Origin of the sequence: Propionivibrio soli (genome assembly GCF_025770765.1) — a bacterium.
Classification (GTDB): Bacteria; Pseudomonadota; Gammaproteobacteria; order Burkholderiales; family Rhodocyclaceae; genus Propionivibrio; species Propionivibrio soli.
Genome location: NZ_JANZKY010000014.1, coordinates 114,867 through 172,369, shown reverse-complemented (window position 1 = coordinate 172,369; position 57,503 = coordinate 114,867). Strand labels below are relative to the sequence as shown.

Sequence of the window (57,503 nt, the reverse complement as noted above, 5' to 3'; positions counted from 1 at the left end):
CGACGCTGCCTGGGCTTAAATCGGCGGGAAAGCTCGTAAAGAATCGCTTGGTCATCTGACCGATCGGCACTCAGTTCTTTGTCAGGGTGGCGATGTGCCTAGCCATTGCCAGGATGACCGATTCGGTTTCTCCAATCGGTCCGGCAAGGTCGAACTTCGTATGCGGATGCAGCGCCCGCAACTCGTCGAGCAGCTTCGGTACATCGCGTTTCAAGTGCCCGCCCTGTGCGATGAACATCGGTACCACCACAATCCGTTCGAAGCCCTCATCGATCAAGTCCGTCGCGCACTCGCGCAATGTCGTCGGCATGAGTTCGAGAAAGGCGATCTCGATGCGTTGCTCCGGTTCAACCCCTCGGACCGCTTCGCGTACCCTCGATAGAGGAGCGGCCCACCCGGGATCTCTGGCCCCATGCGCGAAGAGAATCAATGCCGTTCGGGTTTTGATCTCGGTCATCGGCTCACATACAAAAGCAACAGTAGGTTCAATACGAAGGAAACGGCGGCAACCACCCGCCACGTACGGACTGGGTCGCGAAGGGCGATTGGAGTCCGCGGCTGACGCTCGACCGGGTGCCGGGCGCCGCGCTCTAGCGCCAAAAGAAACTCCTCGGCCGTCTCAAAACGCCACGCTGGATTCTTCGACACGGCTTTGAGCAAAATGTTTTCGAGCCAGCCGGGAATTTCCGGACGGTAACGCGTAGGTGCGATGGGTTCGCCGAACTTCGGGTGCTGGAACGGCTCGATCTCGCCGTAAGGATACTTGCGCGTGAGCACGTGGTAGAGAGTCACGCCGGCGGCATAGAGGTCATGTGCTGTCGAGGATGGCGCACCGGAGAGGAGCTCCGGCGCCATGTAGCTTGGCGTTCCGGGAACCCCCGTAACCACGCTTTTTCCTCCGTCCTCCTCGGAACGACTCACGGCCACGCCAAGGTCAAGGATGCGCAGAAGCCCATCCTGCCCCACCAGAATGTTCGCTGGTTTGATATCGCGGTGCGCAATGTCGAGGCGATGGAGGACCGCAAGACCCCGCAAAAGAGCGATCCCGTGCTGGACGACGTCGCCGACGCCGAAGTGCATCCCGGCGTCAAGAAGAACTTGGAGTGTCGCCCCCTTATGCCATGTCTGCAAATAGTAGAGGGCGCTGCGCCGCTCGGCAGGCACCACCTGGGCGAAGTATGGCGAAACGACACGCCGCGCGCGCCACTCTTCCATCAGCAACGCCCTGATTTCGTCGACATCGTCGGCAAGTTCCGGCCTCAAGGTCTTCATTACCAGCCGCTGTCCCGAGTCGACGTCGGTCACGCGGTAAAGCCGCGTCGTCCGGGAGTCATGAAGAATCTCGTCGACGCACCAGCCATCGAAAACTTGTCCCGGTCGCAATAACGGGGGAACCGGCAAACGGGCGGCACCTTCGAGCGAATCGCGGAAATGGATCTCCGGCAACGACTCCACACGCAAAATGAGGGCGGTCGCGTTGTCATGACCGCCAGTCGCCAGCGCGAGGCTGGCCAGGGCAGCGGCCGCCGTCTGGGGGTCGGGTTGCGCGAGCAGCACTTCCCGTAAGCGTTCCTCGCCGAGCGGCCCCCACACGCCATCGGAACACAGGAGAAACGTATCGCTTGGCGCCAGTTCACCGTCGGAGAAATCGAACTCGATGCGCCGATCCATGCCGATGGCACGCGCAAGGACGTTCTGTAACTCCGGCAGATCCCATGTGTGGTCGTGAGTAAGCCGGGTAAGCGCTCCGTCACGCAACAGATACAAGCGTGTGTCCCCGATATGGACGCAAACATACCTCCGGCCGCGCAGCACGAGCCCTGTAAGTGTCGTCGCCATGCCAGCGAGCGCTGAATCACGCCCGCCTTCGGCGATGATCCATTGGTTCAGCGCGGCGAGGACCTTGTCGAGAGAACGCGGGATGCTCCAGGTATCCGGAGTCGCGTAATAATCCGCCAGAAGCCCGCGTACCGCATATTCGGCAGCCTCCCGCCCTCCGCTGTGGCCACCGACACCGTCGGCAATGGCGGCGATCAGTCCCTTGTTCTCAAGGTCCGCTCCCTCCGGTGTAACCGCCCCGCAGAAATCTTCATTGCCTTCGCGAGGACCGGTAAGCGATGAATGCCCGAGAGTGACGGTAAGTGGCATGACCGACGCGCGATTGGATGAAAACCCGAGTTAAGCACGAGGCATGCGCGGAAAACAACCGCCGCGTCTCCCGAGGTCAGATTTTCGCCGTCGTCAGGTGGGCGGCGCCCCAAGTGGTTCGCCAACGGTATTTGACGCTGCTCAACCCGATCAGGGCGAGTACCGCCAGGCCGGCAAAGATCAGGAACCCCAGACGATAGCTTCCGGTCATTTCCTTGGCATAGCCGAGAGAAGACGCCAAGTAGAAACCACCTATACCACCCGCCATGCCGACGAGTCCGGTCATAACGCCAATCTCCTTGCGGAAGCGTTGCGGCACAAGCTGAAACACCGCGCCGTTACCCATCCCCAGGGCGAGCATCGCACACACGAAACCCACGAGGGCCATCCACGCATGAGGCAAGCCCGAACTCACCATGGCGAGGAACGCCGCCGCAATCACGTACATTGCCGAGAGGCTTTTGATGCCGCCGATGCGGTCAGCGACATTGCCGCCAAGCGGGCGCACCATCGAACCCGCCATGACGCACGCCGCCGTAAAGAAGCCTGCCATCTGCGCATCAAGCCCATACTGCGTGTTGAAGTAGATGGTCAGCGACGAGGCGAGGCCGACGAAACCGCCGAAAGTAACCGAGTAGAAGAACATGAACCACCAGGCATCCTTGTCCCGCAACACCTTCAGGTACTCGGCGAGCGATTTAGGTGCTGGGCATTCCGGCGCGTCTTTCGCCATCGCCATATAAAGGACGAAGACGACGACCAGCGGGACCAACGCGAGGCCAAACACGTTTATCCAACCAAACGCAGCGGCCAAACTCGGCGCCACGAGCGCGGCGATCGCCGTACCCGAGTTGCCAGCCCCTGCGATCCCAAGCGCGGTTCCTTGGTGTTCAGGCGGATACCAGCGCGAAGCGAGCGGCAGAGCGGCGGCGAATGAAGCGCCAGCGACGCCAAGGAAGATTCCGAGAATAAGCGTCTGCTCGTACGAATGAATTCCGAACAGCCAGGCTACAGCGAGGCTGAGAATGACGACAATCTGCCCGATGGCGCCAGCCGTCTTCGGCTTCAGGTGATCGACGAGAACACCCATGACGAGTCGAAGTACCGCCCCGGAAAGCACCGGCGTAGCGACCATCAGCCCCTTTTGCGCGTGAGTGAGCCCGAGGTCCTTGGCGATCTGCACGCCCAGAGGCCCAAGCATGACCCAGATCATGAACGCCAGGTCGAAATACAGGAAAGCGGCGAGCAAGGTCGGTCGGTGACCGGCTCTCCAGAACGATTTGTCAGCGGCCATGATTCCTCCGGATCGAGATCAGATTTCGAGAAAAACCGCCCCACCCTCGACCTTCGAGGAATAGCGGCGAGCACAGCCAACATCCGGAGCGACAGCCTCACCCGAATCCAGGTGCAACCTCCACCCATGCAGCGGGCATGTGACCTGCGTTCCGTGCACCAGTCCCTGCGACAACGGGCCACCCTTGTGCGGGCAGGCGTCGCGCAAGGCGAACACTTCATCGGTCGAAGTGCGGAAAACCGCGATGTCCCCGGCCGCCGATTTGACGACGCGCGATCCGAGCCGCGGAACATCCTCGACCCGGCAAATCATTTTCCATTCAGCCATTTGATCTCCTGTAGGGTCGCACTAGACGGACAACGGTTCGTATTCCTGCCGTTCGACGCCGGCGATCCGCTCCTTCCAAGGATCCTTTGCATCCTTGAGTGCATCGAGCAGGCGCCCATGCAGCGCCTTCCGGTTCTCCTCGTCTTCGACGACCTTGCTCTTCGCGTAATCGAGTCCGACGCGAGCAAGGTAGTGACAGGTACGCTCAAGGTAGAAACCTTCTTCACGATAAAGCTGCAGGAAGGCTCCCGTGTACTCCATGACCTCCTCGTCGTTCTTCACCTTGGCGAAGAATTGCGCCACCTCCGTCTTGATGCCCCCATTGCCGCCGACATAGATTTCATAACCGGAATCGACGCCGATGACGCCGACATCCTTGATCCCGGCTTCCGCGCAATTGCGCGGGCATCCCGAGACGGCGAGTTTGACCTTGTGCGGCGCGTACATGTCGAAAAGCATCTTTTCGAGCTTGACGCCCATGCTCATCGCGAGTTGCGTTCCGAAACGGCAGTGCTCCAGTCCGACGCAGGTCTTCACGGTCCGGATCGATTTGCCGTAGGCGTGGCCGGAAGGCATGTCCAGATCCCGCCAGACGTCGATGAGGTCTTTCTTCTTGATGCCGAGGAGATCGATGCGCTGCCCGCCGGTAACCTTGATCGTCGGCACCTGGTATTTCTCGGCAACGTCGGCAATTCGCCGCAGTTCGTCGGGCGTCGTCAGCCCGCCCCACATCCGGGGAACGACGGAATAGGTCCCGTCTTTCTGGATGTTGGCATGCGCGCGCTCGTTGATCAGGCGCGAGCGCGGGTCGTCCTTGGCTTCCTTTGGCCAAGTGGAGATCAGGTAGTAGTTGAGGGCCGGTCTGCATTTATCACAGCCGTCAGGCGTCTTCCACTCCATGAAATGCATGATGTCGGCGATGCGTACCAGACGATGCTCGCGGATCGTGTCGCGGACTTCCTGGTGCGAGTGGTCCGTACACGCGCAGACGGGTTTCTTGTTCGACGCGGCCGGCGTATAGGCGCCACCGATCGTCGCCGACAAGATCTGTTCGCAGAGCCCCGTGCACGATCCGCACGAAGACGAGGCCTTGGTATATTTTCGGATTCCATCGAGCGTGAAAAGCCCGTGCTCCTTGATCGCCTTGACGATGGTTCCCTTGCTCACGCCGTTGCAACCACAGACCTCCGCGCCGTCGGCCATCGCCGCCGCCTTGCTGTGGCCTTGGTGACCGACGTCACCGACGTGCGCCTGACCGAACAGGAGGTGATCACGGATCTCGTGGATGTCCTGGCCATCACGCAGGAGCTGGAAGTACCACGGGCCATCGGCAGTATCGCCGTATAACACGCCGCCGACGAGCTTGTTGTCTTTGATCACCAGCTTTTTGTACACGCCGCCCGCCGCGTCGTTGAGAACGATTTCCTCGGTGTCCGATCCGCCCGTAAAGTTGCCAGCGGAGAACAGGTCGATGCCGGTCACCTTGAGCTTGGTTGACGTTACCGATCCTGCATAGCGTCCGATGCCGAAGTTGGCGAGATGGTTGGCTGCGACCTTACCCTGCTCGAACAAAGGCGCGACGAGGCCGTATACCGTGCCGCGGTGCGCGACGCATTCACCCACGGCATAGACTTTCGGGTCGTAGGTCTGCATCGTGTCATTCACGACGATGCCCCGGTTGCAGTAGATACCGGCCGCTTCAGCCAAGGCGGTATTGGGCCGAATCCCCACCGCCATGACGACGAGGTCGGCCGCTATTTGCATGCCATCCTTGAAACGGACGGCCGCGACTCGCCCGCTTTCGCCGGCGATCAACATCTCAGTCTGTTTCTGCAGGAGGAACTTGAGCCCGCGGTCCTCAAGCGACTTCTGCAGCATCTTGCCCGCCGTCTCGTCCAACTGGCGTTCAAGGAGCCATGGCGCAACATGAACGACGGTCACGTCCATACCGCGCAACCTGAGGCCGTTCGCTGCTTCGAGCCCAAGCAATCCTCCCCCGATCACGACAGCGTGTCGGTAACGCTTCGCCGTCTCGATCATCTCGTCAGTATCTTTGATGTCCCGGTACGAGATGACGCCCGGAAGATCATTCCCGGGGATGGGCAAAATGAACGGGTTCGAGCCGGTCGCCAGTAGCAGTCTGTCGTAAGGCGCTTCAGTACCGTCCGTCGCGATCACGCGGCGCTGCACCCGGTCGATACGTGTGACAGCATTGCCCAAATGGAGCCGGATGCCATTACCCTCATACCAGTCATGGTCGTTGAGGATAATGTCCCGGATCGTCATTTCTCCGGCCAGAACCGGAGAGAGAAGTATGCGGTTGTAATTCGGATGCGGTTCAGCACCGAACACAGTGACGTCATAAAGGTTGGGGGCGATCTTCAGCAACTCTTCGAGTGTGCGCACACCCGCCATTCCGTTACCGACCATCACCAGCCTGGGTTTGCTCATGTCCATGACTCCGCAAGAGAACATCGTGTCCGATGCCTTTGCGCAATCACTGTGCCAGGAGCTTTAGGGCATTGATTCGTTAAGAGGTTTTGGAGAACACAGAGTGAATATCAAGCAAATCGGCGCACCATGCGGGGGCATCGTGCGCCGACCGAAAGCAGCAATGGTGCATCAAGGCGCGGTAAAAAACGCTAATTTATTGATTATCCACACATATAAAATGGTTTTTGCCGCAACCAATCATTGGTGAAAAATAACAACAGCATGATGGCTCACCACGGGCAGTGACGCCTCCCCTTAACCTCCGAACACTTTTCGACGCCGAACCACGCCAATTGCTGCCATACCGAGAACACCCAGCATGAGAGTACCAGGCTCGGGTACGGTGGTGGATAACGTCGCCTTTCCTCCATCGGTTACGACAAAGTAATAGGGCGAATTAGCGTACGGAGTACCATCGCATCCTGGGCCAATGAAGCCCGCGGCCTTGCAGACAATCTCGGAGACGACGGTCGGGGACGGGGAGAAATCGATCATGTTGTCGATATCGACCGCAAAACTCAGATCGCCCGACTGGCTGAGATCTTCCCCGCCGGTCGAGAAGAAATAACCGGGAAGAATGCTGCCGGCAACCGCCGCGCCGTTCATGTGTGCGGTTCCACTCGCTGAGCCAAACCCGGATGTAATCAGGAAGGACGCAATAAGCGTCCCGTCGTTCGCTCCAAACATGACGCCTGGGTTCGAACTCGCCGAACCGAAATTGAATATGGAGTCGGAGTAAAGGCTGAACAATCCCGACGTGAATGCAAGCGCTCCGGTCAGAGCGTTAAGCGTACCCGATACGGAATACGTCAGAGTAACGTCGCGTACACCGATCGGTGACACGCCATCCGGCTGCGTCAACTGATAGGCGCCCAGTTCCGTGAAGCTGAGAATCGCCGGAGTGGCTGGGTTGAACTGGCTCATCGCGAACCCTGATCCATGGACGCTGATCGCCGAAGTTGCCGGTACTGCACCGGACAGGCCTGTGCCTCCCGCGTTAAAACTCACGATGGCTGCATGCGCAACCGAAAAGCCGATCGAACTGGCGAGCATTAGCCCTGCGAATAGAGAACGTCGCGCTACTTTGCCCAAAAGAGGCATCGGTTCCATCTGTTTTCTCCCGAGTACGAATACCGATCACTTGCTGTTGGTATTCTGATTGTGACCACGGCCTCGGAGATGGTAGCTGGCTGCCAATTGCCGATGCCGCCCGACTAAACTATCCTCATACTATATACATTTCAATCCAATATATGTGAACTATTTATGTCAAAGGAAAGTTAAAAATACATCATTCATGCTCATAAAGACAAAATACAGCCAATATTTTTTGTACATATCAACACAGAAAGTCTGTATACATAACATCAATTGTAATTCACGCAGCAAGACCTAGGGCCGATAAACGACCCTAGGCGCAACCTAACGTGATGAAAGGCAAACAAAAAACCCGGCTTGCGGCCGGGTCTGAGAAGTGGCAACAGGTCGCGGATCAGTACGTGAGAAGAGCGAAGCCGGCGATACCTGCATCTTTCAAACGGGCGGAACCGCCGAGAGCCGGAAGATCGATGATCACCGCGGTCTCGACGATCTTTGCGCCGAGACGTTGCATCAGCTTGGCGGCCGCGAGGATAGTGCCGCCGGTCGCGATGAGATCATCGACGACGAGCACGTGATCGCCCGGATCGGCGGCGTCCGTATGCACCTCGACGGTGGACTGCCCGTATTCAAGCGAATACGACTCACACACCGTATCGAAGGGCAGCTTCCCCGCCTTGCGCACGGGGATGAAACCGCAGCGCAGCCGGTAAGCCAGGGCGGCGCCCACGATGAATCCGCGCGCATCTATTCCCGCGACGGCATCGATGTGAGCCGTCGCGTAGCGTCCGGCAAAAGCCTCAATCAACTCGGCGAAGGCCTCGCCGTCACGCAGAAGAGGCGTGATGTCACGAAACTGGACACCGGGTTCGGGCCAATCGGGGACAGTGCGTATGCGGTCGTAGAAGTACCCGGTGTCCATTGGCGTTACAGGAAAGCAAACTTGAAGACGAAAATCACGGCGATGACGGCAACCATTGGCGACAGGTCACGGGTGCGACCGGCAATCAGTTTGGTCGCCGCGTAGGTAATGAAACCAAAGGCAATGCCGTGGGCAATCGAGAAGGTGAACGGCATGCTTATCGCGGTGACGACAGCGGGAGCCGCTTCGGTCAGATCATCCCAGTCGATTTCGGAAAGGCCACGGATCATGAGCACCGCCACGTAGCAAAGGGCGGGTGCCGTCGCGAAAGCCGGCACCGTTCCGGCGAGCGGCGCAAAAACCAGCGCCGCCAGGAACAACGCAGCAACGACCACGGCCGTTAGCCCGGTACGTCCCCCGACCGAGGTTCCGGCGGCGGATTCGATATACGCCGTGGTCGACGACGTTCCAAGCAGCGAGCCCGCAACGATCGCACCCGAGTCCGCAAGCAGCGCTTTTTTCAAGCGCGGCAATTTGCCGTCTGCATCCAACAGACCTGCCCGGTGGCAAACGCCGATCAAGGTACCCGAGGCATCGAACAACTCGACCATGAAGAAGGTAAGCACGACGGTCAACAAGCCGGCGTTCAAGGCGGCGCCAATATCCATCTGCAGGAACGTCGGAGCAATCGAAGGGGGCGGTGCAATGACGCCGCCAAACGGGGTCAGACCGGCAAGCACGGAAATAACGGTCACGGAGAGGATGCCGATAATGATGGCACCTGGCACTTTTCTTTGTTCGAGCGCAACGATGAGGATGAAACCGGCCACCGCAAGCAGGGTACCGGGGCTATGCAGGTCGCCGAGCGTCAGCAATGTGGCCGGATTCCCGGCGATGATTCCAGCGTTCTTCAGCCCAATGAGCGCAAGAAAGAGCCCGATACCGGCGGAAATGGCAAATTTCAGCGACCGCGGTATCGCATTAACAATGGCTTCCCGCACCCGGAACAGGCTGACAATGATGAACAAGACGCCGGAAATAAAGACCGCGCCCAAGGCAGCTTGCCACGTAAATCCCATTCCCTTCACGACGGCAAATGCGAAGTAGGCGTTCAATCCCATTCCAGGGGCCAACGCGATCGGATAATTGGCGTAGAACCCCATGATCGCGGAGCCGAGCGCCGCTGCCACGCACGTGGCAACAAACACGGAGTCCTTTGGCATGCCCGCTGCCGAAAGGATGTCCGGATTGACGAAAATAATGTAAGCCATGGTGAGGAAGGTCGTGATTCCTGCCATGACTTCGGTGCGCACGGTTGTTCCGTGCTCTGATAGTTTGAAATAACGTTCAAGCATGGTTTTCCCCACCCGGAAAAAGTGGGGATTTTAGCCCGGGAAAGCACGACACGGTTACCGAAAAATGAAACGTCGGCACGAAATCTCTGTGATCTGTGTCGCACTTCACACACAGGCCGGTCAGTGGGGGACGTACGTTAGAATCGGCTGATGTTCAGGCCAGCACTGACGCCTAAGTAGACCTCGCGAAGGAACATTCCGAGCGAGCCGATCATCGAGCACATGGCAAGGATGAAGAGAACGGCGACCGCTTTCGACAGGTCGACCGCGATGAGCGCGCCAATGAACGCGCCCGCCACCACGAGGCAAACCAACAACGCAGCCAATACCGCAAACAGGATCCCGAAATAGACGAGGTGGATGCGCCTGACCAATCCGCGCAATTCCTGCTTGAGCTCATCACGCGGCGCCTTCCCTCCGTTCAGCAAACGATCCTCGAGGAGGCGTCTGCGATCAACGATGCGCCCTAAACGCGCGTTCATCGCATTGATCATCGTGGCGATCGCAGTGAGCAGGAAGACGGGCGCCACCGCCAGCTGAATGACGCGCGAAATGTCCGAGATGTGGGATTCCAGCATGCCGCGCCCGACGGCTACGACTCCCGTTCCGCCACCAAAGCTGCGGAATCGCGTCGCCTCTCGACCAGCACCTTGTCGACCCGGTTCTTGTCCATGTCGATGACTTCGAAGCGGTATCCAGGTGTCTCGAAACTATCGGTCACCGAAGGAATCCGCCCGAGAACGTACATCATCAGGCCGCCGAGCGTATTGAACGCATTGTCGTCCTCACCCGGCAGGTCCTCGTCAATATCGGCCACCGATTTGAGGCGTTCGATGCTCACACCGCCGTCTACCAGCCAGGACCCATCGGCACGTTCGGCGATGTCCAGTTCCTCGGTCGTATCCGATGAGGGCAGATCACCGACGATCGACGTCAGCACGTCGGTCAACGTGACAAGCCCCTGCAATTCCCCATATTCGTCTACGATCAAGGCACACTGCTGGTGATGCTTGCGGAAGCTTTCAAGGAGGTGCGTGGTCGTCACGCCTTCCGGCACGTAGAGTGGCGGCCGAAGGTATTGGAGGACATCAAGTTTTTCGCCGGCCAAGGCCGCTTTGAGCAGGTCCGCTGTGCGCAGAATTCCGACAATGTGGTCAAGGCCGTCACGGCACACGACGATCCGCGTGAAGGGGCTCTCTGCGAGGCAGGTGCGAATTTCCTCGTCAGGGCTATCAAGATCGAGAACGTAAATGTCGTTGCGGTGCGTCATGATGGCGCCGATGCGCTGCTCGTCGAGGCGCAGCACGTTCGACACGATCGCCTGTTCGCTTTCGTGGAAAACACCGGCTTCGGCGCCCTGCTCCATGAGGACGTTGATTTCGTCGTCGGTCACCGGCGGCTCTTCCCGACGGCGGGCACCGATAAGCTGCAGAACGAGGCTGGAGGAACTGGAGAGCAACCAGACGAGCGGCCGCGTCACGCGCGCCAGCATATTCATCGGTGTCGCGATCAGCGAGGCGATAGTCTCGGGAGCCAGGAGGCCCAGCCGTTTCGGCACAAGCTCGCCCACGACCACCGAAAAATAGGTCAGGGCCACCACGACGACTGTCAACGCCAGGCCGCGAGCGTACGGCGCCAACAAGGCCACGCCCGACAGCCATTGGGTTAGAGGATCGGCCAAGGCATTCTCACCGATCGCACCGCTCAAGATACCAACCGTCGTAATCCCCACTTGAACGGTTGAAAGAAAAGCGGAGGGCTCGTTGTTCAGCGCCAATGCCGATTCGGCCCCCGGGCTTCCATCATCGGCAAGCTTCTGCAAACGCGCACGCCGCGAAGACACCACGGCGATCTCCGACATCGCGAGGACACCGTTCAGCAGGATCAGAAGAACGAGGAGGACGATATCCATCAAGCGTCAGACGCGTCAGTGAATGGCATGAGGTTAGTCCGAATCCCCGTCGCCATAACGTTCACGCAGATGCACGGGTTGAGCCCGCTTCTTGCGCATGCGCAGATTGAGCATCTCGACAGCGAGCGAAAACGCCATTGCAAAGTAGATGTAACCCTTCGGCACGTGATGTCCGAGCCCGTCCGCCACCAAGGCCACACCCACGACAAGCAGGAACGACAAGGCCAACATCTTGACCGTCGGATGTTCCGACACGAACAGTCCGATGCTTCTGGCAAAGACCATCATCAGCCCCACCGAAGCAATAACGGCGGCGATCATGATCACTACGGTGTCAACCATCCCGACAGCGGTAATGATCGAATCGAGCGAGAAAACGAGGTCGATAACAATGATCTGAAAGATGATCGCCGAAAACGTAGCCTTGACCTTCGTCTCGCGGTGCTCCTCTTCGCCTTCAAGCAGTTGATGGATCTCTTGCGTACTCTTCCAGAGAAGGAACAAACCGCCGCCGATCAATACCAGATCACGCGGCGAGAACGGCTTGCCAAGAATCGAGAACAAAGGGTTGGTGGCACCGACGATGTACGACAGCAGAAGGAGCAAGCCAATACGCATGAACATCGCGAAGAACAGGCCGAGCTTACGTGCCGTTTCCCTGTTCTGCGGCGGCAGTCGGTCGACAAGAATCGAAATGAAGATGATGTTGTCGATGCCGAGCACCAATTCCAGGGCCGTCAACGTGAAAAAGGCGACCCACGATTCGGGATTGGCCAATAAGGTCAGAATATCCACTCAATACACCTCAGATGAGAACCGTTCGCTATGTAATCGCACGGATTATAGCGGAGGCGAGATTAATCACCGAAGCCCGGACGGGGTAGCTTATGCGAGCGCAAGGCCAAAGCCATCGACGGCGACGATAGCTTTGGCCTGGTTGAAGTCATCAGCATAGCCGGTAGCGTACAGAGCGCACGCCAACTGGTTGGCGATGGGCGGCGGCACGGCAACCGCTCCGGCCAGGACGCGGCGGATCCAGTCCGCCGTCGTTTTCGCGTCACTGGCATCCGGTAGATGAGGCAGAGTCTTCAAGCTATCGTGCTCGGCCTCGAATAGCAGCTCGCATTCGCCGTCATGCAGGTACTCGATACGGGGACGGCGCTTGGGATTAGCGAAAGGCTCCCCTTCGGTTGCACGCGACAACAGTGTACGCGTTCCCACGCTTCGCAGAACTTCCCGCATGTTATCGATGTACTCGGGATGAGTAGCCGCTGTTATGAGGAGACTTTCGCCTTTGAACGGATCGATCATCTTGACCAGGCTGTGTGCGCTGTTTCTGAGTCCCAGCCGGCTACGCAACGCCAACTGCACGCTCAATCCGGAGGAAATGACAGACAACGGCACATAAACGAGGCCGGTGTCGTCGAGCATCTGTTGGGCCTGGGCAAGGCCGTTGGCCGGCATGACGCCGAGTTCCCTGAATATCTGTGCGGTGGTCACACGACCGAAACCTTCAATGAGTCCGTGCACGAGGACCGGAATATGGAACCGCCGCAACAGCAGTGCCAGCAACGGTGTGAGATTGGGCCCTTTGCGAGCGCCGTTATAGGAGGGCAGCACGACGGGCCGCGTCGATCCCGCGGGGCGCTTCAAACCAAACAGGCGCTCATTCGTGGCGGCAAGGAAACCGCGCATCTCGTCGACCGATTCGCCCTTCATGCGCAAGGCGATGGCCACGGCGCCCAGTTCGAGATCGGGAACACCGCCATCGAGCATTGCGCCATAGAGAAGCTGCGCCTCCTCGTACGGCATGTCGGTCGCCCCCTCGCTGCCGCGTGCAATCTCCCGGATTAACTGTGCGAAATTCATTTATCTTCGAATCCTCAGGCGGCCAATCCCGTTGGTTCCGCTCTCGTGAGCAACCGTTTCACCTCCGGCACGCAGGAACCGCAAAAGGTTCCGCATTTCAGATTCTCCTGCACTCTCCCCAAATCGGCACCGGCTTCCGCTTCGCTCCTGATCTGCCTTTCCGTGACGTCAGCGCACTTGCAGACGACTCGGCTGCGCTCGGGCAAGCGACTCGGCGGACTGCCAATAGGTGCCATAGCCCAGCGAATCATCGCCGCATCAAGCGTACCGTCGGCCATTACATCCTTCAGCCAGGATTGGGCCAGCGTCTCGCCTGCCAGGCGAACGCCAATCAGCCTTCCATCTGGCGCCAAGGCACGTTTGCTGATCTTTCGCTGGTTGTCGAAATAGACGATGGCGGCCGCCTCGTCGTCGAGGCCGAAGAGAGCGTCAATTTCCCTCAAGCGCTCATCACTCAACGCGTCTTCTGCCGCCGCGCGAAAGACCACGAGCGGTTCTCCCCGGCCATAAAGCCCGATCGAGGCATAGGCGAAACGCGGCAGAACGCAACGCGCACGCTCAAGCAGCGACAGAGCTGTCGCACAGCCTTCCCCGGCTTTGCGTAACACGACGAGTTGCCACGGCAGGTTAGCTTTCTCGATCGTCACTGCGGCGTGTTTCAGTTCGGGCTGAAACGAATAGGGATCAGCGGCAGGATTAGTGAGCGCGTTCACGCCGGGATTACTCATGAACTGAGTGCCCCAGTGCATCGGCATCCATGCCCGGCCAGGGAGCAGCCCCTTGCTTGGCTTGACGCGAGCGACAATACTGCCCCGTGCGCTCAAAACGCTGATCAGATCGCCTCCCCGTAATCCGCGTTCCCGCATATCGGACACATGCATCGAAACGACGGGCTCATCGTCCGCATTGAACAAACGCGCCACCGTGCCCGTTCGACTCATGCCGTGCCATTGGTCACGCAAGCGTCCGGAGATCAAACTCAAAGGATAGGCGTTGCCCGGTTCTTCCGCTGTGCCACGGTGCTCGACGCGGACAAAGCGGGCGCGGCCATTTGCCGTCTGAAACACGCCGTCCTCGTACAAACGCAACGCGGGTCTCTGTTGTCTTTCGCGGAACGGCCACTGCTGCGGGCCAATCGTATCGAGCAGATCGTAGCTGAGACCAGTAATGTCGAGGTCCCGACCGCGTGTGAGTTGTCGATGCTCGTTGAAAATGCTCTCCGGGGTTGCGTATGGAAACAGGCGGGTCGCGTCACGGCCATTCTCCAAGCGCTTGCCAAGACGGAGCGCGAAGTCGGCCGCAACAGCCCAGTCCGGCCTCGCCTCTCCCGGCGCACCGATCGCCGCCGCGATGTGCGTGATGCGCCGCTCCGAATTGGTCACCGTCCCTTCCTTTTCTCCCCAGGTGGTTGCAGGCAGCATCAGGTCGGCAAAGGCCGCCGTATCTGTGTTGGCATAAGCTTCCTGTAAAACGACGAATTCCGCTGCGGAGAGCGCCGCGCGTACGTCTGTTTGATCTGGGAGCGATTGGGCGGGGTTGGTGCAGGCGATCCACACGGCTTTGATCTCACCTCGCTTCAAAGCGGCGAACAACTCGACCGCCGTCTTGCCCGGTTTTTCAGGAACGGAAGGAACACCCCAAAAGCGCGCCACTTCCTCGCGGTGAGTCGGATTGGCGAGATCGCGATGCGCCGAAAGGAGATTGGCGAGACCGCCCACTTCGCGGCCGCCCATCGCATTCGGCTGCCCAGTCAGCGAGAACGGCCCGGCTCCAGGCTTCCCGATCTGCCCCGTCGCCAGATGTAGATGAATCAGCGCCGCGTTGTTGTGAGTGCCATGCACTGACTGGTTCAATCCTTGGCAGTAAAGGGAGAGTGCGCCTGCGGCGCTGCCAAACCACCGGGCCGCTTCGATGATGTCCGCTTCGGCTAACGCGCACATTCGCGCGGCCATGTCAGGTGGATAAGCAGCGACGATCTTTTCTAGTTCATCAAAGCCTTCCGTGTGCGCGTCGATGTACGCCCGATTGATCCTGTTCTCGGCGATCAAAACGTGCAGCATCGCGTTGTACAGGGCGATGTCTGAGCCGGGCTTGAGCGCCAAATGCAAATCTGCCATCTCCGCCGTTTCGCTGCGTCGGGGATCGACGACGATGATTCGGAGTCTGGGATTGGCGGCTTTCGCATCCTCGATGCGGCGAAAAACGATGGGATGCGCGATTGCCGGATTGGCCCCCGCGATCAGCAGACACTCGCTCAACCCGATGTCGTCATAGCAACATGGCGGCGCGTCGGCGCCGAGCGTCTGTTTATACCCAGCGACCGCCGACGACATACAGAGCCGTGAGTTGGTGTCGATGTTGTTCGTGCTTATCAGGCCCTTGGCGAGTTTGTTGAAGACGTAGTAATCCTCAGTGAGCAACTGGCCAGAAACATAGAAAGCGACACTATCCGGGCCGTGAGCACGGACGATTTCGGCGAAACGCTCAGCCGCATGATCGAGCGCCGTATCCCAACTTACTCGCTGACGACCCTCGCCGCGGGTTTTCCTCAGCTCCGGATAAAGCAGGCGATACTCATGCCCCGTGGTCAGATGCAGCGATGCGCCTTTGCTACACAATCGCCCATGATTTGCCGGATGCTCCGGGTCGCCCCGTACGCCGACAATACGGTCGCCCTCACTCTCGATCAATAACCCGCAGCCGACGCCGCAATAACAACAAGCCGACTTTGTGAGTTTCACCATGCCGTATCGCTCCTCCCGCGTATCGAGCAACAGGTATGCCATACACAAGAATCATGGCGTTATTGAGACCGCAGGGGCGAAGAGTCGGCCAAGGTGCCTCAAGATGGTGCAAGCGTCCCTTCTGTACGCCTCACTGCCGGGCATTCGGGACGTACCTCCTCACCGGATATCTCCGATGTACGGGAAATGCCCCCTACGGTAGGAAGGGCATAACTCGCTGGTCGCGGGAGCTTTGAACTCCGACACCAGACGGGATCGAACGCGAGGGAACCGGCAGTGCTAGATCTTCTCGACGAACAGAAAGGGGGCTTACTTGATGCGTTGCAGCTTGGGCCGTCCGCCGGAGGGCGGAGGTTCGGGCTTTTCGTCGTCTTCGGAGTCGGAGACAAGGTCTACTGCGCCGGACTCCTCGGCATTTTCCGCGTCAGCTTCAAACGCCATTCCGGCGCCGTTTTCCTTCGCGTAGATTGCGACCACCCGACCGACCGGAACGGACAAGTCTCGCGCCACGCCGCCGAATCGTGCCTGGAAAGTGATGAGGTCGTTAGCAATCTTCAGGTGCCCCGTCGCCTCGTACCCGATGTTCAAGACAATTTGCCCGTCGCGGACAAACTCGCGCGGCACACGGGTACGCTCGTCAACGGCCACCGCAATATACGGGGTAAAACCATTGTCCGAACACCATTCATGGATCGCTCGTAGAAGGTAGGGCTTGGTCGACGGGAGGTCCATGGTTTTCGGTTTACTTACTGTAGGTAAGAGAAATCGGTCGGGACGCGAGCGAGCAGCTGAGCAAAGAGATTGTGCGCCGCGTCCCGAGAAAACGCTATCGGCGCATTGCCTTTTCAGACGGGGTCAACGCATCGATGAAGCCCTGGCGGCTGAAGATCCGTTCCGCATACTTCATCAGCGGCGCCGCAGATTTCGGAAGCTCGATGCCGTAATGGTCAAGACGCCACAGCAAGGGCGCGATCGCGACGTCGAGCATCGAGAAATCCTCGCCGAGCATGTGTTTCTGCTTGACGAAGATCGGTGACATTTCCGTGAGGCGATCGCGGATCACTTGCCGCGCCTTGTCGGCCGTCTTGAGGTTCTTTTCCAGCGCCTCGATATGCGAGAAGACTTCGCGCTCCATCGTGACGAGAAGCTGACGAGCCCGTGCGCGCATGATCGGATCCGGCGGCATGAGTTGCGGATGCGGGAAACGCTCGTCGATGTACTCGTTGATGATGTTCGGCTCGTACAGGATGAGATCGCGCTCGACGAGGACAGGCACCCGCCCGTAGGGATTGACCATCGCGATGTCCTCGGGCTTGGCGAAGAGATCGACGTCAATCACCTGGAAATCCATGCCCTTCTCGTACAGAACGATGCGGCAGCGTTGGCTGAACGGGCATGTGGTGCCCGAATAGAGATTCATCATGATCAAACCCTCAAAAAAACGAACCGGCATCGTGACGGCGAAGACGCATTTCGCGCTTCTGCCGGCGATGCCGCGGCTCAGAAACCGACGATTGCTAAAACAGTTTAATTCTTCTTGACGTCCTTCCAGAACTCCTTCTTCAAAGCATAAGAGACGGCGAAGAGAACAAGCAGGAATGCGAGCACCCCGTATCCGAGCGTTCTGCGGAAGCCGGCGGCCGGCTCGCCCGCCCACACCAGAAACCCGACCAAGTCCGCCACTTGCTTGTCGTAATCGGTGGTTGAAAGTTCGCCTGGCGTCGCGAGTTGCAGATGGTTGCTCTCGTGATCCAGAACCTGTTCGCCTTGCAACTGCCAGAGCGCGTGTGGCATACCGACATTGGGAAAAATCGTGTTGTTCCAACCGGTCGGCCGCTGCGGGTCGCGATAGAAGGAGCGCAAATACGTGTACAGCCAGTCGGCTCCGCTGCCGTCACCGGAAGCACGCGCCCGAGCAACGAGCGACAGATCCGGAGGCGCAGCTCCGAACCACTGCTTCTGATCCGTAGACCGCGCGGCAACCCGCATGGGCTCTCCCACCTTATCGGCGGTGAACATCAGGTTGTCGCGGATCTGCTCTTCCGTGAGCCCGAGTTCCGTCATACGGTTGTAGCGAACGAAGCTGGCGCCGTGACAGTTCAGGCAGTAATTGACGAACAACCGGGCACCGTTCTGCAAAGCCGCCTTATCACCTTGTACGTCCGGTGCGCGATCAAGATGAAGTGCGGCTCCGGCGGCAGAGGCGAGTGTCGGCGCCACCAAAAGGGCTAGCAGCAGTCTTTTCACGACATTCGCTCTCATTTGTAGACCACCCTTTCCGGCACCGGCTTGCACTTGTCGATCTTCGTATACCAAGGCATCAGGAAAAAGAAAGCGAAGTAAACGAGGCTGAAGAACTGTGCGACCAATCCGCCTATCGCCGATGGCGGCTGGGTACCGAGATAACCAAGGGTCAGGAAAGCGATAACGAAAGCCGTCAAGAAACCCTTGTAGATCGGACCGCGATAACGGATCGAACGCACTGGACTACGATCCAGCCAGGGCAGAAAACCGATGATCAGCACCGAGGTGCCCATGGCAACTACGCCCCAGAACTTGGCGTCGATAGCCCACATACCGACGATGATGGCCACCGCGGCGAGCGTAATGATCACCTGCTTGACGTCGGACGTACCGCGGACAAGCCACAGCCACAACCCGGCAACACAGACCTGCAGGACAATGACGAAGTCGGAGGTTACCGAGCGCAAAATCGAATACGACGGCGTGAAGTACCACACCGGTGCGATATGCGGCGGCGTCTTGAGCGGATCCGCGGGGAAGAAGTTGTTGTACTCGAGGAAATAACCCCCGCCCTCTGGCGCGAAGAAAACGATCCCGAAAAAAACCATCAGGAAGACGACAACGCCGACAATGTCTTTTACCGTGTAGTACGGATGGAAAGGGATGCCGTCGAGCGGTATCCCCTTGTCGTCCACCTTGTCCTTGATCTCGATGCCGTCGGGATTGCTCGATCCCACTTCGTGCAGCGCCATGATATGCGCAACGACCAGGCCGACGAGGGCGAATGGAATGGCGATGACGTGGAATGAGAAGAAACGGTTCAATGTCGCATCACCGATCACGTAGTCGCCACGAATCCAGATCGACAGAGGCTCACCGATCAGCGGAATCGCAGAGAATAGGTTGACGATGACCTGCGCACCCCAGAACGACATCTGGCCCCAAGGCAAGAGGTAACCCATGAATGCTTCAGCCATCAGGACAAGGTAGATGAGCGTCCCAAAGATCCAGATGAGTTCCCGTGGCTTGCGGTACGACCCATACATCATGCCGCGGAACATGTGCAGATAGACGACGATGAAAAACGCCGACGCCCCTGTCGAGTGCATGTAGCGGATGATCCAGCCGAAGTTCACGTCCCGCATGATGTACTCGACGCTGGCAAACGCGACCGGAACACCGGCGGCGTTCAAGGACGCATCCGGCTTGTAGAACATGACCAGGAAAATCCCGGTAATGAGCTGAATGGCCAGTACGACAATGGCCAGAGAGCCGAAGTAGTACCAGAAGTTGAAGTTCTTCGGCGCGTAGTACTCGGCAAGATGGTCCCGCCATAGGGACATAGCCGGGAAACGCGCGTCAACCCATTCGAGGGCGTTTCCGGCGAGCGATCCGTCCGACTTGAATTTATCGTGATTGGTCTTGGCACCCATCGTTAAGCCCCCCGTGTTTCTTCGCCGATCAAGATACGCGTCTCCGAAAGATACGTATGCGGCGGTACGACGAGGTTGGTCGGCGCGGGCTTGTTCTTGTAGACACGCCCCGCGAAGTCGAACGTGGAACCGTGGCAGGGACAGAGAAACCCGCCTGGCCAGTCTTGCGTCATCCCCTCCTCCGCACCCTTCTTGAACTTGGCGGAGGGAGAGCATCCAAGGTGAGTACAAATACCGATCGCAACAAGTAGGTTGGGCTTGATCGACCGCGTCGCGTTCTTGCAGGAGTTTGGTTGCTGATCCGCCTCGGATTTCGGGTCGGCGACCGCGCCTTCGACTTTCGAAAGCGTATCCAGCATTTCTTGAGTTCGGTTGAAAATCCAGACCGGCTTGCCACGCCACTCCACGGTGATCAGTTGTCCCGGTGCGAGATTCGTCACGTCAACTTCGACCGGAGCACCCGCCGCCTTGGCTCGTTCGGACGGCAGCATGCTGGAGAGGAACGGAATGGCCATCGTGGCCACCCCGGCTCCGCCGACAGCGGCCGTCGCCAGGATCAACCGTCTACGACCGCAATCCATTTTGCCTGCTGTGCTCATCGGACCGATCCTCGGAACGAAATGACCGATAGTGGAAAAATAAGCGCAAGATTATACACGGAATCCCCCTGATGTCAGAACGGACAATGCCAACTACTTGTTAAGCAAGCGATTTTCGTTCTCGGACCGCTTGTGCAAGCGTTCCTGAATCGACATATTCGAGTTCGCCACCCACCGGTACGCCGCGCGCGATTCTCGATACGCGCAGGCCTCGGTTCTTGAGCATTTCGGTCAAGTAATGCGCCGTAACTTCGCCTTCGTTGGTGAAGTTAGTCGCCAGAATGACTTCCTCCACTTGCCCATCCGTGGCCCGCGCTAGGAGCTGTTCGAGTTGCAATTCGCGCGGACCAACACCGTCAAGCGGCGAAACCCGACCCATCAAAACGAAGTACAGACCCGAGTAAGCATGGGTTTGTTCCATCATGTTCATGTCGACTGGGGTTTCGACGACGCAAAGCATGCTGGGATCACGCTTCGATGAACGGCAGCGGTCGCAAATGTCGTTTTCCGTGAAGGTATTGCAGCGCTGGCAGTGCTTTAATGCCCCCAGCGCCAAATGCAGTGCGTCGGCCAGACGTTTTGCGCCGGGACGATCGCTCTGCATCAGGTGATAAGCCATGCGTTGAGCTGATTTCGGGCCGACGCCCGGCAGGCAACGCAATGCCTCGATCAGGGATTCGAGGCTGGATGGCGTCGACATCAGAAAGGAAGCTTCATTCCTGCCGGGAGATTCAGCCCCGCGGTAAATCCGGCCATGCGTTCTTGCGTGACAGTCTCGGCACGGTGCATCGCATCATTAACTGCCGCTGCGATCAGGTCCTCAAGCATTTCCTTGTCATCCATGACCGAGGGATCGATCGTCACGCGCCGAACGTCATGGGCACATGTCATTAGAACTTTCACCATCCCGGCGCCGGATTGGCCTTCAACCTCAACTTGAGCCAACTGCTCCTGCGCCTTCTTCATGTTTTCCTGCATTTGCTGGGCTTGTTTCATCAAGCCGGCAATACCGCCTTTCATCATCGCTTTGTCCTCGAAATTGGGTTAAAGGGGTTTAATGGAAGAATCGATCAACTTGGCATCGAAGGTGTCGATGACGCCGCGGACGAAATCGTCTTGCTCGACCGCCTCGATTGCCTGACTCTGGCGCTCTTGGCGCTTTCGCTGCGCGGCGGCCGCCGGGGTATCCCCACCGGTCTCCTCCACGTTGATTGCCAAATGTACCGCTCGGCCGAAATAGTCACCGAGTGCCTGTTGCAGCTTGTCCTGAGCCGCCTTCATCGCGAGATGCCGATGCGCCGGAGCAAGCGAGAGTACGACTCGTCCCGCATTCGACTCGGCGAGCACGCAATGCTGTCCAAGTTCACGCGCCATGCCTCCGATCTTCAGCGCTGAAAGGATTTCATGCCAGTCTGTGTCCCGGTCGCCCCCCCTGTCGGACTGCTTCCCAGTAAGACCTTGACCGGCTTGCGATTCGTCCGGCGTGGGCAATGAGATGACTTGAGGTTCGGCTCCCGGCATTTCTGGAGTTTCAGCACACCCCTCGTCCGCCGGCGCTGTAGCCACGGTCACTGCTCGTGCGGATACCGCCGGTTTTGTGGCCGGTGCCGGATTGCTGTTCCCCTTTGCCGCCGGTCGTTTCAATTCACCGCTACTGTTCGGCGACTCCGGGCGGAAGGCATACAGGCGAAGCAAGGTCATTACGAAGCCTGCCAGATCGTCCGGAGCCAGCGGCAACTCCTTGCGCCCGTGCACGGCGATCTGATAAGCGAGTTGGACGAATTCAGGGTCGAAATCGGCAGCCAGTCGCTCCACTCGCGCCCGGTCCGGCAAGTCGTCGGCAATTGCTTGCGGCGCGAGTTGCATGACCTGAACACGCGTGAGCAGACTCGCCATCTCCTGTAATGCCGCGTCGAACGATAAGCTGCGCGTCGACATGTCGTCCGCTATTTGCAGCATGCGTGCCGCATTGCTCGCCAGCAGAGCGTCAAAGACGTCGAAAAGGTAGTCGAGATCGACCGTACCGAGCATGGCCCGAACCTGCGCCTCGTCAACGCGGCCGGCGCCGTGCGCGATGGCTTGGTCGAGCAGCGACAATGCGTCGCGCATGCTGCCCGAAGCCGAACGCGCGAGTAGATTCAGAGAAGCGGCATCCGCCGGGATCGATTCGACCTCAAGAATATGCTTCAGATGCCCGGCGATCAGCGGCGGCGTCATCTGCTTGAGGTTGAACTGCAGACAACGCGACAAAACGGTTACCGGAATCTTTTGTGGGTCGGTAGTAGCCAGAACGAACTTCACATGCTCGGGCGGCTCCTCCAGCGTCTTCAGCATCGCGTTGAATGCCGAATTCGAAAGCATGTGAACTTCGTCGATGACATAAACCTTGAAACGGCCGCGCGTCGGGGCATAGACCGCGTTCTCGAGCAGCTGCCGCATCTCGTCGACCTTGGTATTGGTCGCCGCGTCCACTTCAAGCAAGTCGACGAAACGCCCGGCGTCGATCTCAGTACACGCAGAACAAACACCACAAGGCTTCGCAGTGATTCCCGTTTCGCAGTTAAACGATTTTGCGAGGATTCGCGCGAGCGTCGTTTTGCCGACTCCACGCGTGCCGGTAAAGAGATAGGCGTGGTGCAGCCGTTGCTCGCTCAACGCGTGCGTCAAGGCTCGCACCACATGCTCCTGGCCAACCAGGCTTTCGAATGTTCTCGGGCGCCATTTGCGCGCCAGGACTTGATAACTCATGGGCCGATTTTACTCTGAATCGGTCTCGCGGCTGACAGCTGCCTCCGTACCCGCTGACAAACACCGCACCGCGGCGCCTCTCCTGTCAGCCTTCAGCGCGCGATGCCCGCCGGCGCTCATGTTCCGTCAGGAAGCGCTTGCGAATACGGATCGTTTTCGGCGTGATCTCGACCAGCTCGTCGTCATCGATGAATTCGACAGCTGACTCGAGCGTGAGTTGTACCGGCGGCGTAAGCCGTACGGCCTCGTCCGTGCCCGAGGCGCGAATGTTGGTCAACTGTTTGCCCTTGATCGGATTGACCACAAGGTCGTTCTCACGCGAATGGATGCCAATGACCATACCTTCGTACAAGCGATCGCCAGGCACGACGAACATGCGACCACGGTCTTGGAGCTTCCATAATGCATAGGCGACCGCTTCTCCATGCTCGGCGGAAACGAGCACCCCGTTACGGCGTCCGGGGATGTCGCCCTTGACCGGCGCATAGTCGTCGAACACATGGCTCATCAAGCCAGTGCCGCGCGTGAGGTTCATGAATTCGCCCTGGAAGCCGATCAGGCCGCGCGCGGGAACCCGGTATTCCAGTCGCACGCGCCCCCGCCCATCCGACGCCATGTCGACAAGATCACCCTTGCGGTAGCCAAGCGCCTCCATGACACCGCCCTGATGGGTTTCCTCGACGTCGAGAGTCAGCATTTCATAAGGCTCGCACTGCTCGCCGTTGATGGTCTTGAAGATCACCTTCGGCCGCCCTACCGCAAGCTCATAGCCCTCTCTCCGCATTGTCTCAAGAAGAATCGTCAGGTGCAGTTCTCCACGCCCGGAGACAAGAAAGGAGTCGGTGTCGGCGGTATCCTCAACCCTCAATGCCATGTTGACCAGAAGCTCCTTCTGCAGACGCTCGCGAATCTGGCGGCTCGTCACGAACTTTCCTTCGGTGCCGGCATACGGCGAGTTGTTGACCATGAACGTCATGTTCAGCGTCGGCTCGTCGATCTTGAGCATCGGCAACGCTTCCGGCGCGTTCGGATCGGTGATCGTGCAACCGATCGACAGTTCGTCGATGCCGGTAATCAGCACGATGTCACCGGCGACGGCTTCGTCCATCGGCGTACGCTCGATCCCACGGAACCCGAACACCTGATTCACCTTCGCGTTCTTCGGCACGCCATGCTCGAAATTGCCGTCGGCATCCGGCTGCCCGTACATCACCGTCACCTGCTGCGCGGGCTTGAGCCGGCCGCGCTGTATACGACCGATGCCAATGCGGCCGACGTACGACGAATAGTCGAGCGCAGCAATCTGCAACTGCAGGGTGCCTTCGATATCGTCGGCTTCCGGCGGCGGGACATATTTCAGGATGGCCTCGAACATCGGGCGCATGTCGGTACCCGGTTGCTTGAGGTCCGTCGTCGCATAACCGTTGATTGCGGACGCATAGACGACCGGGAAGTCGAGTTGCTCATCGGTCGCGCCCAGCTTGTCGAACAGGTCGAAGGTATGGTCGACCACCCAGTCCGGCCGGGAGCCATCACGGTCGATCTTGTTAACGACCACGATGGGCTTCAGGCCGAGTGCAAGCGCCTTTTTTGTGACGAAGCGCGTCTGCGGCATCGGCCCTTCGACGGCGTCGACAAGCAGGAGCACCCCATCGACCATTCCCAGCACACGTTCGACTTCCCCACCGAAGTCCGCGTGCCCCGGCGTATCGACGATGTTGATGTGTACGCCTTCATAGTCGACCGCCAGGTTTTTCGCGAGGATCGTGATGCCCCGCTCTTTCTCCAGATCATTGGAGTCCATGACCCGCTCGGCGACGTGCTGGTGGGCCGCGAACGTCCCGGCTTGCTGGAGCAGCTTGTCGACCAGCGTGGTCTTGCCGTGGTCGACGTGGGCGATGATGGCGATGTTGCGTACGGGACGGGACATGAAGGGGTAACTCGTTGAAAAGGGCGGCAATTCTACCACAGCGCGGGGGCTTCCCACTGGCTCAGGCAGTCAAAGACGCAAAATGATCAAAAGGAGTATGCCAATATCTTTGGCTCTCAGAGCCAATTGATTCCTGTCTTGAGGCATCCTATTTCTTACACGCTGGCTTCGACAGAGCCATCGGAGCCAACGCTCGAGGGTAACATCTCCCGAGCTAGGCAAACTCTGCGGTTCGGCTCACGCAATCAATCAGCGACCGCGTGTTCCGCGAACTGCTGGCCCGCGCTTCGCCACGGCATCCTCCCTCCCTGCAGGGGGGCGCGGCCGTCCCGAGACAAACGAGGTACCGCGTCGCAGCCCGGTTCCGGTTCCCGCCGGTTGGAAGATGGGCACCAGATGCTTCTTTCCGTTGCCGATCAGGTCGGCCCTCCCCATCCGCTTCAAGGCGTCGCGCAAAAGCGGCCAATTCTCAGGATCGTGATAGCGCAGGAAAGCCTTATGCAACTTGCGCTGACGCCCGGAACGCACAGTTTCGACAAGCGGCGAGTCCCGCCCGACTTTCTTCAGCGGACTACGTTCGCTGTGATACATCGCCGTCGCAATGGCCATCGGCGTTGGCAAGAAGGTCTGCACCTGATCGAGCCGAAAATCGTTGCGTTTGAGCCAGAGTGCCAGCGCCAACATATCTTCGTCGCTCGTCCCGGGATGGGCAGCGATGAAGTACGGGATCAGGTACTGCTCCTTGCCAGCCTCCTTCGAGAACTTGTCGAAGAGCTGTTTGAACTTGTCGTACGTGCCAATGCCCGGCTTCATCATGTGTGCCAACGGGCCGGCCTCGGTATGCTCGGGTGCAATCTTCAGATAGCCGCCGACATGATGCGTCACGAGTTCCTTGACGTACTCGGGCGACCGTACGGCCAGGTCGTAGCGCAGTCCGGATCCAATCAGAATTCGCTTCACACCCTTGATCGCGCGCGCCTTGCGGTACAACTGGATCAGCGGCGCGTGATCGGTATTCAGATTCTCGCAGACGTCGGGAAACACACAGGAAAGCCGGCGGCACGCCGTCTCGATGCGCTTATCCTTGCATGCCATGCGGTACATGTTTGCCGTCGGGCCGCCCAGGTCGGAAATGACGCCGGTGAAACCCGGCGTCTTGTCCCTGATGTCCTCGATTTCCTGCAGGATCGACGCCTCGGATCGGCTCTGGATGATTCTTCCCTCGTGCTCGGTGATCGAGCAGAACGTGCACCCGCCGAAGCAACCGCGCATGATGTTGATCGAAAACCGAATCATCTCGTACGCGGGAATTCGAGCATCGCCGTAGGCCGGATGCGGCCGGCGCTGGTACGGCAATCCGAAAACGCCGTCCATCTCCGCCATGGAGAGAGGGATCGGGGGCGGATTGAGCCAAACGTCCCGTTCGCTATGGGCCTGCACCATCGCTCGCGCGTTGCCGGGATTCGACTCGATATGGAAGGTCCGCGAGGCGTGGGCATACAGCACCGGGTCGTCCTTGACGCTCTCATACGACGGCAGACGCACGACGGTCCGCGTGCGATCGAGTTTGACGGCCCGTGAGGGTTGAAAACGTATCGGTTGCACCCCGGGCTCATCGGCCGGACGATCGGCCTGAGCGGCCGCTTCTTCCGCATACGGGTTCGCGTGACGTATTAGGGGCCCCGGCGTATCCACTTCGGTCGAATCGACTTCGGCCCATTCAGGGGCCGGGCGCCAACCGCGAGGCGCCATGAACGCCGTACCGCGAAGATCGCGAATCTGTTCGATCGGTTCGCCGCCGGCTAACCGATGCGCCAGGGCAACCACCGCACGTTCGGCATTGCCGAAGATGAGGAGATCCGCTTTCGAATCCGGCAGCACAGAGCGGCGCACTTTGTCGGACCAGTAGTCATAGTGAGCGATGCGGCGAAGGCTGGCTTCGATCGACCCGATCACTATGTTGGCATCCGGAAAGGCTTCGCGACAGCGTTGGGCGTAAACGACCACGGCCCGGTCGGGGCGCCGGTTCGGTTCGGCATTCGGGGTATAGGCGTCATCAGAACGGATCTTTCGGTCAGATGTGTAGCGATTGACCATCGAATCCATGTTCCCGGCCGTCACGCCGAAAAAAAGATTCGGCTGTCCCAGAGCACGGAATGCCTCCGCCGAATGCCAGTCGGGCTGCGCAATGATGCCTACGCGAAAGCCCTGTGCCTCGAGCACCCGTCCGATCAACGCCATGCCGAAACTTGGGTGGTCAATGTAAGCATCGCCCGAGACGAGGATGATGTCGCACGAATCCCAACCCAACGCATCCATTTCCGCGCGCGACATGGGCAGAAACGGCGCCGCGCCGAATCGTTTCGCCCAGTACTTCCGGTACGAAAAAAGCGTCTTGGATGCGTCAGGAGCAACGGTAATGGGTGCGGACATAGGGGGCGGATTTTACAGGCAATGCCATTGCGGGTCAGGAAAACGAAGCGTCGCCCGTTCCCGGGCTGCAATGGTCTTCGAAAAAACGGCAATGCAAAGGTTCCATCGACCTTACGAGTAGCCCCATTGCCGGCCAGCTCACTTGAACTACACTGCCGGGATGGACAACCTACCAGGCACGGACTCCCCGGGAATCGGCCAGATCAAACCGATCGAACTCGACGTGGTGATCGAGATTCCGCGCGGTAGCTTTCTGAAGCGAGGCTCGAATGGGAACATCGACTTCGTTTCGCCCCTTCCATGCCCTTACAACTACGGTTCGGTCCCCGAGTACGTGGGGCTCGACGGAGACCTGCTCGATGCTCTCCTGCTCGGCCCTCGCCTCTCCCTTGGCTCGCATCACCGAGTTATGGCGTGGGGCGCGGTAACATTCACCGATCGCGGCATGAAGGACGACAAGCTCGTCTGCTCGACGTATCCGCCCAGCTCGCAGCAGAGGGAGCAAGTGCTTCGCTTTTTCCGCTTTTACGCCGTTTGTAAAGGATTGCTCAATATTTGGCGGCGGCGCCCGGGCCGCAACGCGTGCGAGGGATGGTGCGACGCCGCCGAGGCGGTTGCGCGCGCTCGACCACGCGGGGCTTCGTGGTCTGGATCGCGCATCGGTTTTTAGCTGGCCATGTACTTTAGTACGAAACCTGCTATCCGGTCTTCGCCATTCTCCACCGAGCAATCATTCAGGACGCCGCTTCGCCGACAAGACGGTAGCAGGGGTTGTACTGCTTGCCCGGCAGTTTCATCCGCCCCTGCGCGACGAAGGAGGACAACAAGTCGTCCATCGGCGCCATGATGGCCGCCTCGCCACTGATCTCGAAACGGCCATGGGCTTCGATCGCGCGAATTCCATCCGCCTTCAGGTTCCCAGCAACGACGCCTGAAAAAGCCCGACGCAAATTTGCCGCCAATGCATGCACCGGCTGGTTCTTGTGCAGGGTGAGGCGACGCATGTTCTCGTGGGTCGGCACGAATGGTTGCTGGAACTCCTTACCGATGCGAAGAAGCCAGTTGAAGTTGTAGGCATCCTGGTGACTCTTGCGGAAATCACGGACAAGTTGCAAGCCGGCCTTCATTTCGTGAGCCACGCCCTCCGGATCACCGGTGATGATCTTGTAGCGCCGTTGCGCCTCCGGACCCAGCGTCAGGCCAATGAACTCGTCGATCCGGTTGAAGTAGTCACGGGCACTCGCCGGTCCCGTAAATACCAGCGGGAACGGTAGCTCGGCATTCGCCGGGTCGAGCAGAATGCCGAGAAGGTACAAGATTTCCTCTGCTGTCCCCACGCCCCCCGGGAAAACCACGATACCGTGCCCTGTCCGCACAAAAGCTTCGAGCCGTTTCTCGATGTCCGGAAAAATGACGAGTTCGGTCACGATCGGGTTCGGGGCTTCCGCAGCAATAATCCCCGGTTCTGTGAATCCGAGATAACGACCCCGCGTACGCTGCTTGGCATGCCCAATCGCCGCGCCTTTCATCGGCCCCTTCATTGCCCCCGGCCCACAACCGGTACAGATGTCCATATCACGCAAGCCGAGTTGGTAACCGACCCACTTCGTATATTCGTACTCCTCGCGGCTCACCGAGTGCCCCCCCCAGCACACGACAACGTTTGGGTTGGTTATTGGCGGCAACACCCCGGCATGGCGCAATATGTGGAAAACGATATCCGTCAGCCCGTCCGACGTCGACTGATCGAAACGCGCATTGCCCTGGATTTCGTCACCGACGTAGATAACGTCACGCAGCACAGCAAACAGATGTTCCCGGATACCGGTAATCATCTTGCCGTCCACGAAGGCGCTGGCCGGCGCGCCGGTGATCTCGAGCTTGATTCCGCGGTCGCGCAAGATCAAGCGAATGTCGAACGATTTGTAGCGCTCCAGGAGTTCCTTGCCATCATCAAGCTCGTTACCGCAGTTGAGTACGGCCAATGCGCAATTGCGGAACAATTCATGCAAGCCGCCATGGCTGCTGTCCAAAAGCTTTGCCGCCTCGGAGCGCGAAAGTACTTCGAGTCGTCCGGTCGGCGATACTTGTGCATCGACTTGAACGTATTCCATATGGGTTCGTTATTTCTATTTCATTCGTGGAAGGAAAGAGACATTAACAGAAGGCTTTCCAACACATGCCGCGCGAACGATTCTCGACAGCCATGTTCCTCAACGCCACCTCTTTCTCCAATGCTGGAAGCCGAGAGCAAACCGCTTGTTATTCCCAAAAGGAAAAGCCCCGCAGGCCAAAGACCTGCAGGGCTTTTGTCTGGGGCGATGTACCGGAATCGAACCGGTGACCCACGGAATCACAATCCGTTGCTCTACCAACTGAGCTAACATCGCCGTTGTTCTGGCGCGCCCGGCGAGACTCGAACTCACAACCCCCGGCTTAGAAGGCCGGTGCTCTATCCGGTTGAGCTACGGGCGCGAGTCGCGAAACTTTTGGGGACGAGCTTCCCGCCGGTACCGCCTCTTGTTGCGTCTTTGTTGCTGGTCGGGGCGGTGGGATTCGAACTCACGACCCTCTGCTCCCAAAGCAGATGCGCTACCAGGCTGCGCTACGCCCCGAGGAAGCGCGCATTCTACAGGCCACCCTACCGCTGGTCAATCTTATGCTAAGCATTTTTGTTGCACACATCGCACGTTCACCGGAGTTCATTGTCTGATTCGACCGTGCTCTTCTTGGGCATGGGTGTTGGGATCGGTATTGAAAGCCCCCCACTTGTCCTCTGGAGAATAAAGGGTACGATGGATGTGGCGCCACACAAGAAAGCCACTTCGTAAAGCTTGCACCCCCCCTCTATTTCTGATATTAAGTCGCCTCTTTGCAAAAACGAAGGATGGTTCAGAACATGCCTGAAGAATTATTGCCCAAACACTTCACGCCCTATGTCGCAAAAAAGGGCGAGGAATATATGAGCGCCAGACAGTTGGCCCATTTCCGTTCCATCCTCGAAACGCTGAAAGCGGAGCTGATGCACGACATCGAGCGGACCGTACACACGATGCAGGATGAGGCAACGGTATTTGCCGACCCAAACGATCGCGCGAGCCAGGAGACCGATATTGCTATCGAACTCCGTAATCGCGACCGTGAGCGCAAACTGATCAAGAAGATCGAAGAAACCATCGCCCACATCGACAGCGGCGACTATGGCTACTGCAGCAGTTGCGGCGTAGAAATCGGCATCAAACGACTCGAAGCTCGACCGACGGCAACGTTGTGTATCGATTGCAAGACGCTCGAGGAAGTGCGCGAAAGACAGGTAGCAAAGTAAAAAGCGCCTGAGAAGGCCGGACGACTGACTTCTTACTAGCTAACCGGGAAATAAAAAAAAGGACGCCGAGGCGTCCTTTTTTGTTGACACTAAATGAATCAGGCCTTGGGTTCGGCCGGCGCAGGCGGAACGCCACCTTCTTCGACGGTCAAGGCTTTCATCGAAAGACGCACGCGACCCTTTTCGTCCGCCTCCAATACCTTCACGCGCACCTTTTGGCCTTCCTTAAGGTAGTCGGCCACCGCATTGACGCGTTCGTTGGCGATCTGCGAGATATGCAGGAGACCGTCACGCCCCGGCAGAATGCTGACGATAGCTCCGAAGTCGAGAAGCTTGAGGACAGTTCCTTCGTAGATTTTTCCGACTTCGACGTCGGCCGTGATCGCCTCGATGCGCGAACGCGCAGCGTTCGCGGCATCTCCATTGACCGAGGCGATCGTAATCGTTCCGTCTTCTTGGATATCGATCGTCGTTCCCGTTTCCTCGGTGATGGCCCGAATTACCGCGCCGCCCTTGCCGATCACATCACGGATCTTTTCCGGGTTGATCTTCATGGTGTAGAGACGGGGCGCGTAGGTGGACACCTCCTGGCGCGGGCTCGCGATTGCGCCTTGCATCTGACGCAGGATATGCAAGCGTGCCTCCTTCGCCTGAGCCAACGCCACCTGCATGATTTCCTTGGTGATGCCCTGGATTTTGATATCCATCTGCAGCGCGGTAACGCCCGTATCGGTCCCTGCGACCTTGAAGTCCATATCGCCCAGGTGGTCCTCGTCGCCGAGGATGTCGGTAAGCACCGCAAAACGGTTGCCTTCCTTGATCAGGCCCATCGCGATACCGGCCACATGCGCCTTCAGTGGCACACCCGCGTCCATCAGAGCGAGTGTGGAGCCGCAGACGGAGGCCATCGAACTGGAACCGTTCGACTCCGTGATTTCGGAAACGACCCGCATGGTGTAGGAGAAATCCTCCGCCTTCGGCAACGCCGCGATCATGGCACGTTTCGCCAGCCGACCATGGCCGATCTCACGGCGCTTCGGGGTACCGACGCGCCCGCATTCGCCGGTCGCGTAGGGCGGGAAGTTGTAATGGAGCATGAAGCGCTCGCGATACTCGCCCGCGAGGGAATCGATGATTTGCTCATCGCGGCCAGTGCCGAGCGTGGCGACAACCAAGGCCTGCGTCTCACCACGGGTGAAAAGCGCTGAACCATGAGTGCGTGGCAGAACGCCAGTACGGATGGAAATCGGGCGTACCGTACGCGTATCGCGACCATCGATACGCGGTTCCCCCGCAAGAATGCGGCCACGAACAATGCGCGATTCGATTTCGAAGAACAGGTTGCCGATCGTTGCTGCATCGGGCGCATTCTCGCCAGCAGTCAAGGTTTCGATCGCCTTTGCGGAAATCTCGTTGATGCGTTGCGTGCGTTGCTGTTTGCTGGTGATGCGGAATGCTTCCTGCAGGTCAGCCTCGACGAGCGCATTGAGCTTAACCACAAGTTCCTCATTCTTGGGCGCCGGAGCCCAGTCCCATTCCGGCTTACCCGCCTCTTCCACGAGCTCGTTGATCGCATTGATGACGACCTGCATTTGCTCGTGGCCGTAAACAACGGCACCCAGCATGACGTCTTCCGGCAGGATGTCGGCTTCCGACTCAACCATCAGCACGGCGGATTGCGTACCAGCAACGACAAGGTCAAGTTGGCTCGTCTTCAATTGGGTCAACGTCGGGTTCAACACGTATTGACCGCCAAGATAGCCGACGCGCGCCGCGCCGATGGGGCCGTCGAAAGGAATGCCGGAAACCGCCATCGCCGCCGACGCGCCGATCATCGCGGGAATGTCGGGATCGACTTCCGGATTCAGCGACACGACCATGGCGACGACCTGCACTTCGTTATAGAAGCCTTCCGGGAATAGCGGGCGCAACGGACGGTCGATCAGACGCGAAGTCAGCGTCTCTTTTTCGCTCGGGCGGCCCTCACGCTTGAAGAAACCTCCCGGGATACGACCTGCTGCATAGGTCTTCTCGATGTAGTCGACGGTCAGCGGGAAAAAGTCCTGTCCGGGCTTGATCGACTTGTTGCCGACTACGGTGACCAAAACGACGGTGTCATCCATCGACACCATGACGGCAGCACCGGCCTGACGGGCAATCTCACCGGTTTCCAACGTAACCTGATGAGCCCCGTAGGTGAAAGTCTTCTTGGCGATCGTAAACATTATTACCTCTCTCAATAATTCAACGTACGTACCCACTGCACCGGCACGCCACTAAAACCCGCCAAATCGGCGAAATACGACAAAAGCTGCAAAAACGACAACAGCGGCTCAACCCACAAGGGGCTGGCCGCTGTCACAGATCAAACCGGATGCTTTCCCAACCGCACAGCGGTTCGGCTGGCGGGTTTACTTACGCAGGCCGAGACGTTGAATCAACGCGCGGTAAGACTCGACGTTCGTTTGCTTCAGATAATCGAGCAACTTGCGACGGCGACTGACCATGCGCAGCAAACCGCGTCGTGAATGGTGGTCCTTGACGTGTTCCTTGAAGTGGCCCGTCAAGTCGTTGATACGTGCCGTGAGCAGTGCAACCTGAACTTCGGAAGAGCCCGAGTCACCCGGTTTACGCTGATAATCGGCCATGATTTGCGCTTTCTGCGCAACGGTAATCGCCATGTCAAACTCTCTTTCTTAAGAAAGGTGCAGCCCCAGTTTGATAGAGCAAACACCACGTTGATAACAGATTAATCGCTTGGCGAAGCGAGCGGCGGATTATAGCCGTTACGGGCTTCCCCAGCAACCGGACAACGAAGTCCCGTCACGCACAGACCAGCCGGCGCGGCTTTACGTTCCCGGAATCGTCCACTTCGCCGAGCCCGAGAAACCGCCCTTCTCCATATACGCGGCGCAATCCGGCCCCCCTGCTGAGTTCCTCTGCAATCGACACAGAGTTTCCATGCCCGAAACGAATGCTTGCCACTGGATCGAGGCCAACCTCTGGCAGGCTTTGCAGCAACGCATCGGGGGGAAGAAGTGACGCTACTCGTTCTTCGTCCGTCATTTCGGAAAGACGGTCGAGCGAAACCGCATCGCCGATGACAAGCGGTCCCACTACGGTTCGCCGAAGCGCTGTCAGGTGAGCACCGCAGCCAAGCGCTTCCCCGATATCCATCGCCAGCGAACGGATGTAGGTCCCTTTACTGCATGCGACGCGCAGGCGACACCTACTGTCGCCAATGTCGAGCAGCGCAAGTTCGTGAATCGTCACACTTCGCGCTTCGCGCTCGATCTCCACCCCCTGCCGTGCCAGCTCATAAAGGGGGCGACCTGCGTACTTGAGCGCGGAGTACATCGGCGGAACCTGCATGATCGGACCTCGAAACCCCTCAAGGACGCGCTCCAGGTCCGAAGGAGAGAAATTCACCGGACGCTGTTCGGCCACAGAACCGTCAGCATCTCCTGAGTCCGTCGTCACGCCGAACCTTAAGTCCGCTTCGTAACACTTGTCGGCGCTCAGCAGATCAGCGGAGAACTTGGTTGCCTCGCCAAAACAGAGAGGCAGCAGGCCAGTCGCCAAAGGATCAAGCGTTCCCGTGTGGCCCGCCTTTGCCGCAGAGAACAGGCGGCGCGCAACCTGCAACGCGGCATTTGATGTCATGCCGCTCGCCTTGTCGAGCAACAATACGCCATCGACGCGCCGCCAAGCACGTTTTCCCACTTGCGATCCCGCCAAGGTTAACTTTCCAAGGAATCGTCAGTCTTCTTTGAGATAGCGACGGCTTGATCGATCAGTCTGGACAAGTCGGCACCGCGTTCAAGCGACTGATCGAAAACGAAATGCAATTGCGGAGTCGTGTGAATGCGTACGCGCTTGCCCAGCTCTCGCCGCAAGAAGCCGGCTGCCTTTTCGAGCCCTTCCATGACTTCCGGCACGTGCTCGCTGCCAGCCAACGTACTGAAAAAGACTTTCGCGTGGGCATAGTCCGCCGTCACTTCGACATCGGTAATACTCACCATGCCGACGCGTGGGTCCTTGAGCTCGGTGCGAATCAACTCCGCCAGCTCCCGGCGGATCTGCTCGGAAACACGCTCCTTGCGCGAGTAGGATTTGTTCGTCACTGAAGGTGGCCTCAAAAAGACAGATACCGGAGGCGTTACGGGCCACTGAGGACAACATACCTCAGCGACGTTCGCTCATCGCCTAGCGAAGACGCAGACCTCGGGGATTAACCCCGAGGTTTGGTGAGATTACAGCGTTCGGGCAACCTCGGTTACGTCGTAGACCTCGAGTTGATCGCCTTCTTCATACGCAGTGTAGTTCTTCAGCGACAAGCCGCATTCGAAACCGGCACGGACTTCCCGGACGTCGTCCTTGAAACGTTTGAGGGATTCCAGTTCGCCGTCCCATATAACCACGTTGTCCCGCAACAGCCGTGCCCGCGACGTACGCTTGACCACGCCATCCACGACATAGCATCCGGCGATGGTACCGATCTTGGTGGCCCGGAATACCTGCCGAATCTCGACCATGCCGGTAATCTCCTCGCGTTTCTCAGGAGCCAGCATTCCAGAGAGAGCCGCCTTTACGTCGTCTACCGCATCGTAAATGATGTTGTAGTAACGGATATCGACACCCACGCTCTCGGCTGCCTTGCGCGCTCCGGCGTCGGCCCGCGCATTGAAACCGATGATGACCGCTTTTGACGCTTGCGCAAGGTGCACGTCGGATTCGCTGATCCCGCCGACCCCGGCGTGGATCACGTTTACCTTGACCTCATCGGTCGACAGTTTTTGCAGCGACTGCACCAGCGCTTCCTGAGAACCCTGAACGTCGGCCTTGATGATCAGGGCCAAGGTCTTGACCTCAGCTTCCGACATCTGATCGAGTATGTTCTCCAAATTCGCGGCCTGCTTGCTCGCGAGCTTCACGTCACGGAACTTGCCCTGCCTGAACAATGCGATTTCACGGGCCTTGCGTTCGTCTCCAAGAACCACCGCATCCTGACCAGCCGCCGGGACATCGGAAAGGCCGAGCACCTCGACCGGAATCGACGGCCCTGCCTCCTTGATCGACTTGCCGTTTTCGTCGAGCATCGCGCGGATACGCCCGAACACCTGTCCTGCAAGAAGGACATCGCCCTGACGCAGGGTACCGGCCTGAACCAGCATCGTGGCCACAGGACCGCGCCCTTTGTCGAGCCGCGCCTCGATGATCAAACCGCGCGCCGGCGAGTCCTTCGGTGCTGTTAGTTCCAGAACCTCGGCCTGCAACAACACGTTCTCAAGCAGCTCGTCGATACCCGCGCCGGTTTTCGCCGAAACCGAGATGAAGGGTGCGTCGCCGCCATACTCTTCGGGGATGACGTTTTCCGCCACCAGTTCTTGTTTAACGCGCTCGGGATTGGCTTCCGGCTTGTCGATCTTGTTGACCGCGACGACGATCGGCACGCCGGCTGCTTTTGCGTGGTGAATTGCTTCACGCGTCTGCGGCATGACGCCGTCGTCGGCGGCGACCACGAGAATAACGAGGTCGGTGGCTTTCGCTCCCCGCGCACGCATCGCTGTAAACGCCTCGTGGCCCGGTGTGTCGAGGAAGGTCACCATGCCGCGAGCCGTTTCGACGTGATAAGCGCCGATGTGCTGCGTGATACCGCCCGCTTCACCGGAGGCCACGCGGGTGCGCCGAATGTAGTCGAGCAATGACGTCTTGCCGTGGTCGACGTGGCCCATAACCGTCACGACCGGCGCTCTCGGCTCCTGCGGTGCGTCCTTGTGTTCGTTCTCAGTCAGGAAGGCGTCCGGGTCATCCAGCTTGGCGGCAAACGCCTTGTGCCCCATCTCCTCGACGACAATCATCGCCGTTTCTTGGTCAAGGACCTGGTTAATCGTCACCATCGAACCCATTTTCATGAGGGTCTTGATGACTTCGGTCGCTTTCACTGCCATCTTGTGCGCAAGATCCGAGACCGAGATCGTCTCGGGCACATGGACTTCGTGCACGACGGCTTCGGTTGGCGCTTGGAAGGCATGCGCTTCCTCGGCTTCCGCGCCACGCGAACCACGCTTGCCATGCTTGCCGTCACGCCAACCAGTCGTCGTCGGAGCCCCGCGAGTCTTCAAGCCTTGTCGCTTGCTCGTTCCTTCGCTCTTCCACTGACCTTTCTTGTCAGGCGATTTCTTTTCAGCCGAACCGGGTTTGGATGTCGGCTTGTGCAGCGTTTTGTCCTCACTCGGTTTGTCGCTGGCCGTCTGCGCTGCGGCTTGTTTCGCGGCTTCGGCTGCGCGTGCGGCGACAGCCTTTTCCTCGGCTTCTTGCTTGAGCCGCGCGAGATCGGCAATCCGTTGCTGCTTTTCACGGAATTCTGCTTCCTGGCGGGCACGCAACTCGGCATGCCGGCGTTCCTCTTCCGCACGCAGCCGTTGCTGTTCTTCCCCGATGATCGCCAAACGCGAAACAACTTTCTTCGTCGGAGCAGCGGGCTTCGCCTCGGATGCAACCGGCGCTTCAGCCCCGGCTGTTGCCGTTTCAACCTCGTGCTTGGTCGGCTTTGCCTTCGTCTTCGCCTTGGCCGGAGCAACAGGCACTTCCACCGCTTCGACGATGGGCTCGATTTTCGGCTCACTCGGAACTTCGACGATGGGCTCCGCCTTGGCCTCCACGACTACCGGTTCCGGAGCAGTTTGAACTTCTTCAACCACGGGAGGAGGTGGGGGCGTCTCAATAACAGGAACCGCGACCGCTTCCGCGACGGGTGACTGCGGTTCGGGTCGAGCTTCGAGCGGATCGCGCTTGACGAGAACCCGCTTCTTGCGCACCTCAACCTGCACCGTTCGCGACTTGCCGTGTGAATCCTGCGCGCGAATTTCCGTCGTCTGACGCCGTGTCAGGGTAATCTTCGTGCGTGCGTCGGCCTCGCCGTGCGAGCGACGCAGATAGTCGAGGAGACGCGACTTGTCCTGCTCGGTGAGCAGGTCATCCGGCCGCTTCTTTTCAACCCCCGCTTTCTGCAACTGCTCGAGCAGCGCCGCCGCCGGCATTTTTAAGTCGGTGGCAAATTGGGCAACACTCGTTTGCGCCATGTGAAATTTCCTCTAGTCTGCTTACTCGAACCAATGCGCGCGCGCGGCAGTAATAACTTGCTTCGCGCGCTCGGTGTCGATCCCCGTCATCTCGGTCAGCTCGTCAACCGCAAGGTCGGCAAGGTCATCGCGTGTTTTAATGCCGCTTGCCGCCAACTTGCCAGCAAGGGACTTATCCATCCCTTCCAAAGCCAGCATGTCTTCGTCCACTTCCCCGATCTGCTCTTCGGTAACGATAGCCTCGGTGAGAAGGACGTTGCGTGCCCGCTCACGAAGTTCCTGTACGGTAGCTTCGTCGAAAGCCTCGATTTCGAGCATCTCGTGCAATGGCACGTACGCAACTTCTTCAAGTGTCGAGAAACCTTCGCTGATCAGGATATTGGCAACTTCCTCGTCGACGTCGAGCTTTTCCATGAAGAGCACGCGAATCGCCGCTGACTCCGCTTCCACCCGCGTCTGCGACTCTTCCTCGGTCATCAGGTTGATCGTCCAACCAGTCATTTCCGACGCCAGGCGAACGTTTTGCCCACCGCGGCCGATGGCGATCGCGAGGTTGTCTTCATCAACCACCACGTCCATGCTGTGGCGATCCTCATCAACGACGACCGAAAGAACTTCCGCCGGTGCCAGCGCTCCGACGACGAACTGAGCCGGATCTGCGGACCACAAGACGATATCGACGCGCTCGCCGGCCAGTTCGTTGGTCACAGCCGTCACCCGCATGCCGCGCATGCCGACACAAGTACCGATCGGGTCAATGCGCTGGTCATTGGACTTCACTGCGATCTTCGCACGCATCCCCGGATCGCGCGCGGCGGCCTTGATCTCAAGCAGGCCATCGTCGACTTCCGGCACCTCCATCTCGAACAACTTGATGATGAACTCGGGCGCGGTACGCGAAAGGATGAGTTGAGGGCCACGCGCCTGACGATCAACGCGAAGCAGGTAGGCCTTGACGCGATCCCCGACACGCAGGTTCTCACGCGGGATCATCTGGTCGCGCGGCAGAACGGCCTCAATCTTCCCTGCCTCGATAATGGCGTTGCCTCGCTCCATCCGCTTGATGGTGCCGGTAACGAGATGCTCTTTGCGGTCCAGAAAATCGTTCAGGATTTGATCGCGCTCTGCGTCGCGAATTTTTTGCAGAATGACCTGCTTCGCCGCTTGGGCGCCAATCCGGCCGAAATCGATTGGTTCGAGGGCCTCTTCAAGATAGTCTCCGACCTCGACTTCGGGCTCCTGCTTCCTTGCATCGGATAGCGGAATATGCTGGGCTTCGTTAATGAAATCCTCGTCGGCAACAACCTCCCAACGGCGAAAAGACTCAAAGTCGCCTGTATCACGGTTGACGACGACGCGGACGTCCGCCTCGTCGTCAATGCGCTTCTTGGTCGCCGATGCGAGCGCCAACTCGAGCGCGCTAAAGACGATGTCCTTGCTCACGTTTTTCTCGCGCGCCAACACGTCCACCAGCAGCAAAATTTCGCGGCTCATCTCTCACTATCCCCTATTCAGCCCGCTCGTCTCTAATCGAATTTGGGAACCAATCTGGCTTTGTCGACATTCGCCAGATCCAGTTCCACCTCGCCCGTATCGACTGTCAGGCGCACCTTGCCGTCCAGAACGCCGTTCAGGACACCGTTAAAATTACGCCGACCGTTTATCGGCAACCGCAATCGCACGTTTATTTGCGAACCGACGAAACGCTCGAAATCCGCTACTTTTTTCAGCACTCGGTCAAGGCCAGGCGACGAAATTTCAAGGCGATCGTAATCGACGTTTTCGACTGCCAATACCCGTGTCAGCTGATTGCTGACTAAGGCGCAATCTTCGACGTCAACACCACCCGGCTTCTCCGGCTTGTCGATAAAGACGCGCAGAATCCGACCGCGAGGACTCTGCTCGATATCCACGAGTTCGTACCCCAGTCCGGTTACCGTCTTGCCAAGAAGTTCGTGCAAATCCATAGCCACAAATGAAAAATGGGCGAAACGCCCATCTCCGAAAATACTGGCCCCAACAGGGGCGAGCGGATAAAACCGTTGGATTATAACGAAAATCCGGCACCGGGTAAATCGAATAATGGAGTCATCGTGGTCATCCGCCGCGCCTTCGTGAATCCTCATCCCGCCATTTCGTCGAGAAAGCTTGCGAGTTTGGGAGTGCGCTGATTTAATGACTAACCGTTCAGTAACTAACGTCTGTACATGGCCACAGGACAACGCCATCGCAAAAAAGAAGCGCGCCCAGCAGAACTCATTACGGCCGCGCTCGCCCTGTTCCACGCGAACGGTTTCGCTGCCACCCGAATAGAACAAATCGCGCAGGCGGCTGGCGTAACGAAAGGCACCGTTTACCTCTACTTCCCGAGCAAGGAGGCGCTCTTCAAGGCTGCGATACGGGAAACCATCATCCCGAATCTCGATCGCATCGAGGAGACCGCCAAGAGCGAGCCGACTGCACGAGCGCAATTACGGAAAGCAATCACTCTTTGGGCAGAGGCCATGCTCGGGTGCCCGGGCAGCCTACCTAAGCTGGTAATTGCAGAAGCCGGCAATTTCCCGGATCTCGCCGAGTTTTTCCGCAACGAAGTCAGCGGACGCATCCGTGAAATGCTGATTAGCTTTGTTCAGGCGGGCGTGGCTCGTGGTGAACTGCGCGCATGCGATCCGGTAACCGTCGTCCGGGCGCTAACCGCGCCGATTCTGTTCGCCAACGTGTGGCGCCACACTTTTCCCGACCAGGCCGCTCAGTACGCAGAAACCGCCTCGCTGGTCCCTCCCCTGCTCGACATCGTGTTCAACGGAATCGCTCTCCATCCCGAAGAAATCCATGACTAACCCACCCCAACCCGCGCGAAAGCAAACAAAGGCCCGCGCTCTTTTTGCAATCCTGCTTGTAGTTATCGTCGCCGTCATTGCCTACCGGTGGTGGTGGGGCCGATCACATGTGGCGACCGACAACGCCCAGTTGGAGGGCCATATCGTCCCGATCGCTGCCCGGGTGGGCGGATATGTCCTGAAGGTTCCAGTGACGGACAATCAGACCGTCAAGCGTGACGCCGTTCTCGTTGAAATCGATCCGCGCGACTATGCGGCGAAAGCAGCCCTTGCCGAGGCGGAGTACCAACAAGCACTCTCCGCCGCCGGCAAGACAGGACAACCGGGAATTGCCCTCGCACAAATAGGGGCCGCCCAGGCCAGTGCGGCCGCCGCCGCCGCGCAGATTCACGCTATCGAAGCACAGATCACGGAAGCGCGCGCCAACGTTGACAAGGCACGCCGCGACCTCGTTCGCGTACGCGAACTCGCCAACCAGAAGATGTATAGCGCCGCGGCGCTCGATGCGTCGGAGACGGCGGTCAAAACAGCCGAGGCCCATGTGCGTGCGCTGGAGGCACAACTTGGAACGACGAGGGAATCGGCCTCAGCGGCAGGGCAACAAGTAAATGTCTCGTCCGCCGGGTTACAAGCCGCGCAGGCGAAGGTGGCGGCGGCCGAGGCCAACCTACAGTTGGCACGGAATCAGTTGGTTGACGCCCGTGTCGCTGCCCCAGTTGACGGCGTGGTAAGCAAGAAAGCAGTCGAGCCGGGCCAGATGATCCAGGCCGGACAGACCCTCATGTACCTGGTGCCGACCCACGATCTTTGGGTGACGGCCAATCTCAAGGAAACGGAAGTAAGACAGGTGGCCCCGGGGCAAACGGTGGAAATCGAAGTGGACGCCTACGCCGATACGAAGCTCAAGGGGCGGGTCGACTCGTTCAGCCCTGCGACCGGGGCGCGCTTTACGCTCCTGCCGCCCGACAATTCGACCGGCAATTTCACCAAGGTCGTGCAACGCGTCCCTGTAAAGATCGCGCTCGACGCCCTACCCGCCGAACATCCCTTGCGTCCGGGCATGTCGGTCAACGTGACTATCTCGACGCGCTGACGACTCACAGGGCGCCTGATTCATGAGAACGTTTTCTCCCGGCCTCTGCCGTTCTACGACGCCCGAAGAGACTTACGCCAACCGTTTCATCATCGCGATGACGGTTACGCTGGCATGCGTCCTCGAACTCGTCGACACAAGTATCGTCAACGTGGCCGTCCCGCACATGATGGGATCGCTCGGTGCGTCACTCGATGAGATTACGTGGGTATCGATCGGTTACGTCGTCGCCAACGTAATTGTCCTGCCGATTTCGGGTTTCCTTTCGCATCTTTTCGGGCGCCGCAATTACCTCCTGTTGTCGATCCTGCTGTTTACGCTGGCCTCGTTCGCCTGCGGCAGTTCCGGATCGCTGGCGCAACTCGTTTTCTGGCGCATTGTTCAGGGACTTGGGGGGGGCGGACTCATCGCGACTGCGCAGGCGACGATCTTCGAAGCCTTCCCGCGCAAGGAGGTGGCGACGGGCATGTCGATCTTCGGCATGGGGATCATGACCGGCCCGATGCTCGGCCCGACGCTCGGCGGCTGGCTGACCGACGAGTATTCGTGGCCATGGATCTTCTATATCAACCTGCCGCTCGGCGTGCTGGCGCTGGCTATGACCGTCGTTTATGTCCCGGACTCCAAGTTCCGGCGCCATATCGAGAAGATTGACTACCTCGGTCTGCTGATGATGGCCGTCGGAATCGGTTGCCTACAGCTCTTTCTCGAACGCGGTGAACGGCTCGATTGGTTCGAATCGGTAGAAATAACGGCTTACGCCGTGACGTGCTTCGTGGCGCTCGGTCTTTTCGTCATTCGGCAACTCGAAAGCCGGCACGCACTCGTCGATCTCCACCTGTGCCGCGACGTGCAGTATTCCGCCGGACTGGTCATGACTTTCCTGCTCGGCGCTTCGCTCTATTCGACGGTCTTCATCTTCCCCGTCTATGTGCAAACGCTGATGGGATACACCGCGTGGCAGACCGGTATTCTGATTCTCCCCTCGGCGCTCGCTTCCGGGCTCGTCATGCCGGTGGCGGCCCGTCTCATGGCCAAAGGGGTTCCGGCACGGCTCATCGTCGTCGCCGGCATCATGCTTTTCATGTACGCCATGTGGGGCCACTACCAATTCACCACGGAATCGGGCACGGCGGACTTCCTGCCGCCGTTGATCCTGCGCGGAATGGGCCTCGGCATGATCTTCATGCCGCTCAACACACTGACGTTGGCGAACATCGCACCGCAAGCGCGCGCCGACGCTTCGGGACTCTACAACCTCACACGGCAACTTGGCGGGAGCGTCGGTATCGCGGCGTCGGCCACGATGTTAACGTCGCTGACACGAATCCGTTTCTCGACCCTTGGTGAACATGTCGCCGGAAATAGTGGATTGGCGCTCGAACGCCTCGCCGTCTTCAAGGCGAGGCTTCTTAGCCTCGGCTCGCCAGAAGCCATCGCCGATCTGAAGTCGAAGGCGCTGCTCAGTCAGCAGATATCCAAGCAGGCGCAGATGCTTTCATTCGATCAGCTCTTTCTTGCCTTTGGCATCGGTATGCTACTTGCCCTGCCCTTGCTCCTGCTCATGAATGCCAAGGCGCTCGGGCCACCGGCCGACGCACACTAAAGGCTGGAAAAAAGCGATGACGTTACGGATTGCGGCGACGCGCCGTGGTAGCCCTCGCCGGTCCTGCCGGCCGCTCCCGCACCACCTTGGAGCGCATAGCCGTCGGTGCCTCAACCCCAAACTCGGTGAGCAACTTGCGCACCTCCGTCTCGCCAAGTTCAAGCACCTGACCACGCTTGAGATTGGGCGGCAACACGAAAGGACCATAGCGGACACGCATCAACCGGCTTACGGTGACGCCGACCGCTTCGAACATTCGCCTGACTTCCCGGTTACGTCCTTCGAAGAGTGAGACGCGATACCAGCGATTGGCGCCATCGCCGCCGGCCTCCATGAAAGTCGCAAACTGGGCGATGCCGTCGTCGAGTTCGACGCCATCGAGTAAGCGCTGGCGAGCCTCGTCAGGCAATTCGCCCAGCACGCGAACGGCATACTCCCGGACGAGGTTGTACCGTGGGTGCATGAGCCGATTCGCGAGTTCGCCCGACGTGGTGAAAAGCAGCAAGCCGCTGGTATTGAAATCGAGACGTCCGATGGCCACCCAACGTGCGCCGGCGAGGCGCGGCAGCGACGTGAAGACGGTCGGCCGGCGGTCCGGGTCGTCGCGTGAAACGATCTCGCCCTCGGGCTTGTGGTAGATGATGACGCGCGGCAAGCGGTTCGCAAAGCGAAGATTGACAAGCTTTCCGTTGACCTTCACCCGGTCCCCAGGATTGGCCGATTGCCCAACCTGCGCCGTTTCCCCGTTCACGCTGACGCGACCGGCGGCGATCAATTCCTCCATCTCTCGCCGCGAACCAAAGCCGCTCTGTGCGAGCAGCTTGTGAAGGCGCTCGGGTTTCGCAGGCGCTTCCTGATGCCGCATGCGCTTCGAATGTGGTTGCGTGCGTTCCGAAGGCCCGCGTCGAACTCTCGGCTCAGTGGAGGTTGCGCGATCTTCCTCCGCATCGGGTATCCCGCGCGCGTGGCTTGGCGGCGCGTTCCGGCGCGCAGGCGCCGGTGTTCCTGTCGGAGGGCGGAAAGGCGTCTTACGCGGTTTGGTCGGCATCGGAAAAATCCAGTGATTGGTTGATCATCTCAAGGGGCGGCAACTCGGTCACACTGCGCAGACCGAGGTCATCGAGGAACTTCTTTGTCGTCGCCAGCAGTGCCGGTCGACCCGGCGTATCGCGATGGCCGACGACGTCGACCCAGCCGCGTTCCTCGAGAACCTTGATGATCTGTGAGGCGACGGTCACGCCGCGAATCTCTTCGATATCCCCGCGCGTAACCGGCTGGCGGTAAGCGATGATGGCCAGCGTTTCGAGTACCGCGCGCGAGTATTTGGGCGGCTTCTCCGGATTGAGCCGATCGATGTACGGCAGGTATTCGGCGCGCGTACGGAAACGCCACCCGCTCGCCACCTGAATGAGTTCGAGCGGGCGTTCAGCCCATTCGGCACGAAGTTCGTCGAGCAGGACACGCACGACGTCGGCGCCGATCTCCTCGATGAAGACCTTCCTCAGCTCGGACACTGACAAGGGTTGGGAAGCGCTGAGCAATACGGCTTCGAGGACGCGTTTCGTCTCGGCGGGATTATTCAGCACGCCGGCCACCGACACCTGCTGCGACGTTTCTGGGCGAGCGACATCGTCCGCACCGGCGGTTTCCTCGGTGATGCGCTCGGCGATAGGCGACGTTTCGGCCGTCTCAGTCACCTCAGGAATCTCGACCGTCGGCATCGCAACAGGGTCATTCGCTTGACTCGGATTCGGTGTGTCGTTCGGTTCGTCCATCGGTCAACCTCACATAAATCGGAGCGAAGGGTTCGGTTTGCGTCATCTCCAGCAAGCGTTCGCGAGCAAGTTCGAGCATCGCCAGGAAGTGCACGACGACGACCGGGGCTCCGAGCGTCGGATCGAAGATGTCAGCGAACTCGACAAAGCCGTCCGTATCGCGGAGAAACCGCAGGATCTGGCCCATATGCTCGCGTACCGACAGCTCTTCGCGCTGGATCGTATGACGCGTGTGGAGCTTCGCCTGGCGCACGATCGCCGACCATGCCTCGCGCAAGTCGTCAGGTGAGACGTCAGGCAAGCGTTGCAAGAGTGATTTCTCGACCCAGACCTCGACCCAGTCGAAGTCGCGTTCGGCCTGCGGGATTTCATCGAGTTTGTGTGCCGCCAGCTTCATCTGCTCGTACTCAATCAGGCGTCGGACGAGTTCGGCGCGCGGATCTTCCGCTTCCTCGCCTTCGCTGACTCGTGTCTTCGGCAGCAGCATGCGCGATTTGATCTCGATCAGCATCGCCGCCATGACGAGGTAATCGGCCGCCAGCTCGAGGTTCTGCGAGCGCATCGCCTCCACATAGGTCAGGTACTGCTCGGTAAGCGGCGCCATCGGAATGTCGAGGACGTTGATGTTCGCTTTGCGGATCAGGTAAAGAAGCAGGTCGAGCGGGCCTTCAAAAGCGTCGAGCATCACCGCCATGGCGTCGGGCGGAATATAAAGGTCGAGCGGCATCTGAACCATCGGCTCGCCGTAAATGCGCGCAAAGGGTTCCACGGGTACCTCGGCCACAGGTTCGGCCTGTTCCCCATCCGCTTGATCGACGATGTCTACTTCTTCGCTCATTGAATGTCCGCTACGCCAGCGTTCAGCGGTAACTCAAACCCATCACCTCACGTACGTCGCGCATCGTTTCTTGCGCCAGCGTGCGCGCCTTCGCACTACCGTCGGCGATGATGTCCTTCACCAGCCCCGGGTTGTCGAGATATGTCTGGGCGCGCTCGCGCATCGGCGCTTGTTCGCGCAGGATGCCGTCGATCACGGGCTGCTTGCATTCCAGGCAACCGATGCCTGCACTGCGGCAGCCCTGCTGGACCCACGCCTTGCACGGCTCGTCTGAATAGACTTCGTGCAACTGCCACACCGGGCACTTCTCGGGGTTGCCGGGATCGGTACGCTTGACACGCGCCGGGTCGGTCGGCATGCGGCGGATTTTCTGCACGACCGATGCCTCGTCCTCGCGGAGCGTGATCGTGTTGTTGTAAGACTTGGACATCTTCTGGCCGTCGAGCCCCGGCATTTTCGACGCTTCCGTCAGCAGCGCGCCAGGTTCGACCAGAATCATCTTGCCCGTCCCTTCAACATAGCCAAGGAGGCGCTCACGGTCTTCCAGAAGCAACGACGGCGTCTCGTCGAGCAACGCCTTCGCACGCTCGATAGCGCCCGCATCGCCTTCTTGCTGGAAGCGCTTGCGGAAGTGCTCAAACGAACGGGCGTTCTTGCTTCCCAACTTCTTGACCGCTTCCTTCGCCTTGTCCTCGAAACCGGGCTCACGGCCGTACATGTGATTGAAACGGCGCGCCAGTTCGCGCGTGAACTCGACGTGCGGCACCTGGTCTTCGCCGACCGGTACCTTGTCGGCACGGTAAATCAGGATGTCCGAACTCATCAGCAGCGGATAGCCGAGGAAGCCGTAGGTCGACAAGTCCTTGGTGGACAGCTTTTGCTGCTGATCCTTATAGGTCGGGACGCGTTCGAGCCAGCCGAGCGGGGTCATCATCGAGAGCAGGAGATGCAGTTCGGCGTGCTCGATTACTTGGGATTGAACGAACAGCGTAGCCTTCGTCGGATCAACCCCGGCAGCCAGCCAGTCAATGACCATCTCCCACGCCGCCTTTTCGATTCCCCGAGGATCGTCATAACTCGTCGTCAGCGCATGCCAGTCGGCGACGAAAAACAGGCACGGATATTCGTGCTGGAGCTTGACCCAGTTTTTCAGGACGCCGTGATAGTGGCCCAGGTGCAAGCTGCCAGTCGGCCGCATGCCGGAAAGAACTCGTTCTGCGTACATAATTGTCAGTTTAGCTGGAAGAGAAGAATGATCAGGTGCCGGAACAAGGCCACGAAGGGACCCATGACGTCGCCAAGGATACCGGTAAACATCAGGACAAGAAGGACCGGGAAGCCCCAACGCTCGAGCGCGGCAAAACGTACGGCCGCTGGATAAGGAAGCAGGCTGACGGCGATCCGGCCACCGTCAAGCGGGGGCAACGGCAGCAGGTTGAGAACCATCAGCACGAGGTTCACGTTGAGTCCGATCCGGCTCATCTCCGCGAGCGGCACCGTAAACACGTGCGGCGAAATCGCGAGATTGAACTTGAACATCGCCGCCCAGCCGATCGCCATCAAGAGATTGGTCGCCGGTCCGGCCGCCGCCACCCACAACATATCTCGCTTGGGATGGCGCAGTTGTCCAAAGTTGACCGGCACGGGCTTGGCCCACCCGAAGAGCATCGCACTTCCCGCAGCCATGTAACTCATCGCCAGAATCACCCCGGGCACCAGTAGGGTACCAATGGGATCAATATGCCGCGCCGGGTTCAGGCTGATTCGGCCGGCGAGCCAGGCAGTCGGATCGCCGAAGTGGCGCGCCGCATAGCCGTGCGCGGCCTCATGCAGCGTGATCGCGAAAATCACGGGCAACGCCGCAATGGCGATGGTCTGGATCAGGACGGCGTCCACGGGAACAACTATTCCAAGCCGAACGGTTCAAGGTCACCCCGCCCGCGCCGTATCAACTCGGGCGGCAGGTGGGTCAAGTCAATCACCGTGGTCGGCTCGGTCCCGCATTGGCCGGCATCGAGGATCAAATCGATCTGGTCGTCGAGCCGGTCCTGAATTTCCCACCCCTCCGTCAGCGGATTCTCATCGCCAGGCAGCAGCAGGGTCGAGGTCAGCAGGGGCTCACCAAGCTCTTCGAGCAGGGCAAGGGCGACCGTACTGGCGGGAACGCGCAAGCCGATCGTCTTCCGCTTCGGATGCAATACCCGTCGCGGCAGCTCCTTAGTTCCCTCAAGAATGAAGGTGTAGCTACCGGGAGTCGTCGCCTTGAGCAATCGATACTGGGCGTTGTCGACCCGGGCAAATTGTGCGATCTGCGAGAGATCCCGGCACATCAGGGTCAGGTGGTGCCGGTCATCGACGCCGCGGATACGGCGTATGCGCTCGACCGCGCCCTTGTCGCCCAGGCAGCAGCCCAAGGCATAGCACGAATCAGTCGGAATCGCGACGACACCGCTCTCGCGCAGAACCTCGGTCACCTGGCTCAGGACGCGAGGTTGCGGATCCTGCGGATGGATCGAAACATACCGGGCCATTTCAGAAGGCTTTCCATACCGGTACGAGGTCGGAGGGCAAAGGGGCCAGGGCGCCGAGTTCCATATAGCTTTCGCCGGGACCGTGGTAATCCGACCCGCACGAAGCCATGAAGCTGAACTCGCGCGCGATGCGGGAAAACACCGCGACGTTTTCCGCTGAGTGGCTTCCGGAGACGACCTCGATCGCCCGACCGCCGACGCTCTTGAACTCGTCGAGAAACCGGCGCATTTCGGATTTGGTGAGTTTGTAGCGCCCGGGGTGCGCGACGGATGCGACGCCACCGGCTCCGGTAATCCAGTTCACGGATTCTTCCAGCGTCGCCCAGCGGTGATCCACGTAACCCGGTTTTCCGGGAACGATGTACGATTCGAAGACGCTGCGCACATCCTCGCATACGCCGATTTCCACGAGATAACGCGCAAAGTGCGAGCGACTGATCAAGTTTGGATTTTCGGCGTAACGCATCGCACCCTCGAAACAGCCCGGGATGCCAACTTTCTCGAGCTCGGCCGCCATCCGCTGTGCGCGGTTTACGCGTCCGGAGCGAATCGACGCCAAGCCGGCGTTCAGAGCCGCGTCCTCGGCGTCGAAGTTGAAACCGAGAACGTGAATCTGCAAACCGCCCCACTCGATCGACACCTCGACTCCCGTTACAAACCCGGCCCCCGCTTCGTTGACCACGGACCGCGCCGCCGATAGGCCGCCGAGATCGTCGTGATCGGTCAGAGAGAACAACTCGACGCCGTTTTGGAGGGCGCGGCGCGCCACCTCGGCTGCGGGAAGCAGTCCGTCGGACGCCGTGGAGTGGCAGTGAAGATCAACCTTGAACACTAGGGAATTGGCCTTGCGGAGGAACTTAAGCGCGCGATGATAGCACAGCGCTTTAACCCCCCCTTGCGGCCGGCCGTCGAGCAGACGTTCGCTCAGGCCCAGCCAGATATCCCAAACGGCAACTGAATGTTGTAAAGTGGCCTGACCAAAAACGAGCCCAAAAACCGAAGGCTCGCCATAACTATTTATTTCGATCTTGGGAGGAGCCATGAAGCGAATCATGCAGCGTTCTTTGGGTGTTTTGTCGATATTCCTCGCACTACTCGGGGCCACCGGTCCGACAGCTTGCGCCCGTGAACTCATAGCGGCGGAGGTCCACCCGCAAGGCCATATCATCGTCAAGTCCGAAGAACTTCTCGCCAGCCGCCTGGACGAACTGACGCTCGGTGCATTGAAGATCACCATCAAGCATAGCGGGCAACTCGGCAATGAGAATCAGTACTGGGACAAGGTACGCGGCGGCTCGCTCGATATCGCGCGCGTCAATCTCGGTGTACTCGTAAACGACGTTCCCGCCGCCAAACTGCTGAGCCTGCCGTATCTTTTCCGTACCCGCGATCATATGTGGCGGGTGCTCGCGGGTGATTTCGGCAAGCGGGTTGCCGCGGAGGTGGAGAAAACTGGCGCTGTGGTTCTTGCTTATTACGACAGTGGTACCCGCTCTTTTTACACAACAAAGAAGCCTTTGCGAGTGCGCGCGGATTTTGAGGGACAACGCATCCGAATCCAGAACTCGCCGGTGTACAAGGACCTCATTACTCTCCTCGGTGGCACACCCGTCGTGATCGGTTACGACAAGGTGATCGACGCGTTCAAGAATGGCGAAATCGACGGTGCCGAGAACAATCTCCCGTCGTACGTGTCGAGCGAGCATCACAAATACGCGCGCTATTACGTTTTCGACGAACATTCGTCGGTGCCGGAAGTGCTTCTGATGTCGAAGAAGGCGTGGGATACGCTGAGTGCCGATCAGAAGAAGGCGGTCATGCAAGCGTCCGAAGAGTCGTCCACCCACATGAAGCGACTATGGGCCGAAGCCGAAGCCCAAGCGCTCGCCAAGGCCAAGAAGGAAGGCGCCGTAGTCATCGACAAAGGCGACCTCGGAATGGCGGGAATCGAAGCATACGCGCTGAAACTGTACTCGAAGTACGCAGCTGATCCACGCGATTTGGAAACGGTACTGACTATCCTGCAATCGAAGTAAGCCATATCCAAGCCTAATCCTCCCGGCTTGTCGCCGTTCGCAGAAATGCCCCAACACCTCTCCGCGAAAACGCCAAGCCGGTTGTTACCGACCGGAGGCGTATCGGCTTCCGGTACCCTTCGTTTTTCCTGCCCCTCCCGTTCCCCCTCGGTGCGATTGTTGTAAAGTGGGCGCGTTAGCTGTGGAAGGAGGAGCCACGGCCAAACGACGCATGGGTCGAAATCAAAAACGGGAGGTTTCATGAATCGAAGAGTTCGCAGTTCACTAAGTATCGCCCTGCTCCTCGCGATGGCGGTATTGCAATCCGGGACGGCAACCGCCCGGGATCTGGTCTTGGCGGAAGCACATCCGCCTACGCACCCGATCGTCAAATCCGAAGAACTGTTGGTGCGTCGCGTGGCGGAACTGACCAACGGCGAGATCAATATCCAACTCAAGCACAGCGGTCAACTCGGCAACGAAGACGCGGCATGGAAAAACATCCGCGCCGCTTCGCTCGACATGACACGCATCAACTTCGCAACCCTGGTTAACGAAGTTCCTGCGGCAAAGCTTCTCGGCCTGCCTTATCTGTTCCGTTCCCGCGACCACATGTGGCATGTGCTGAGTGGCGATTTCGGCAAACGTCTTGAGAATGAAATCGCCAAGACGGGAGCGGTACTACTGACCTACTACGACAGCGGCACGCGCTCCTTTTACACAACGAAGAAGCCGATACGCGTACGGTCGGACTTCGACGGGCAAAAAATCCGCGTTCAGGGCTCCCCCGTGTACAAGGACATGATCACGCTGCTCGGCGGTACGCCGGTCGTGCTCCCCTACGACAAGGTGCTCGATGCGTTGCGCACCGGCGAGATTGACGGTGCGGAGAACAATATTCCGTCGTACGTCTCGGCGGAGCACTACAAGTACGCGCGTTACTACAGTTTCGACGAGCACTCGTCGGTGCCCGAAGTCTTGCTCATCTCGAAGAAATCCTGGGACAGCTTGAACCCCGAGCAGCAGAAAGCCATGATGACAGCTGCGGCCGAATCCAACGTCCTGATGAAGAAATTGTGGGCGGAAGCTGAAGCGCGGGACCTCGCCAAGGCGAAGAAGGAAGGCGCGGTGATCATTGAAAAGAACGATCTGGGCATGAGCGGCATCGAAGCCTATGCCCTCAAGCTCTATTCGAAGTACGTCACCGACCCGACCGACCTCAAAACAGTCCTGACCATCCTGCAATCGAAGTAGTCGATCACCGGCTTTAGTCAGTGATCGCGTCGTCGAGACTTTGCTTCGACGACGCTTTCTGTTCCCACGCCATCGCAGGAAATCAGCCTGAATTTGCCTCATTGCACGCCACAAGGGGGCCTCCCGGCGTTGCGCGAGCGTCCCCGCGCGACAGCCCTCCGAGAAAGCACTCGGCCTGCAATTCCCTCCATGTGGCGAGCCATTCCACCGCATGGATGTCGGCGGTACACTCCCAAGTTTTGTACTCCCTCCATCAGCGAAAGGCAGCATCACCCATGGCACTCATCATCACGGAAAAGAGAGACTCCACCGGAATCATCACCCTCGATCACGCCGATAAGCGCAACGCGTTGAGCGAGGCGTTAATCCAGGAAATCATCGCCGCCCTTGATGGATTCCGGGCTCTCGACATCCGCGCCGTCATCCTGCGCGCTCAACCTGGAGTCAAGGTTTGGTCGGCTGGTCACGATGTTAACGAACTCCCCGACGGCGGACGCGATCCGCTGGGCTGGAACGATCCACTGCGTATTCTCATCCGCGCCATCCAGGAGTACCCCACTCCCATTATCGGGCTCGTCGAGGGCAGTGTCTGGGGCGGTGCCTGTGAAGTGGCGATGGCCTGCGACATTCTGGTAGCCACGCCGGAGTCGACGTTCGCCATCACACCGGCCAAACTCGGCGTTCCCTACAACCTCGGCGGCCTGATGACGCTCGTGAATATGATCCCACTGCCGATCGTCAAGGAAATGCTGTTTACGGCGCAGCCGATTCCCTCCGAGCAGGCATTCAATCTGGGCATCATCAACTATATGAAGCCGGCAGACGAGATTGAAACTTTCGTCGTCGACATGGCGACGCGGATCGGCAAGAACTCGCCGCTCAGCATCTCCGTCATGAAAGATGCGCTGCGCCTGCTATCCAGTGCGCATGCCGTGACGCCCGACCTGTTCGAGCGCATTCAGGGCATGCGTCGCATCGTCTATGACAGCGCTGATTATCGCGAAGGCATCCGGGCCTTCCGCGAAAAACGCAAGCCCGATTTCTCTGGAAAATAGGCACCACTCGCCTTGAGAGAGCATGGGGCGACACAAGCTTGCCGCCCTGCCCCGCGTCGCGCTATAGTTTGGCCCGCGAACGGGAGAGAGCGGAGTTGTGGAACTAGCAACAGCGAATCCCCGCCGCCGAAGGCGCAATCCACCCGGAAACGCTCAGGCAAAAGGACCGTTCGTGCATTGAACTCTGGAGAGCGGCGCCGAAACTCGAGCGCCCACCGATGGGGCAACGCGGCGGCAGCAACAACCGCTCGCGGCAATCTCTCAGGTATCAGGACAGGGGGGTGAATTCGTTTACGAATTCGCCCTTTTTTTGCGCCCTTTTTTGCTTTCGAACCGGTCAGTAACCACTATTCAAGGGATTGACATGACGCAGAAAACCGTCCTGAACGAGATGCACCGCCGCCTTGGTGCCAAGATGGTCGACTTCGGCGGCTGGGACATGCCGCTGCATTACGGATCACAAATCGAGGAACATCACGCCGTGCGCCGCGACTGCGGAATGTTCGACGTCTCACACATGTGTGCGCTGGATGTTGCAGGCCCCGACGCAAAAACGTTCTTGCTCCGCCTGATCGCCAATAACGTCGGCCGTCTACAAACGCCTGGCAAGGCGTTATACAGTGCGATGCTCAATCCGTCGGGTGGCGTCGTCGACGACCTGATCGTTTACTTCGTTGAAGACGGTCAATACCGAGTTGTGATCAATGCCGGAACCGCCGAGAAAGACATCGCCTGGATGAATGCTCGCCTGGCGGAGTGGAATCTTGCCGCGACATGTCTTCCAAGGCGCGATTTGGCGATCATCGCAGTGCAGGGTCCCAACGCGAAAAGCCGTGTCTGGCAGGTACTCCCCGAGACGCGAGCGGCCAGCGAGGCGCTTCCTCCCTTCCATTCCATAAGCGTTGGCGACTATTTTGTTGCCACCACCGGTTATACGGGCGAAGACGGCCTTGAGATCACTTTGCCGGCCAGCAAAGCACAAGCCTTTTGGCAGGCACTGCTGGACGCCGGTGTTCCTCCGATCGGCCTCGGTGCACGCGACACGCTGCGACTTGAAGCCGGTATGAACCTCTACGGTCAGGACATGGATGAGAATGTCTCGCCGCTCGATGCGGGCCTTACGTGGACCGTCGACCTTTCGTCCGACCGAGACTTTGTCGGCAAAGCCGCCCTGCTCGCGCAGCCTCAACGGTACGACTTTCTCGGCCTTGTATTGCTCGATCGCGGTGTCCTGCGGGCACATCAATCGGTGACCAGCGAGCATGGCGATGGCGAAATCACCAGCGGGACCTTCTCGCCCACGCTACAAACATCAATCGCTCTCGCCCGGCTTCCGCTTGGTACAGCGATTGGCGAAACCGTCCATGTCGCTGTGCGAGACAAGCAGCTCGCGGCGCGGGTAACCAAGCCGCGTTTCGTGCGCAACGGTCGTGGCTTGATTTAGGCGCAGCAAGCCGCAAACAAGGAACAATAAGTAAATGGCGTTCGCTTTCCGCCACCTGTAAGGGTCGGAGCGTATCGCGCCAACGATTTCATCCCCGGGCAGCAGACAACTCCAAGGAGCCACCATGAACGTTCCCAGCAACCTCAAATACACGCAGAGCCACGAATGGGTCCGCAGCGAGCCAGACGGCTCGATCACCGTGGGCATCACCGAGCACGCACAGGATCTCCTGGGCGATCTGGTCTTCATCGATCTTCCCGAGGTTGGCAAGACCCTCGCCGCCGGTCAGGAAGCCGCGGTGGTTGAGTCAGTGAAAGCGGCCGCCGATGTTTACGCTCCTGTCGCCGGAACGGTTACCGAAATCAATCCTGCGCTCGCCGACGCGCCGGAATCGGTGAACGCCGACGCTTACGCCGCGTGGCTCTTCCGCATGAAGCCGGCAAACGCCAACGACGTGGACGGGCTCCTCGACGCGACCAGCTACACCGCTGTCGCCAGCGAGTAACCGCGCTTTCACTCCCTCGCGGCGGGTCGCCATGCGTTGCCCGCCGCAGTTTTTCAGCCCGAGCCGGACAAAACGAATGCCATCGACCTTATCGACCCGTTCCCTCAACGCCCTCGAAAAACGTGACGAATTTATCGCCCGCCATATCGGCTCGTCGCCGGATGACGTTGACCGTATGCTGCAAGCGATCGGCGCGTCATCGCTGGACGCTTTGATCAACGAAACGGTGCCAGCGGCGATTCGCTTACCTCAGCCACTCCCGTTGCCCGGGCCGCGTCCGGAAGCGGAAGCGCTCGCGGCCCTGAGAGCGATCGCGAGCAAGAACCGCGTCCAAAAGTCGCTCATCGGAATGGGCTATTCGGATACCTACACGCCGAACGTGATCCTGCGCAACGTGTTGGAGAACCCCGGCTGGTATACCGCCTACACACCCTATCAGGCAGAAATCGCCCAGGGCCGGCTGGAGGCGCTGCTCAACTATCAACAGATGGTGATCGACCTTACCGGGCTCGAACTCGCCAATGCATCGCTGCTCGACGAAGCGACGGCGGCCGGCGAAGCGATGACGATGGCGCGCCGCGTGAGCAAGTCGAAATCGAACGCCTTCTTTGTCGACGCCGCGTGCTTCCCGCAAACGATCGACGTGCTCAAGACGCGCGCCGGATACTTCGGCTACGAACTGGTTTTTGGAACACCGCAGGAAGCGGCAGACGCCGACGTGTTTGGAGCCATCCTGCAATACCCGAACGATACCGGGGAAATCGCCGATCTCTCCGAACCGATCGCCGCCATCAGGGCGCGCGGTGGCGTTGTTGCTGTTGCCTCGGATCTCATGGCCCTCGTGTTGCTCAAGTCGCCAGGGGAAATGGGTGCCGATATCGCGTTCGGGTCATCGCAACGCTTCGGCATTCCACTCGGCTTCGGTGGACCGCACGCGGCCTTCTTTGCCACGCGCGACGAGCACAAGCGTTCGGTGGCCGGGCGCATTATCGGCGTGTCGGTCGATGCCCGGGGCAACAAGGCCCTGCGCATGGCGCTGCAGACGCGCGAGCAGCACATCCGGCGCGAGAAGGCCAACTCGAATATCTGTACTTCGCAAGTGCTGCTCGCGAACATGGCCGGCATGTATGCCGTGTACCACGGTCCGGAAGGGTTACGCGCTATTGCCGAACGCATTCATCGTCTGACGGCGATATTCGGCGAAGCGGTTAGGCGCGCCGGCGTAACAGTCCTGAATACTCGTGTATTCGATACGTTGCGCATCGAGCTTGGTCCAAAGGCCGTCTCCGTGTACAACGCGGCGCTGGCCAGCGGCTTCAATCTGCGTAACGTTGGCAACGGCGTCCTCGGCATCGCATTCAATGAAAAAACCACGCGCGAAGACGTCGGCGAACTGATCAAGCTGATCGCGGGCATCGCAGTGGACATCGACGGGCTCGATGCTCAGTTGCAGGCGAACGACCCGTTCTTGCCGGCGACGTTGCGGCGCTCCGATGCCGTTCTGACCCACCCGGTGTTCAACAGCCACCACACCGAGCACGAGATGCTGCGCTATTTGAAGCGCCTGCAGGACAAGGATCTCGCACTCGACCGATCAATGATCTCGCTCGGCTCGTGCACGATGAAACTCAATGCAACGAGCGAAATGATTCCGATCAGCTGGCCCGAGTTTTCCGGCCTGCATCCTTTCGCTCCCCTCGACCAGGCGAAGGGCTACGTCGAGATGATCCGCGGCCTCGAAGACTGGTTGAAGACGATCACCGGATTCGACGCCGTGAGCCTACAACCCAATTCGGGAGCGCAGGGTGAATACGCGGGCATCGTGGCGATCCGCCGATATCACGCCAGTCGCGGTGAAACGCACCGTAATGTGTGCCTGATCCCCCGTTCGGCGCATGGAACCAACCCAGCTTCGGCACAGATGGCCGGACTGCAAATTGTCATCGTCGGATGTGATGACAGCGGCAACGTGGACGTGGCGGATCTGAAGGCGAAAGCCGAGCAGCATGCCGCCAATCTCGCCTGCCTTATGCTTACCTATCCCTCGACGCATGGCGTTTTCGAGGAAGCGGTACGCGAAATCTGCGCGATCGTCCATCAGCACGGCGGACAGGTCTACATGGACGGTGCCAACCTTAATGCGCAGGTAGGGCTGACGTCGCCCGGGTTGATCGGCGCCGACGTGAGCCACATGAATCTGCATAAGACGTTCGCCATCCCCCACGGCGGTGGCGGGCCCGGCATGGGGCCGATTGGCGTCAAAGCGCACCTCGCCCCTTTCCTTCCCGACCATGCAGTGCAGTCGACGGGCGAACCTGACCGGTCAAATCGTGGCCAGGGTGCCGTTTCCGCCGCCCCTTGGGGTTCGGCGTCGATCCTGCCGATTTCCTGGATGTACATTGCCATGCTCGGCGGTCAAGGGCTGACGCGCGCAACGGAGGTGGCGATTCTCAACGCCAATTACGTCGCCGCCCGACTGAAGGACCATTATCCGGTTCTTTATACCGGCACGAAGGGGCGCGTCGCCCACGAATGCATCCTCGATATCCGCCCGATCAAGGCAGCGACAGGCATCGCCGAAATCGACATCGCCAAGCGTTTGATAGACTACGGATTCCACGCGCCGACTGTCAGTTTCCCGGTTGCCG

Annotated in this window: 51 protein-coding genes, 3 tRNA genes and 2 riboswitches (2 of these 56 cut by a window edge); of the genes, 13 read left to right on the top strand and 41 right to left on the bottom strand. The window is 59.2% G+C overall.

The genetic code is table 11. The features are described from left to right. On the top strand, positions 1–59 hold the 3' portion of the coding sequence (locus NZ453_RS16960; RefSeq protein WP_263771931.1) for a fused MFS/spermidine synthase. It extends 697 nt beyond the left edge of the window; 59 of the gene's 756 nt are visible here — the last part of the coding sequence; its start codon lies off the left edge, out of view; its stop codon occupies positions 57–59. Positions 60–70: 11 nt separating this feature from the next. Here NZ453_RS16960 and NZ453_RS16955 read toward each other — a convergent pair whose 3' ends face one another. The 5 genes from NZ453_RS16955 to nirB form a co-directional block, all read right to left on the bottom strand. Next, on the bottom strand, positions 71–457 hold the full coding sequence (locus NZ453_RS16955) for a sirohydrochlorin chelatase (protein ID WP_263771930.1): 387 nt from the start codon (positions 455–457) through the stop codon (positions 71–73). Continuing rightward, positions 454–2,148, bottom strand: a complete 1,695-nt coding sequence (locus NZ453_RS16950) for a bifunctional protein-serine/threonine kinase/phosphatase (protein ID WP_263771928.1) — start codon at positions 2,146–2,148, stop codon at positions 454–456. Before NZ453_RS16950 ends, NZ453_RS16955 begins: the two co-directional genes overlap by 4 nt. A gap of 76 nt (positions 2,149–2,224) precedes the next feature. Further along, positions 2,225–3,442, bottom strand: a complete 1,218-nt coding sequence (locus NZ453_RS16945; RefSeq protein ID WP_263771927.1) for a nitrate/nitrite transporter — start codon at positions 3,440–3,442, stop codon at positions 2,225–2,227. A gap of 18 nt (positions 3,443–3,460) precedes the next feature. After that, positions 3,461–3,769, bottom strand: a complete 309-nt coding sequence (nirD, locus tag NZ453_RS16940; protein ID WP_263771926.1) for a nitrite reductase small subunit NirD — start codon at positions 3,767–3,769, stop codon at positions 3,461–3,463. 21 nt (positions 3,770–3,790) lie between these two features. Beyond that, positions 3,791–6,220, bottom strand: coding sequence for a nitrite reductase large subunit NirB (gene nirB / locus NZ453_RS16935; RefSeq protein WP_263771925.1), 2,430 nt, complete (start codon positions 6,218–6,220; stop codon positions 3,791–3,793). Positions 6,221–6,323: 103 nt separating this feature from the next. Here nirB and NZ453_RS16930 point away from each other — a divergent pair, with 103 nt between their 5' ends. Then, the gene (locus NZ453_RS16930; RefSeq protein WP_263771924.1) at positions 6,324–6,470 is read left to right on the top strand and encodes a hypothetical protein; all 147 of its coding nucleotides are present in this window, start codon (positions 6,324–6,326) and stop codon (positions 6,468–6,470) included. Between the two features lie 47 nt (positions 6,471–6,517). Here the strand turns inward: NZ453_RS16930 and pepA are convergent, their stop codons facing one another. The 18 genes from pepA to NZ453_RS16840 all read right to left on the bottom strand — a co-directional run bounded on the left by pepA (position 6,518) and on the right by NZ453_RS16840 (position 27,390). Further along, positions 6,518–7,372: a flocculation-associated PEP-CTERM protein PepA gene (gene pepA / locus NZ453_RS16925; protein WP_263771921.1), complete on the bottom strand. Its 855-nt coding sequence runs from the start codon at positions 7,370–7,372 to the stop codon at positions 6,518–6,520. A gap of 382 nt (positions 7,373–7,754) precedes the next feature. After that, positions 7,755–8,282, bottom strand: coding sequence for an adenine phosphoribosyltransferase (locus NZ453_RS16920; RefSeq protein WP_263771920.1), 528 nt, complete (start codon positions 8,280–8,282; stop codon positions 7,755–7,757). Positions 8,283–8,287: 5 nt separating this feature from the next. Beyond that, entirely contained in the window at positions 8,288–9,577 is a 1,290-nt protein-coding gene (locus tag NZ453_RS16915) for an NCS2 family permease (protein WP_263771919.1), read from the bottom strand. Between the two features lie 137 nt (positions 9,578–9,714). Then, complete coding sequence (locus tag NZ453_RS16910; RefSeq protein ID WP_263771918.1) at positions 9,715–10,155, bottom strand: DUF2721 domain-containing protein; 441 nt, start codon at positions 10,153–10,155, stop codon at positions 9,715–9,717. A gap of 14 nt (positions 10,156–10,169) precedes the next feature. After that, positions 10,170–11,489, bottom strand: a complete 1,320-nt coding sequence (locus tag NZ453_RS16905) for a hemolysin family protein (protein ID WP_263771917.1) — start codon at positions 11,487–11,489, stop codon at positions 10,170–10,172. A 33-nt stretch (positions 11,490–11,522) separates the two neighbouring features. Next, the gene (locus tag NZ453_RS16900) at positions 11,523–12,284 is read right to left on the bottom strand and encodes a TerC family protein (protein WP_338051180.1); all 762 of its coding nucleotides are present in this window, start codon (positions 12,282–12,284) and stop codon (positions 11,523–11,525) included. 90 nt (positions 12,285–12,374) lie between these two features. Then, on the bottom strand, positions 12,375–13,358 hold the full coding sequence (ybiB, locus tag NZ453_RS16895) for a DNA-binding protein YbiB (protein ID WP_263771916.1): 984 nt from the start codon (positions 13,356–13,358) through the stop codon (positions 12,375–12,377). 14 nt (positions 13,359–13,372) lie between these two features. Beyond that, a complete protein-coding gene (locus tag NZ453_RS16890) occupies positions 13,373–16,144 on the bottom strand; it encodes a nitrate reductase (RefSeq protein WP_263771915.1) in 2,772 nt (923 codons plus the stop codon). Positions 16,145–16,411: 267 nt separating this feature from the next. Continuing rightward, a complete protein-coding gene (locus tag NZ453_RS16885; RefSeq protein ID WP_263771914.1) occupies positions 16,412–16,834 on the bottom strand; it encodes a ClpXP protease specificity-enhancing factor in 423 nt (140 codons plus the stop codon). Positions 16,835–16,928: 94 nt separating this feature from the next. Continuing rightward, on the bottom strand, positions 16,929–17,525 hold the full coding sequence (locus NZ453_RS16880) for a glutathione S-transferase N-terminal domain-containing protein (protein ID WP_263771913.1): 597 nt from the start codon (positions 17,523–17,525) through the stop codon (positions 16,929–16,931). Between the two features lie 104 nt (positions 17,526–17,629). After that, a complete protein-coding gene (locus tag NZ453_RS16875; RefSeq protein ID WP_263771911.1) occupies positions 17,630–18,364 on the bottom strand; it encodes a cytochrome c1 in 735 nt (244 codons plus the stop codon). Then, complete coding sequence (locus NZ453_RS16870; protein WP_263771910.1) at positions 18,361–19,779, bottom strand: cytochrome b; 1,419 nt, start codon at positions 19,777–19,779, stop codon at positions 18,361–18,363. Before NZ453_RS16870 ends, NZ453_RS16875 begins: the two co-directional genes overlap by 4 nt. Before the next feature lie 2 nt (positions 19,780–19,781). Beyond that, on the bottom strand, positions 19,782–20,378 hold the full coding sequence (gene petA, locus NZ453_RS16865; RefSeq protein ID WP_263771909.1) for a ubiquinol-cytochrome c reductase iron-sulfur subunit: 597 nt from the start codon (positions 20,376–20,378) through the stop codon (positions 19,782–19,784). 100 nt (positions 20,379–20,478) lie between these two features. Next, positions 20,479–21,078 carry a recombination mediator RecR gene (gene recR, locus NZ453_RS16860; RefSeq protein ID WP_263771908.1) on the bottom strand — a complete coding sequence of 200 codons (600 nt, stop codon included), beginning with the start codon at positions 21,076–21,078 and terminating at the stop codon, positions 20,479–20,481. Next, the gene (locus tag NZ453_RS16855; RefSeq protein ID WP_263771907.1) at positions 21,078–21,401 is read right to left on the bottom strand and encodes a YbaB/EbfC family nucleoid-associated protein; all 324 of its coding nucleotides are present in this window, start codon (positions 21,399–21,401) and stop codon (positions 21,078–21,080) included. The genes recR and NZ453_RS16855 overlap by 1 nt, the downstream gene beginning before the upstream one ends. 21 nt (positions 21,402–21,422) lie before the next feature. Continuing rightward, on the bottom strand, positions 21,423–23,126 hold the full coding sequence (gene dnaX, locus NZ453_RS16850; protein WP_263771905.1) for a DNA polymerase III subunit gamma/tau: 1,704 nt from the start codon (positions 23,124–23,126) through the stop codon (positions 21,423–21,425). An 85-nt stretch (positions 23,127–23,211) separates the two neighbouring features. Continuing rightward, a complete protein-coding gene (typA, locus tag NZ453_RS16845; RefSeq protein WP_263771904.1) occupies positions 23,212–25,056 on the bottom strand; it encodes a translational GTPase TypA in 1,845 nt (614 codons plus the stop codon). A 249-nt stretch (positions 25,057–25,305) separates the two neighbouring features. Continuing rightward, the gene (locus tag NZ453_RS16840) at positions 25,306–27,390 is read right to left on the bottom strand and encodes a YgiQ family radical SAM protein (RefSeq protein ID WP_263771944.1); all 2,085 of its coding nucleotides are present in this window, start codon (positions 27,388–27,390) and stop codon (positions 25,306–25,308) included. Between the two features lie 241 nt (positions 27,391–27,631). Between NZ453_RS16840 and NZ453_RS16835 the strand changes: the two genes are divergently transcribed. After that, a complete protein-coding gene (locus tag NZ453_RS16835; protein WP_263771903.1) occupies positions 27,632–28,159 on the top strand; it encodes an inorganic diphosphatase in 528 nt (175 codons plus the stop codon). A gap of 64 nt (positions 28,160–28,223) precedes the next feature. Here NZ453_RS16835 and ppnN read toward each other — a convergent pair whose 3' ends face one another. The 4 genes from ppnN to NZ453_RS16815 form a co-directional block, all read right to left on the bottom strand. Continuing rightward, positions 28,224–29,603 (bottom strand): nucleotide 5'-monophosphate nucleosidase PpnN, encoded by a 1,380-nt coding sequence (gene ppnN, locus NZ453_RS16830; protein ID WP_263771902.1) that lies wholly within the window; start codon positions 29,601–29,603, stop codon positions 28,224–28,226. A gap of 200 nt (positions 29,604–29,803) precedes the next feature. Next, a tRNA-His gene (locus NZ453_RS16825) sits at positions 29,804–29,879 on the bottom strand. Positions 29,880–29,887: 8 nt separating this feature from the next. Further along, positions 29,888–29,964, bottom strand: a tRNA-Arg gene (locus tag NZ453_RS16820). A 63-nt stretch (positions 29,965–30,027) separates the two neighbouring features. Continuing rightward, positions 30,028–30,104: transfer RNA gene (locus NZ453_RS16815), tRNA-Pro, on the bottom strand. 284 nt (positions 30,105–30,388) lie between these two features. On the opposite strand from NZ453_RS16815, the gene dksA reads away from it, so the two are divergent. Next, positions 30,389–30,814 carry an RNA polymerase-binding protein DksA gene (gene dksA / locus NZ453_RS16810; RefSeq protein ID WP_263771901.1) on the top strand — a complete coding sequence of 142 codons (426 nt, stop codon included), beginning with the start codon at positions 30,389–30,391 and terminating at the stop codon, positions 30,812–30,814. A 98-nt stretch (positions 30,815–30,912) separates the two neighbouring features. Here dksA and pnp read toward each other — a convergent pair whose 3' ends face one another. The 7 genes from pnp to rimP all read right to left on the bottom strand — a co-directional run bounded on the left by pnp (position 30,913) and on the right by rimP (position 39,866). After that, positions 30,913–33,039, bottom strand: coding sequence for a polyribonucleotide nucleotidyltransferase (gene pnp, locus NZ453_RS16805; RefSeq protein ID WP_263771900.1), 2,127 nt, complete (start codon positions 33,037–33,039; stop codon positions 30,913–30,915). A gap of 186 nt (positions 33,040–33,225) precedes the next feature. After that, a complete protein-coding gene (rpsO, locus tag NZ453_RS16800; protein WP_263771899.1) occupies positions 33,226–33,495 on the bottom strand; it encodes a 30S ribosomal protein S15 in 270 nt (89 codons plus the stop codon). Positions 33,496–33,637: 142 nt separating this feature from the next. Beyond that, on the bottom strand, positions 33,638–34,537 hold the full coding sequence (gene truB, locus NZ453_RS16795; protein ID WP_263771898.1) for a tRNA pseudouridine(55) synthase TruB: 900 nt from the start codon (positions 34,535–34,537) through the stop codon (positions 33,638–33,640). Positions 34,538–34,554: 17 nt separating this feature from the next. Beyond that, positions 34,555–34,938, bottom strand: a complete 384-nt coding sequence (gene rbfA, locus NZ453_RS16790) for a 30S ribosome-binding factor RbfA (RefSeq protein ID WP_263771897.1) — start codon at positions 34,936–34,938, stop codon at positions 34,555–34,557. Between the two features lie 129 nt (positions 34,939–35,067). Continuing rightward, complete coding sequence (gene infB, locus NZ453_RS16785) at positions 35,068–37,899, bottom strand: translation initiation factor IF-2 (RefSeq protein WP_263771896.1); 2,832 nt, start codon at positions 37,897–37,899, stop codon at positions 35,068–35,070. 21 nt (positions 37,900–37,920) lie between these two features. Next, complete coding sequence (nusA, locus tag NZ453_RS16780; RefSeq protein ID WP_263771895.1) at positions 37,921–39,393, bottom strand: transcription termination factor NusA; 1,473 nt, start codon at positions 39,391–39,393, stop codon at positions 37,921–37,923. Between the two features lie 32 nt (positions 39,394–39,425). After that, a complete protein-coding gene (gene rimP / locus NZ453_RS16775) occupies positions 39,426–39,866 on the bottom strand; it encodes a ribosome maturation factor RimP (protein ID WP_263771943.1) in 441 nt (146 codons plus the stop codon). A gap of 240 nt (positions 39,867–40,106) precedes the next feature. On the opposite strand from rimP, the gene NZ453_RS16770 reads away from it, so the two are divergent. From NZ453_RS16770 to NZ453_RS16760, 3 genes are read left to right on the top strand one after another with little or no spacing between them, the layout of a single operon-like run. Then, complete coding sequence (locus NZ453_RS16770) at positions 40,107–40,739, top strand: TetR/AcrR family transcriptional regulator (protein WP_263771894.1); 633 nt, start codon at positions 40,107–40,109, stop codon at positions 40,737–40,739. Further along, complete coding sequence (locus NZ453_RS16765; RefSeq protein WP_263771893.1) at positions 40,732–41,832, top strand: HlyD family secretion protein; 1,101 nt, start codon at positions 40,732–40,734, stop codon at positions 41,830–41,832. The genes NZ453_RS16770 and NZ453_RS16765 overlap by 8 nt, the downstream gene beginning before the upstream one ends. 22 nt (positions 41,833–41,854) lie before the next feature. Further along, positions 41,855–43,438 carry a DHA2 family efflux MFS transporter permease subunit gene (locus NZ453_RS16760; RefSeq protein WP_263771892.1) on the top strand — a complete coding sequence of 528 codons (1,584 nt, stop codon included), beginning with the start codon at positions 41,855–41,857 and terminating at the stop codon, positions 43,436–43,438. A 22-nt stretch (positions 43,439–43,460) separates the two neighbouring features. Here NZ453_RS16760 and rluB read toward each other — a convergent pair whose 3' ends face one another. The 7 genes from rluB to NZ453_RS16725 all read right to left on the bottom strand — a co-directional run bounded on the left by rluB (position 43,461) and on the right by NZ453_RS16725 (position 49,624). Then, positions 43,461–44,303: a 23S rRNA pseudouridine(2605) synthase RluB gene (rluB, locus tag NZ453_RS16755; RefSeq protein WP_338051175.1), complete on the bottom strand. Its 843-nt coding sequence runs from the start codon at positions 44,301–44,303 to the stop codon at positions 43,461–43,463. 163 nt (positions 44,304–44,466) lie between these two features. Beyond that, positions 44,467–45,159, bottom strand: a complete 693-nt coding sequence (gene scpB / locus NZ453_RS16750) for an SMC-Scp complex subunit ScpB (protein ID WP_420851679.1) — start codon at positions 45,157–45,159, stop codon at positions 44,467–44,469. Between the two features lie 10 nt (positions 45,160–45,169). After that, complete coding sequence (locus NZ453_RS16745; RefSeq protein ID WP_263771890.1) at positions 45,170–46,051, bottom strand: segregation and condensation protein A; 882 nt, start codon at positions 46,049–46,051, stop codon at positions 45,170–45,172. A 22-nt stretch (positions 46,052–46,073) separates the two neighbouring features. Next, positions 46,074–47,276, bottom strand: coding sequence for a tryptophan--tRNA ligase (locus NZ453_RS16740; RefSeq protein WP_263771889.1), 1,203 nt, complete (start codon positions 47,274–47,276; stop codon positions 46,074–46,076). 5 nt (positions 47,277–47,281) lie between these two features. Then, positions 47,282–47,947, bottom strand: coding sequence for a site-2 protease family protein (locus NZ453_RS16735; protein ID WP_263771888.1), 666 nt, complete (start codon positions 47,945–47,947; stop codon positions 47,282–47,284). A gap of 8 nt (positions 47,948–47,955) precedes the next feature. Continuing rightward, entirely contained in the window at positions 47,956–48,582 is a 627-nt protein-coding gene (locus tag NZ453_RS16730; protein WP_263771887.1) for an L-threonylcarbamoyladenylate synthase, read from the bottom strand. A gap of 1 nt (position 48,583) precedes the next feature. Then, positions 48,584–49,624 carry a 3',5'-nucleoside bisphosphate phosphatase gene (locus NZ453_RS16725; RefSeq protein ID WP_338051174.1) on the bottom strand — a complete coding sequence of 347 codons (1,041 nt, stop codon included), beginning with the start codon at positions 49,622–49,624 and terminating at the stop codon, positions 48,584–48,586. On the opposite strand from NZ453_RS16725, the gene dctP reads away from it, so the two are divergent. From dctP to gcvP, 6 genes are all read left to right on the top strand, one after another. After that, entirely contained in the window at positions 49,623–50,618 is a 996-nt protein-coding gene (gene dctP / locus NZ453_RS16720; protein ID WP_263771885.1) for a TRAP transporter substrate-binding protein DctP, read from the top strand. The two genes, NZ453_RS16725 and dctP, sit on opposite strands and share 2 nt — an antisense overlap. Before the next feature lie 240 nt (positions 50,619–50,858). Then, on the top strand, positions 50,859–51,851 hold the full coding sequence (locus NZ453_RS16715; RefSeq protein ID WP_263771884.1) for a TRAP transporter substrate-binding protein: 993 nt from the start codon (positions 50,859–50,861) through the stop codon (positions 51,849–51,851). Positions 51,852–52,126: 275 nt separating this feature from the next. Then, positions 52,127–52,906: a methylmalonyl-CoA decarboxylase gene (gene scpB, locus NZ453_RS16710; protein WP_263771883.1), complete on the top strand. Its 780-nt coding sequence runs from the start codon at positions 52,127–52,129 to the stop codon at positions 52,904–52,906. 70 nt (positions 52,907–52,976) lie between these two features. Beyond that, a riboswitch (glycine riboswitch) is annotated at positions 52,977–53,085 on the top strand. Positions 53,086–53,088: 3 nt separating this feature from the next. Continuing rightward, a riboswitch (glycine riboswitch) is annotated at positions 53,089–53,185 on the top strand. A gap of 85 nt (positions 53,186–53,270) precedes the next feature. Continuing rightward, complete coding sequence (gcvT, locus tag NZ453_RS16705; RefSeq protein ID WP_263771882.1) at positions 53,271–54,350, top strand: glycine cleavage system aminomethyltransferase GcvT; 1,080 nt, start codon at positions 53,271–53,273, stop codon at positions 54,348–54,350. Positions 54,351–54,474: 124 nt separating this feature from the next. Continuing rightward, positions 54,475–54,855 carry a glycine cleavage system protein GcvH gene (gene gcvH, locus NZ453_RS16700; protein WP_263771881.1) on the top strand — a complete coding sequence of 127 codons (381 nt, stop codon included), beginning with the start codon at positions 54,475–54,477 and terminating at the stop codon, positions 54,853–54,855. A gap of 76 nt (positions 54,856–54,931) precedes the next feature. Then, positions 54,932–57,503: the 5' portion of an aminomethyl-transferring glycine dehydrogenase gene (gene gcvP / locus NZ453_RS16695; protein WP_263771879.1), read on the top strand. The gene runs 332 nt beyond the window's last position; only the first 2,572 of its 2,904 coding nucleotides appear in the window; the start codon lies at positions 54,932–54,934; its stop codon lies off the right edge, out of view.

Excerpts from the sequence above, each read along its gene's own strand:
- pepA (WP_263771921.1), bottom strand. The coding sequence starts at position 7,372 with ATGGAACCGATGCCTCTTTTGGGCAAAGTAGCGCGACGTTCTCTATTC.
- petA (WP_263771909.1), bottom strand. The coding sequence starts at position 20,378 with ATGAGCACAGCAGGCAAAATGGATTGCGGTCGTAGACGGTTGATCCTG.
- rluB (WP_338051175.1), bottom strand. The coding sequence starts at position 44,303 with ATGCGGCATCAGGAAGCGCCTGCGAAACCCGAGCGCCTTCACAAGCTG.
- NZ453_RS16885 (WP_263771914.1), bottom strand. The coding sequence starts at position 16,834 with ATGGACCTCCCGTCGACCAAGCCCTACCTTCTACGAGCGATCCATGAA.
- scpB (WP_263771883.1), top strand. The coding sequence starts at position 52,127 with ATGGCACTCATCATCACGGAAAAGAGAGACTCCACCGGAATCATCACC.
- ppnN (WP_263771902.1), bottom strand. The coding sequence starts at position 29,603 with ATGGAATACGTTCAAGTCGATGCACAAGTATCGCCGACCGGACGACTC.
- NZ453_RS16915 (WP_263771919.1), bottom strand. The coding sequence starts at position 9,577 with ATGCTTGAACGTTATTTCAAACTATCAGAGCACGGAACAACCGTGCGC.
- NZ453_RS16955 (WP_263771930.1), bottom strand. The coding sequence starts at position 457 with ATGACCGAGATCAAAACCCGAACGGCATTGATTCTCTTCGCGCATGGG.
- gcvT (WP_263771882.1), top strand. The coding sequence starts at position 53,271 with ATGACGCAGAAAACCGTCCTGAACGAGATGCACCGCCGCCTTGGTGCC.
- nirB (WP_263771925.1), bottom strand. The coding sequence starts at position 6,220 with ATGAGCAAACCCAGGCTGGTGATGGTCGGTAACGGAATGGCGGGTGTG.
- nirD (WP_263771926.1), bottom strand. The coding sequence starts at position 3,769 with ATGGCTGAATGGAAAATGATTTGCCGGGTCGAGGATGTTCCGCGGCTC.
- NZ453_RS16945 (WP_263771927.1), bottom strand. The coding sequence starts at position 3,442 with ATGGCCGCTGACAAATCGTTCTGGAGAGCCGGTCACCGACCGACCTTG.
- NZ453_RS16740 (WP_263771889.1), bottom strand. The coding sequence starts at position 47,276 with ATGTACGCAGAACGAGTTCTTTCCGGCATGCGGCCGACTGGCAGCTTG.
- typA (WP_263771904.1), bottom strand. The coding sequence starts at position 25,056 with ATGTCCCGTCCCGTACGCAACATCGCCATCATCGCCCACGTCGACCAC.
- NZ453_RS16770 (WP_263771894.1), top strand. The coding sequence starts at position 40,107 with ATGGCCACAGGACAACGCCATCGCAAAAAAGAAGCGCGCCCAGCAGAA.
- rimP (WP_263771943.1), bottom strand. The coding sequence starts at position 39,866 with ATGGATTTGCACGAACTTCTTGGCAAGACGGTAACCGGACTGGGGTAC.
- pnp (WP_263771900.1), bottom strand. The coding sequence starts at position 33,039 with ATGTTTACGATCGCCAAGAAGACTTTCACCTACGGGGCTCATCAGGTT.
- nusA (WP_263771895.1), bottom strand. The coding sequence starts at position 39,393 with ATGAGCCGCGAAATTTTGCTGCTGGTGGACGTGTTGGCGCGCGAGAAA.
- NZ453_RS16880 (WP_263771913.1), bottom strand. The coding sequence starts at position 17,525 with ATGATGAATCTCTATTCGGGCACCACATGCCCGTTCAGCCAACGCTGC.
- recR (WP_263771908.1), bottom strand. The coding sequence starts at position 21,078 with ATGTCGACGCCATCCAGCCTCGAATCCCTGATCGAGGCATTGCGTTGC.
- scpB (WP_420851679.1), bottom strand. The coding sequence starts at position 45,159 with ATGCCGACGGTCGAGATTCCTGAGGTGACTGAGACGGCCGAAACGTCG.
- NZ453_RS16920 (WP_263771920.1), bottom strand. The coding sequence starts at position 8,282 with ATGGACACCGGGTACTTCTACGACCGCATACGCACTGTCCCCGATTGG.
- NZ453_RS16950 (WP_263771928.1), bottom strand. The coding sequence starts at position 2,148 with ATGCCACTTACCGTCACTCTCGGGCATTCATCGCTTACCGGTCCTCGC.
- ybiB (WP_263771916.1), bottom strand. The coding sequence starts at position 13,358 with ATGAATTTCGCACAGTTAATCCGGGAGATTGCACGCGGCAGCGAGGGG.
- NZ453_RS16715 (WP_263771884.1), top strand. The coding sequence starts at position 50,859 with ATGAATCGAAGAGTTCGCAGTTCACTAAGTATCGCCCTGCTCCTCGCG.
- rpsO (WP_263771899.1), bottom strand. The coding sequence starts at position 33,495 with ATGGCGATTACCGTTGCGCAGAAAGCGCAAATCATGGCCGATTATCAG.
- infB (WP_263771896.1), bottom strand. The coding sequence starts at position 37,899 with ATGGCGCAAACGAGTGTTGCCCAATTTGCCACCGACTTAAAAATGCCG.
- NZ453_RS16905 (WP_263771917.1), bottom strand. The coding sequence starts at position 11,489 with ATGGATATCGTCCTCCTCGTTCTTCTGATCCTGCTGAACGGTGTCCTC.
- dksA (WP_263771901.1), top strand. The coding sequence starts at position 30,389 with ATGCCTGAAGAATTATTGCCCAAACACTTCACGCCCTATGTCGCAAAA.
- NZ453_RS16730 (WP_263771887.1), bottom strand. The coding sequence starts at position 48,582 with ATGGCCCGGTATGTTTCGATCCATCCGCAGGATCCGCAACCTCGCGTC.
- NZ453_RS16875 (WP_263771911.1), bottom strand. The coding sequence starts at position 18,364 with ATGAGAGCGAATGTCGTGAAAAGACTGCTGCTAGCCCTTTTGGTGGCG.
- gcvH (WP_263771881.1), top strand. The coding sequence starts at position 54,475 with ATGAACGTTCCCAGCAACCTCAAATACACGCAGAGCCACGAATGGGTC.
- NZ453_RS16765 (WP_263771893.1), top strand. The coding sequence starts at position 40,732 with ATGACTAACCCACCCCAACCCGCGCGAAAGCAAACAAAGGCCCGCGCT.
- NZ453_RS16745 (WP_263771890.1), bottom strand. The coding sequence starts at position 46,051 with ATGAGCGAAGAAGTAGACATCGTCGATCAAGCGGATGGGGAACAGGCC.
- NZ453_RS16840 (WP_263771944.1), bottom strand. The coding sequence starts at position 27,390 with ATGTCGCGCGCGGAAATGGATGCGTTGGGTTGGGATTCGTGCGACATC.
- NZ453_RS16725 (WP_338051174.1), bottom strand. The coding sequence starts at position 49,624 with ATGGCTCCTCCCAAGATCGAAATAAATAGTTATGGCGAGCCTTCGGTT.
- dnaX (WP_263771905.1), bottom strand. The coding sequence starts at position 23,126 with ATGAGTTATCAAGTCCTGGCGCGCAAATGGCGCCCGAGAACATTCGAA.
- NZ453_RS16760 (WP_263771892.1), top strand. The coding sequence starts at position 41,855 with ATGAGAACGTTTTCTCCCGGCCTCTGCCGTTCTACGACGCCCGAAGAG.
- NZ453_RS16910 (WP_263771918.1), bottom strand. The coding sequence starts at position 10,155 with ATGCTGGAATCCCACATCTCGGACATTTCGCGCGTCATTCAGCTGGCG.
- NZ453_RS16870 (WP_263771910.1), bottom strand. The coding sequence starts at position 19,779 with ATGGGTGCCAAGACCAATCACGATAAATTCAAGTCGGACGGATCGCTC.
- NZ453_RS16890 (WP_263771915.1), bottom strand. The coding sequence starts at position 16,144 with ATGGCATACCTGTTGCTCGATACGCGGGAGGAGCGATACGGCATGGTG.
- NZ453_RS16855 (WP_263771907.1), bottom strand. The coding sequence starts at position 21,401 with ATGATGAAAGGCGGTATTGCCGGCTTGATGAAACAAGCCCAGCAAATG.
- dctP (WP_263771885.1), top strand. The coding sequence starts at position 49,623 with ATGAAGCGAATCATGCAGCGTTCTTTGGGTGTTTTGTCGATATTCCTC.